At 71.4% G+C, this 50,574-nt stretch carries 36 protein-coding genes and 1 pseudogene; 12 read left to right on the forward strand and 25 right to left on the reverse strand.

Going from position 1 to position 50,574, the window contains the following annotated elements:
* Nucleotides 1–68: 68 nt before the first annotated feature.
* The 6 genes from ACFT9I_RS31985 to ACFT9I_RS32010 all read right to left on the reverse strand — a co-directional run bounded on the left by ACFT9I_RS31985 (nucleotide 69) and on the right by ACFT9I_RS32010 (nucleotide 9,120).
* Nucleotides 69–3,206, reverse strand: a complete 3,138-nt coding sequence (locus tag ACFT9I_RS31985; protein WP_382570048.1) for a ThuA domain-containing protein — start codon at nucleotides 3,204–3,206, stop codon at nucleotides 69–71.
* 116 nt (nucleotides 3,207–3,322) lie between these two features.
* The gene (locus ACFT9I_RS31990) at nucleotides 3,323–4,216 is read right to left on the reverse strand and encodes a sugar phosphate isomerase/epimerase family protein (RefSeq protein ID WP_382570050.1); all 894 of its coding nucleotides are present in this window, start codon (nucleotides 4,214–4,216) and stop codon (nucleotides 3,323–3,325) included.
* Nucleotides 4,213–5,430 (reverse strand): ABC transporter substrate-binding protein, encoded by a 1,218-nt coding sequence (locus ACFT9I_RS31995; RefSeq protein WP_382570052.1) that lies wholly within the window; start codon nucleotides 5,428–5,430, stop codon nucleotides 4,213–4,215. The genes ACFT9I_RS31990 and ACFT9I_RS31995 overlap by 4 nt, the downstream gene beginning before the upstream one ends.
* Entirely contained in the window at nucleotides 5,427–6,539 is a 1,113-nt protein-coding gene (locus tag ACFT9I_RS32000; RefSeq protein WP_382570054.1) for an ABC transporter permease, read from the reverse strand. The genes ACFT9I_RS31995 and ACFT9I_RS32000 overlap by 4 nt, the downstream gene beginning before the upstream one ends.
* Entirely contained in the window at nucleotides 6,536–7,540 is a 1,005-nt protein-coding gene (locus ACFT9I_RS32005) for an ABC transporter permease (RefSeq protein WP_382570056.1), read from the reverse strand. The genes ACFT9I_RS32000 and ACFT9I_RS32005 overlap by 4 nt, the downstream gene beginning before the upstream one ends.
* Nucleotides 7,541–7,593: 53 nt before the next feature.
* Nucleotides 7,594–9,120, reverse strand: coding sequence for a sugar ABC transporter ATP-binding protein (locus tag ACFT9I_RS32010; RefSeq protein ID WP_382570058.1), 1,527 nt, complete (start codon nucleotides 9,118–9,120; stop codon nucleotides 7,594–7,596).
* Between the two features lie 174 nt (nucleotides 9,121–9,294).
* Here ACFT9I_RS32010 and ACFT9I_RS32015 point away from each other — a divergent pair, with 174 nt between their 5' ends.
* Both ACFT9I_RS32015 and ACFT9I_RS32020 read left to right on the forward strand, forming a co-directional pair.
* Complete coding sequence (locus ACFT9I_RS32015) at nucleotides 9,295–10,500, forward strand: ROK family protein (protein WP_382570060.1); 1,206 nt, start codon at nucleotides 9,295–9,297, stop codon at nucleotides 10,498–10,500.
* A 344-nt stretch (nucleotides 10,501–10,844) separates the two neighbouring features.
* Nucleotides 10,845–12,845 (forward strand): N-acetylmuramoyl-L-alanine amidase, encoded by a 2,001-nt coding sequence (locus tag ACFT9I_RS32020; protein WP_382570062.1) that lies wholly within the window; start codon nucleotides 10,845–10,847, stop codon nucleotides 12,843–12,845.
* Between the two features lie 85 nt (nucleotides 12,846–12,930).
* Here the strand turns inward: ACFT9I_RS32020 and ACFT9I_RS32025 are convergent, their stop codons facing one another.
* From ACFT9I_RS32025 to ACFT9I_RS32045, 5 genes and pseudogenes are all read right to left on the reverse strand, one after another.
* Nucleotides 12,931–14,046: a chemotaxis protein gene (locus ACFT9I_RS32025; protein ID WP_382570063.1), complete on the reverse strand. Its 1,116-nt coding sequence runs from the start codon at nucleotides 14,044–14,046 to the stop codon at nucleotides 12,931–12,933.
* A gap of 224 nt (nucleotides 14,047–14,270) precedes the next feature.
* Nucleotides 14,271–16,676, reverse strand: a complete 2,406-nt coding sequence (locus ACFT9I_RS32030) for a glycoside hydrolase N-terminal domain-containing protein (protein WP_382570105.1) — start codon at nucleotides 16,674–16,676, stop codon at nucleotides 14,271–14,273.
* A gap of 195 nt (nucleotides 16,677–16,871) precedes the next feature.
* A complete protein-coding gene (locus tag ACFT9I_RS32035; RefSeq protein ID WP_189105770.1) occupies nucleotides 16,872–17,372 on the reverse strand; it encodes a hypothetical protein in 501 nt (166 codons plus the stop codon).
* Nucleotides 17,373–17,449: 77 nt separating this feature from the next.
* Nucleotides 17,450–17,692 (reverse strand): DUF397 domain-containing protein, encoded by a 243-nt coding sequence (locus tag ACFT9I_RS32040; protein WP_023543626.1) that lies wholly within the window; start codon nucleotides 17,690–17,692, stop codon nucleotides 17,450–17,452.
* A gap of 207 nt (nucleotides 17,693–17,899) precedes the next feature.
* A pseudogene (locus ACFT9I_RS32045) lies at nucleotides 17,900–18,772 on the reverse strand (alpha/beta fold hydrolase); the annotation flags it as partial.
* A 173-nt stretch (nucleotides 18,773–18,945) separates the two neighbouring features.
* Between ACFT9I_RS32045 and paaK the strand changes: the two are divergent.
* Nucleotides 18,946–20,232 (forward strand): phenylacetate--CoA ligase PaaK, encoded by a 1,287-nt coding sequence (gene paaK, locus ACFT9I_RS32050; RefSeq protein ID WP_382570066.1) that lies wholly within the window; start codon nucleotides 18,946–18,948, stop codon nucleotides 20,230–20,232.
* A gap of 145 nt (nucleotides 20,233–20,377) precedes the next feature.
* Here the strand turns inward: paaK and ACFT9I_RS32055 are convergent, their stop codons facing one another.
* Nucleotides 20,378–22,618, reverse strand: coding sequence for an MMPL family transporter (locus tag ACFT9I_RS32055; RefSeq protein ID WP_382570068.1), 2,241 nt, complete (start codon nucleotides 22,616–22,618; stop codon nucleotides 20,378–20,380).
* 362 nt (nucleotides 22,619–22,980) lie between these two features.
* The gene (locus ACFT9I_RS32060) at nucleotides 22,981–24,087 is read right to left on the reverse strand and encodes a calcium:proton antiporter (RefSeq protein WP_382570070.1); all 1,107 of its coding nucleotides are present in this window, start codon (nucleotides 24,085–24,087) and stop codon (nucleotides 22,981–22,983) included.
* A 133-nt stretch (nucleotides 24,088–24,220) separates the two neighbouring features.
* Between ACFT9I_RS32060 and ACFT9I_RS32065 the strand changes: the two genes are divergently transcribed.
* The gene (locus ACFT9I_RS32065) at nucleotides 24,221–26,071 is read left to right on the forward strand and encodes a serine hydrolase (protein ID WP_382570072.1); all 1,851 of its coding nucleotides are present in this window, start codon (nucleotides 24,221–24,223) and stop codon (nucleotides 26,069–26,071) included.
* A gap of 48 nt (nucleotides 26,072–26,119) precedes the next feature.
* Complete coding sequence (locus tag ACFT9I_RS32070; RefSeq protein ID WP_382570073.1) at nucleotides 26,120–26,821, forward strand: DUF6882 domain-containing protein; 702 nt, start codon at nucleotides 26,120–26,122, stop codon at nucleotides 26,819–26,821.
* A gap of 10 nt (nucleotides 26,822–26,831) precedes the next feature.
* Here ACFT9I_RS32070 and ACFT9I_RS32075 read toward each other — a convergent pair whose 3' ends face one another.
* The 5 genes from ACFT9I_RS32075 to ACFT9I_RS32095 all read right to left on the reverse strand — a co-directional run bounded on the left by ACFT9I_RS32075 (nucleotide 26,832) and on the right by ACFT9I_RS32095 (nucleotide 34,712).
* Nucleotides 26,832–28,286 carry an MFS transporter gene (locus ACFT9I_RS32075; protein ID WP_382570075.1) on the reverse strand — a complete coding sequence of 485 codons (1,455 nt, stop codon included), beginning with the start codon at nucleotides 28,284–28,286 and terminating at the stop codon, nucleotides 26,832–26,834.
* 86 nt (nucleotides 28,287–28,372) lie between these two features.
* A complete protein-coding gene (locus ACFT9I_RS32080; protein ID WP_382570077.1) occupies nucleotides 28,373–29,950 on the reverse strand; it encodes a phytoene desaturase family protein in 1,578 nt (525 codons plus the stop codon).
* Between the two features lie 61 nt (nucleotides 29,951–30,011).
* On the reverse strand, nucleotides 30,012–30,953 hold the full coding sequence (locus tag ACFT9I_RS32085) for a TauD/TfdA dioxygenase family protein (protein ID WP_382570079.1): 942 nt from the start codon (nucleotides 30,951–30,953) through the stop codon (nucleotides 30,012–30,014).
* Between the two features lie 508 nt (nucleotides 30,954–31,461).
* Nucleotides 31,462–33,768, reverse strand: coding sequence for a tetratricopeptide repeat protein (locus tag ACFT9I_RS32090; protein WP_382570081.1), 2,307 nt, complete (start codon nucleotides 33,766–33,768; stop codon nucleotides 31,462–31,464).
* Nucleotides 33,750–34,712, reverse strand: coding sequence for an oxygenase MpaB family protein (locus ACFT9I_RS32095; RefSeq protein ID WP_382570083.1), 963 nt, complete (start codon nucleotides 34,710–34,712; stop codon nucleotides 33,750–33,752). The genes ACFT9I_RS32090 and ACFT9I_RS32095 overlap by 19 nt, the downstream gene beginning before the upstream one ends.
* Before the next feature lie 141 nt (nucleotides 34,713–34,853).
* Here ACFT9I_RS32095 and ACFT9I_RS32100 point away from each other — a divergent pair, with 141 nt between their 5' ends.
* On the forward strand, nucleotides 34,854–36,383 hold the full coding sequence (locus ACFT9I_RS32100) for an ATP-dependent DNA ligase (RefSeq protein WP_382570085.1): 1,530 nt from the start codon (nucleotides 34,854–34,856) through the stop codon (nucleotides 36,381–36,383).
* 452 nt (nucleotides 36,384–36,835) lie between these two features.
* Here the strand turns inward: ACFT9I_RS32100 and ACFT9I_RS32105 are convergent, their stop codons facing one another.
* Together ACFT9I_RS32105 and ACFT9I_RS32110 are read right to left on the reverse strand one after the other, a co-directional pair.
* A complete protein-coding gene (locus ACFT9I_RS32105) occupies nucleotides 36,836–37,504 on the reverse strand; it encodes a response regulator (RefSeq protein ID WP_382570087.1) in 669 nt (222 codons plus the stop codon).
* Nucleotides 37,501–38,703, reverse strand: a complete 1,203-nt coding sequence (locus tag ACFT9I_RS32110; RefSeq protein ID WP_382570088.1) for a sensor histidine kinase — start codon at nucleotides 38,701–38,703, stop codon at nucleotides 37,501–37,503. Before ACFT9I_RS32110 ends, ACFT9I_RS32105 begins: the two co-directional genes overlap by 4 nt.
* A 155-nt stretch (nucleotides 38,704–38,858) precedes the next feature.
* Between ACFT9I_RS32110 and ACFT9I_RS32115 the strand changes: the two genes are divergently transcribed.
* On the forward strand, nucleotides 38,859–39,794 hold the full coding sequence (locus ACFT9I_RS32115) for an SDR family NAD(P)-dependent oxidoreductase (RefSeq protein ID WP_382570089.1): 936 nt from the start codon (nucleotides 38,859–38,861) through the stop codon (nucleotides 39,792–39,794).
* A gap of 79 nt (nucleotides 39,795–39,873) precedes the next feature.
* On the opposite strand, the gene ACFT9I_RS32120 is transcribed toward ACFT9I_RS32115, so the two are convergent.
* The 5 genes from ACFT9I_RS32120 to ACFT9I_RS32140 all read right to left on the reverse strand — a co-directional run bounded on the left by ACFT9I_RS32120 (nucleotide 39,874) and on the right by ACFT9I_RS32140 (nucleotide 45,424).
* The gene (locus ACFT9I_RS32120) at nucleotides 39,874–40,914 is read right to left on the reverse strand and encodes a phosphatidylinositol-specific phospholipase C domain-containing protein (RefSeq protein WP_382570091.1); all 1,041 of its coding nucleotides are present in this window, start codon (nucleotides 40,912–40,914) and stop codon (nucleotides 39,874–39,876) included.
* Nucleotides 40,915–41,078: 164 nt separating this feature from the next.
* Nucleotides 41,079–43,007 (reverse strand): NAD-binding protein, encoded by a 1,929-nt coding sequence (locus ACFT9I_RS32125; protein ID WP_382570107.1) that lies wholly within the window; start codon nucleotides 43,005–43,007, stop codon nucleotides 41,079–41,081.
* 164 nt (nucleotides 43,008–43,171) lie between these two features.
* The gene (locus ACFT9I_RS32130) at nucleotides 43,172–44,374 is read right to left on the reverse strand and encodes a methyltransferase (RefSeq protein WP_382570092.1); all 1,203 of its coding nucleotides are present in this window, start codon (nucleotides 44,372–44,374) and stop codon (nucleotides 43,172–43,174) included.
* Between the two features lie 65 nt (nucleotides 44,375–44,439).
* Entirely contained in the window at nucleotides 44,440–44,709 is a 270-nt protein-coding gene (locus ACFT9I_RS32135) for a hypothetical protein (protein ID WP_382570093.1), read from the reverse strand.
* A gap of 4 nt (nucleotides 44,710–44,713) precedes the next feature.
* The gene (locus tag ACFT9I_RS32140; protein WP_382570095.1) at nucleotides 44,714–45,424 is read right to left on the reverse strand and encodes a TetR/AcrR family transcriptional regulator; all 711 of its coding nucleotides are present in this window, start codon (nucleotides 45,422–45,424) and stop codon (nucleotides 44,714–44,716) included.
* 351 nt (nucleotides 45,425–45,775) lie between these two features.
* On the opposite strand from ACFT9I_RS32140, the gene ACFT9I_RS32145 reads away from it, so the two are divergent.
* The 5 genes from ACFT9I_RS32145 (at nucleotide 45,776) to ACFT9I_RS32165 (ending at nucleotide 50,506) form a co-directional block, all read left to right on the forward strand.
* Nucleotides 45,776–46,393 (forward strand): hypothetical protein, encoded by a 618-nt coding sequence (locus ACFT9I_RS32145; protein ID WP_382570097.1) that lies wholly within the window; start codon nucleotides 45,776–45,778, stop codon nucleotides 46,391–46,393.
* A complete protein-coding gene (locus tag ACFT9I_RS32150) occupies nucleotides 46,390–47,085 on the forward strand; it encodes a class F sortase (protein WP_382570099.1) in 696 nt (231 codons plus the stop codon). Before ACFT9I_RS32145 ends, ACFT9I_RS32150 begins: the two co-directional genes overlap by 4 nt.
* A gap of 59 nt (nucleotides 47,086–47,144) precedes the next feature.
* Nucleotides 47,145–47,978 (forward strand): GNAT family N-acetyltransferase, encoded by an 834-nt coding sequence (locus ACFT9I_RS32155; RefSeq protein ID WP_382570101.1) that lies wholly within the window; start codon nucleotides 47,145–47,147, stop codon nucleotides 47,976–47,978.
* A gap of 405 nt (nucleotides 47,979–48,383) precedes the next feature.
* Nucleotides 48,384–48,587 (forward strand): cold-shock protein, encoded by a 204-nt coding sequence (locus tag ACFT9I_RS32160; protein ID WP_014061102.1) that lies wholly within the window; start codon nucleotides 48,384–48,386, stop codon nucleotides 48,585–48,587.
* Between the two features lie 377 nt (nucleotides 48,588–48,964).
* Nucleotides 48,965–50,506 (forward strand): DEAD/DEAH box helicase, encoded by a 1,542-nt coding sequence (locus ACFT9I_RS32165; protein ID WP_382570103.1) that lies wholly within the window; start codon nucleotides 48,965–48,967, stop codon nucleotides 50,504–50,506.
* Nucleotides 50,507–50,574: the final 68 nt, after the last annotated feature.

The raw sequence follows: 50,574 nt of genomic DNA on the forward strand, positions 1-50,574 counted from the left end.
TCGTGTGCCCGGTGCCGACACACCGGGCGCGCGACGCGCGTTGTCGTCCGCCCATAGGGCTTACGGCCTTACGGTCCGCTGAACTCGACCGTGTCCACGTCGAACGAGTTGTTCTGTGGTGACGTGAAGACGAGATAGAGCCGTTGCGTCCCCTCGTGGGCCTTCACCGGTACGGGATCGGTGGCCCGGTAGACGTCCCAGCCCCCGGTGTTGGGGATCGGGGTGGTGGCGAGCAGTTCACCGTCCGGGGCGTTGGCGCGCAGTTCGATCGCCCCGACTCCGTACGGCGAGGAGATCTGGTACGTGACCGAGTCGATGCCCTCCACGCTCATCGGCTCGAACGCCACCCAGTCGCCGTCGCTGACGTCGCCGATGCGTTTGCCGTTCGCGGCGCCCGCCTGGTCGACGATGCGCGTGCCCGACTGGCTGTCGTAGTACTCGGCCTGCTTGAGCTTCGGCTGCAGGACGGCCCGCCCGTAGCCGGTCAGCGCCGGTGCCCCGGAGCCGCCGCCGTCGGTGTACTTCGCGTTGAGTACGTAGGTGAGGTCGGCGCCCTCGGGATGGCCGCCCAGGTCACCGGTGTTCACGGTGCCCTCGCAGCCGGGCATGTCGTTCGTCGGGTGCTCGTGGTCGTCGTGCCCCAGTGCCGGGTTGATGGTGACCTTGGAGCAGTCGACGGTGCCGTCCTCCGGGTCGGTGACCGTGACCTTGTACGGGATCTGGTCGCCGAACTCGATGAGTTTGCCGTTGACGGGGAAGTCGATGGTCACCTTCGGCGTCGTGTTGCCCGCGGTGATGGGCACGTTGGCGAAGCCGGACTTGCCGCTGGGGTCCGTGACCTTCAACTGGGCGCTGAACTCGCCTCCTTCGGTGTAGGTGTGGGTGGCGTTCTCGTCGGCGGAGTCGTAGGTGCCGTCACCGTCGAAGTCCCACTCGTAGGTCAGCGGGTCTCCGTCCGGGTCGGCGCTGCCCTCGCTGGAGAAGTCCACCTTGAGCGGGAGCGGTCCGTCGGTGACGGAGGCCTTGGCCTTGGCGACGGGGCTGCGCTGCCCCTGGGCGTAGTCGACGCGGTAGAGGCCCGAGTCGTTGTTGCCGCCGCCGAACTCGCTGCCCCACTCCAGGACGTACAGCGAGCCGTCGGGTCCGAACGTCATGTCCATGGGGCTCTTGAAGGCCACCGAGTCCATGAAGTCGTTGACCTTGAGGAGCTTCTCGTCCTTGTCGAAGCGGACTTCCTTGATGTAGTTGCGTGACCACTCGTAGAGGAAGCTCGCGCCGTCGAAGTACTCGGGGAACTTCGTCTCGGAGGGGTTGTCCGCGTCGTACCGGTAGACGGGCCCGCCCATCGGTGCCGAGCCGCCTTCGCCCATCTCCGGGAACTGCCCGGACACGCCGTAGCCGTACCAGAGTTCGGGCTGCTGGATCGGCGGCAGGTCGGTCAGTCCGGTGTTGTTGGGCGAGGGGTTGGTCGGGTTGCCGCAGTCGAACTTCGCGCCGATCACCTCGGTGTCCGGGTTGTACGGCGCGTACGCCTGGTTGTTCCCGTGGCAGAACGGCCAGCCGAAGTTCGCCGGCTTCTTGATGACGTTGTACTCGACCAGGCCCTCGGGACCCCGGTCGGTGGTGGGCAGCCCCCGGTCGGGGCCGTAGTCGGCGAGGTGGACGTAGCCGGTCTTCTGGTCGACGGTGAAGCGGAACGGGTTGCGGAAGCCCATCGCGTAGATCTCGGGGCGGGTCTTGTCGGTGCCTTCCGCGAAGAGGTTGCCCTCCGGGATGGTGTAGCCGCCCTCGTCCGTGGGCTTGATGCGCAGGAGCTTGCCGCGCAGGTCGTTGGTGTTGCCCGCGGTGCGCGCGGCGTCGAGCATCTCCTTGCCCTCGCGCCAGTCGATGGGCGCGTAGCCCTGCCAGTCGGGGTCGAGGTTGGGCGGTACGTCGTCGCCGACGCCGAGGTACAGGGTGCCGTCGGGGCCGAACTCGACTGCGCCGCCGGTGTGTCCGGGCTCGGTGAAGGTACGGGAGCGGTAGGCCGGGACGTCGAGGAGCTTCTTCTCGCTGGCCAGGTCGAGGGTGTTGCCGTGGAGGGTGAAGCGGGAGAGCCGGTTGACGTCCTCGGCTTCACCGGCGGGCGCGTAGTAGAGGTAGACCCAGTGGTTGGTGGCGAAGTCCGGGTCGAGTTCCATACCGACGAGGCCGTCCTCGCCGCCGCTGTAGACGTCGAGCTTGCCGGCGGTGACGGTGGAGTGGGACGCGGGGTCGAAGACCTTCAGTTCGCCGTTGCGCTGCGCGTAGATCGCGCGGCCGTCGTCGGCGACGTCGAGTTCCATGGGGTCGGCGGTGTTGTCGTCGAGGGTGACCTTCTCGTAGGCGCCCCAGTCCGTGCCGCCGCAGTCGCCGGGCTTGTCGCCGGCCGCCCACTGGAGTCCGCCGACGACATGGTCGCGGAAGGCCTCTTCGTCGTAGGCGGGGGTGTCATGGCCCATGGCGGTGGCCCAGACCTTGCCACCGCCGGTGTTGCGGCACCAGGAGATGGGGTGGTCGGCGCCCATGGCGTCGGGGCCGGGGTTGTAGGTCGTCTCGTCGGCGGTGACCAGGACATGGACGTCGCCGCGCGGGTTCTCGTCGAAGTTGTACCACTCCTCGGGGCGTTCCCAGCGCTCGGGAAGTCCCTTGGTGGAGGGGTGGACCTGGTCGGCGACCTTGGCCGTGCCCTGGAGCACACCGGGCGAGTGGGTGGGCATGTGGGCGCCGCCGTTGATGGTCTCGTCCCACCAGGGGAACGCCTCCTCGACGCCCATGTCGAGGGTGTTGTGGATCGCGACGACGCCCTTGCCGCTCTCCAGATACGTCTTCATGGCCTGGCGTTGCGCCTCGGTGTCCCAGACCATGCCGGAGTTCTGGAGCATGACGATCGCGTCGTACTGGGCGAGGTTGTCGTCGCTGAAGACGGTGGGGTCGTCGCTCTGGACGACCTCGAAACCGTTCTCGGCGGCCTCCTCCTCGAACATGGTGATGCCGTCCGGGATGGACGCGTGGACGTAGCCGACGGCGCGGGTGAAGAGGAGGGCCTTGAAGGTGGCCTCCTTCTCGGCGGCTCCGGCGCCGGTGGGCAGGGCGGTCAGCGCGAGCAGCAGGGCGCCGACGCCGGCGACGAACGCTCTTCGGATCGCTCTCCCACGACGCTTTCCGTCATGTACATGCCATTTCATGTGCCGGTCCTCTCTGGGGGGATGGGATCGGTCGGGTGGTTCCGGGTCGGGTGGGTGGTCCCGGGGCCGGGTGGTTCCGGGATCGGGCGGTCCCGGGATCGGGTGGTCCCGGGTCTCTAGCGGATACCGGCGAGGGCCCGGCGCAGGAACGCCAGCCCGTCGGTGGCCAGCGCGTCCTGACTGGGTGCCAGCGGGCGCCAGACGGAGGCGGCGACCGCGATCGCGTCGTTGTGCGCGGTGAAGGACTCGATGCACAGGGGCCCCCGGTAGTCGCTGTCCGCGAGCGCGGTCAGGAAGCCGGGCCAGTCGAGGTGGTCGGCGCCGGGTGCGCCCCGGTCGTTGGCGCACACCTGGACATGGACGATACGGGCGCCCGCCTCGTGTACGGCGCCAGGCAGGCCGTGCTCCTCGATGTTCTGGTGGTAGACGTCGAGCGCGATGCCGATGCCCGCCGGGTCCAGGCCGTCCATGGCTTCGAGGCACTGGGCGACGGTGTTGAGCAGACTCGTCTCGTACCGGTTCAGCGGCTCGACTGCGATCGTCACCCCCGCCTCCCGCGCGTGGGTGACGACGGGAGCGATGTGCTCACGCCACTCGGCCCACGCCGCCGCCCGCTGGGTGTCCGACATGCGCCAGGAGCGCCCGACGGCCATGTAGACCGGACCGGCCACGACGGGTGCCCCGATCGCGCGTGCCGCGTCGACGCAGCGCCGCAGATAGTCCTGGGTAGTGCGCACCGTCGCCGGGTCGGTGGCCACGAGATCGCGGCCCGGCGGCATGACGGCGACGACGGCGGCCGGGGCGAGCCCGGTGGTGTCCAGCAGCTTGGACGCGGCGGCGGGCTCCCAGTCGTCGGCCTGTTCGAGCGGGAGTTCGACGCAGTCGAAGCCCCAGGCGGCCAGGCGTGGCAGCGTCTCGGCGAGGGCCGCGCCGTCGACCGGTGAGTGCCAGATCCACGGGTTGGCGCCGATCGCGAACGGCCGTGTCGGATTCGGTGTCGGTGTGCTCACTTGCCGCCCCAGTCCTTCGGGAAGCCGGGCATCGACTCGCAGCCGCACATCGCGTAGTGCAGCGGCGGCATACCGGGCTTGAGGTAGTCGCCGAGGTTCTGCTGCGTGATGGTGGGCTGCGGGAGCTTCCACTCCTTGGGCACGTCCTCGCCCTTGAGGATGTCCAGGGCCGCGATGACGGGCGTACGCCACTGGAACGTCGGGTACGCGGGGGCGATCGCCGTGAGGTCCTTGTCCTGCCACGCCTGGAGGAAGTCCTGCTGGTCCTCGCCCGTGATGGGAGGTACGTCCTTGCCCGCGTCCTCGAAGGCCTCGACGGCGGCGACGGCCGTGGCGCCCGAGTCCATCCACACACCGTCGATGTCGCCGTGCCGGGTGAGCGCGTCGGTGACGATCGACTTGGCCTTGGCCGGGTCGCCGTCCGTGAACTTCACGTCCACGACGTCGAGTTCACTCTTGTCGAAGGCGACCTTCGCCGCCGACCAGCGGGTCTCCAGGACGTCCACGCCGGGCGAGATGCGCAGCGCGAGGATCTTGCCCTTCGGCTTGACCTTCTCGACGAGGAAGTCGGCCGCCACCGCGCCGTACGCGTAGCCGCCGATCGGGTTGACGAAGGTGACGGCGCAGTCGGTCTCGACGCCCCGGTCGAAGACGATGACGGGCACCTTGCCGCAGGCCTGCTTCACGGCGGGGGTGAGGGTGGCCGTCGTGTTCGGCGAGACGATCAGCGCGTCGCAGCCGCGGGCGGACAGCTCCTGGATGTCGGAGATCTGCTTGTCGTCCTTGCCCTGGGCGTCCAGGACGGTGAACTTGGTGATCTCCTTGTGGAGTTTCACCTCGGCACGCATGTTCTTCAGCCCCACCTGGCGCCAGGGATTGAACACGCCGGCGTTGGAGAAGCAGAGTTCGATGTCGCTCGGGTCCGCCGTCTTGTACTGGGAGGTGTCGGTCATCTCCGGGTTGAGCATCTGCTCCCAGGGCTTGCCGTCCGGCCCCTCGGGCTTCTCGTCGGCGAGGGCCAACTGACGGTCGTACTCGGCCTGTTCGAAGAAGCTGGACTGCTTCCCGGTGCCCGCGTCCGCCGTGCTTCCGCTGCCCGAGGCGCCCGGCGACTCGGGTGGCGCGTCACTCGTGCAGGAGGTGATGAGTACGGCGCCGAGGAGCGCGGCGCCCGCGGCGAGGGCGCGTCGGCGAAGGGGCCGGATGACGGTCATGAGGGTGTTCCTCCCGTGGGGTGCGTACCGGTGGGGGGCGTGGGGCCAGGTGGCGTAGGGCCGGGCGAGGCAGGACCGGGTGGACCGCCGCCCGACGGCGTACGGCGGTTGCGCAGCCGCGACCAGTCGGCCGCTCCGAGGCCGACGGCGGCGATGACGATGACACCTTGGACGGTGGACTCCAGGGCTCCCGAGACGCCCTGGAGGTTGAGCAGCGTGAACAGTGCCTGGAGCGAGAAGGCACCGGCCATGGCGGCGACCACCGAGCCCCGCCCGCCGCCGAGGACCACACCGCCGAGGACGACGGCGGTGATGGCCTCGAACTCGTAGCCCCTGCCCGCCTGCGCGGAGACTCCGGAGAAGCCGCCGACGAGGACGGCGGCGAGCGCGGCTGCCGCGCCGGAGAGGATGAAGGCAATGGTCCGCACCCGGATCACCCGTACGCCGGACAGCGCGGCGGCGCGGTCGCTGTCACCGGTGGCCATGAGCGTCCGTCCGAAGTCGGAGCGCATCACCAGAACGGCGACGGTCCCGGCCACCAGACAGGCGACGACCGCCCAGGGCAGCCAGCCGAAGGCGGTGCCCCGGCCCAACTGGCGGAAGGCGGTGGGCAGTACGCCCTGCGGTGAGCCGCCGGTCCAGAAGAAGACGGCGCCTTCGAGGATGAGCATCATGCCGAGGGTGGTGATGAACGACGGCACCCGCAGGACGGTGGTGATCAGCCCGCTGACCAGTCCGGCCAGGCCGCCGGCGACGAGCAGGACGGCGGTGACCACCAGCCAGTGGGCGTCGGGGAAGGAGCCGTACAACTCGGCCGCGACGACCACGCCCGCGGTGACGATCGCGCCGACGGAGAGGTCGAACTCGCCGCAGACGATGACCAGATACTGCCCGGCGGCCAGGATCACCAGCGGCGCCGCGCGCTTGACGAAGGAGAGGAAGCTGTCGGGTTCGTAGAAGCCGGGGTCGGTGATCAGGAGGGCGAGGAGCAGCACGGCGAGGAGCACGTAGACGGGGATACCGGTGCCGAGCGCGCGGACGATCCGCTTGGCGGGGGCGGCCGTCGGGGCTCCGCCGGCCTTGGTCAGGGGTTCGGTCGGGGCGCTCATGTGGTCCGCCCTTCCGTCAGGGCCTTCGGTGCCTTCGGGGTCCGTCGGGGCCGGGCGTAGATGGCGACGGCGGCGATGATGACGACGCCGCGTACGACATTCTTGAAGAACGGGTCGACCGAGAGCTGGTTGAACACGCTGTCGAGGACGGCCAGGACGAATACGCCGCCGAGGGTGCCGGCCACTCCCCCGCGGCCGCCCGCGAGCGCCGTGCCGCCGAGGACCACGGCGGCGATCGACTCCAGGTCGTAGCGTGCCTCGGTGCCCGCCCACGGTGCGCCCGCGCCCAGTCGCGCCGCGAGGAAGAGCGCGGCGGCGCCGACGCACAGCGAGCACAGGACGTGTGCGATCACGACGGTGCGCCCGGTCCGTACGCCGGAGAGCCGGGCGGCGTGTTCGTCCCCGCCGGTGGCGTACATGTGGTGGCCGAGGCGGGTGCGGCGGGTGATGAGCCACATGAGGGCGGCCACGGCGATGAGCAGGAACACCGAGACGGGGACGGGGCCGATCCGGTCGTAGCCGAGGCGCTGGAAGGAGACGGGCACCTCACCGGCGGGTCCGGTGTAGTTGTCCTCGATCCAGCCGCGCAGGATGAACGCCATCCCGAGGGTCGCGATGAACGCGTTGACCTTGAGCCCGGTGACGATCAGCCCGTTGACGAGTCCGACGGCGACGGACAGCGCGAGCACGGCGAGCACGGCGGTGACGACGCCGCCGCTCGCCATGGTCTCGGCGGCGACGAGCGTGCCGAGGCTGATGAGGTAGGCGACGGAGAGGTCGAGGGAGCCGGTGAGGATCACGGCTGACTGGCCGACGGCGACCAGTCCGAGCGCGACGCAGTTCTGGAGGATCGCGACCGCGTTGGAGGTGGTGAGGAAGTTGCCGCCCTGGGCGGCGACGACGATCCAGCCGAGGACGGTCACGGCGAGCGCGGCGAGCCAGACGCCGACGACGGGGTCGACGGACGGGCGGACGGAGCGGCGCGCCTTGCCCCTGGACAACGATGTCGATCTCGGTGGGGGGCCGGACGGGGCGGGAGCGGACTCGACGGTGGTCACGCGGCGCCCTCCGGTCGGGTGTTCGCGGCGGTCGCGGCCCCGGCTTCCGTACCCTCGTCCGACCCGGTCGTGGCGAGGCGCATGATGCTCTCCTCCGTTGCCCCGGCGGGCAGTTCACCCGCGAGGCGCCCGTCGGACATCACGAGGATCCGGTCGCTCATCCCGATCAGCTCCGGCAGTTCGGAGGAGATGATCAGCACGGCGAGTCCCTCACGCGCGAGTTCGCGTACGAGGGTGTGGATGGCCGCCTTGGCCCCGACGTCGACGCCCCGCGTGGGCTCGTCGAAGAGCAGCACCCGGGGGTTCGCCGCCAGCCATTTGGCGATGACGACCTTCTGCTGGTTGCCGCCGGACAGGAACTGGGCCTGCTGGTCCTCGCCGCGCGACTGGAGCCGGACCCGTTCGAGGAGCGCGGTGACCTCGCGTCCCGCCGGGGGTCTGCCCCGTACCGCGACGGCGCGGGTGACCAGCAGCGCGTTGTCCCGTACCGACTGGCGCAGGGCCAGCCCCTCGGTCTTGCGGTCCTCGGTGACCAGGGCGATGCCCGCGCGGATGGCCTCGCGCGGCTTCGACGGCCGCAGCGGCTTCCCGCCGACCGTCATCGTGCCGGTGGTGAAGGGCGCGGCGCCGAACAGGGCGCGGGCCAGTGACGTACGCCCCGCCCCCTGGAGGCCCGCGATGCCGACGACCTCGCCGGCGCGCAGTGTCAGGTCGATGTCCCTGACGCGGGAGTTGCCGCCGCCGGTGACGGTGAGCGTCACGTCGCCGATCTCGTCGGGGCGGGCGCGCGGCGGGTAGTACGCGGTCAGTTCGCGGCCGACCATCGCGCGGACGATGTCGTCCGGGGTGGTGTCGGCGGTGCGCACGGTGGTGACATGGCGGCCGTCCTTGAGGACGGTGACGCGGCGCGAGAGGTCGAAGACCTCCTTGAGCCGGTGCGAGATGTACAGGATGCCGAGGCCGCGGGCGGTCAATCGGCGTACGAGGGCCGACAGCAGCGCGACCTCGTGGTCCGCGAGCGGTGCGGTTGGCTCGTCCATGACAAGCACACGTACGTCGGTGGCGAGCGCCTTCACGATCTCGACGGTCTGCTGCCGGGCGACGGACAGATCCCGCACGAGCGTGCGCGGGGTGATGCCCGTCTCGTCGATCTCGGCGAGGAGTTCGGCCGTACGCCGTTCCATGGCCGCGCGGTCGACCAGTCCGTATCGGGTCGGCTCCCGGCCGAGGAACACGTTCTCGGCGACGGTGCGATGGGCCAGGAGCGCGAACTCCTGGTGGATGATGCCGATCCCGGCGGCCTGCGCCTGACCCGGGTGGCTGAAGGTGTGCGCCGTTCCGTCGAGCGTGATCGTGCCGGTGTCGGGGGCGTGTTCGCCGGCCAGGACCTTCATCAGGGTGGATTTCCCCGCGCCGTTCTCGCCCACCAGCGCGTGGACTTCACCGGGTTGAAGATCGAGTCCCACGTCATGGAGCACACGCACCCCGAGAAAGCTCTTGGACACGCCCTGCATCGTCAGCATCCCCTGGCTCCTCGATGGCTCCTCGGTCGCGGTCTGCTGTGCAATGTCGTGACTGACCTTTGACCTGTCAAGGGTCCAAGCGCCGTTCGTTTCGGCGGAGTTGACGGAGACTTATGCCGATCGGCGAAACAATGGTGTCTTGTGAGCAGCGAAAGTCGTCCCTAAGGTATTGCCATGTCTGCGCTGCCGGATCACAGCAGTTACGCCGTCTCCCGCACACCGGGCGAGGTGCTCACGCTGATCAGTTCCGGAGCCGCGGCGACGCGCGCGGATCTCTCCCGGATGACGGGGCTCGCGCGCTCCACGGTCTCCCAGCGCGTGGACGCGCTCATCGCGCACGGCTTCGTCGACGAGTCCGGGCCGGAGGCCGGCGGGTCGACGGGCGGCAGGCCGCCGCGCAGGCTCCGGCTCCGTACCCGCGAGCACGCGGTGGCGGGCGTGGACCTCGGCGCCTCGCACTGCCGGGTGGCGCTGATGGACATCGGCGGTACCACCCTGGCCACGCAGGAGGATCCGCTGTCGATCGGGGACGGGCCCGATTCCGTACTGCGCCATGTGGAACGCACGCTGCACGGCCTGCTGGAGAAGTCGGGGCTCGAACCGCGCACGCTGCGGTCCATCGGGGTGGGGGTCCCCGGGCCGGTCGAGTTCTCCACGGGGCGTCCCGTCGATCCTCCGATCATGCCCGGCTGGCACCAGTATCCGATTCCCGAATTCTTCGCCTCGCGCTTCGGCGTGCGGGCGCTCGTCGACAACGACGTGAATGTGATGGCCCTGGCCGAACAGCGACGGGCGTTCCCCGACACCCGTTTCCTGCTCTACATCAAGGTGGGTACGGGCATCGGCTGCGGCATCGTCGCCGACGGCAGGCTGCACCGGGGCGCGCAGGGCAGCGCGGGCGACATCGGGCACATCAAGGTCAGCGACCAGGAGGACGCCTGCCGGTGCGGGAACTTCGGCTGCCTGGAGGCGGTGGCGGGCGGTGCCGCGATCGCCGCGAAGCTGGCGGGCCTCGGGCTCGACGCCGCGTCGGGCAGTGATGTCGTACGGCTGGTGAAGTCCGGCAACAGGGACGCCCTGCGCATGGTGCGCGAGGCGGGCCGCGCGGTCGGCGAGGTGCTGGCGGGGCTGGTGAACTTCTTCAACCCCGACACGGTGGTGCTCGGCGGCGCGCTGGCGGCCGTGCACGACCAGTTGCTCGCGGGCGTACGGGAGGCGGTGTACCGGCGGTCGCATCCGCTGGCCACGCATGTGCTGCGGATCGAGCCGAGCCGTACGGGTGAGAACGCGGCGGCGTTCGGGGCGGGGATCCTCGCGATCGAGCACGCACTGTCGCCGGCGCAGGTGGACCGGCAGCTGGCGCGTGACGTCACCACCTGACCGGGCCGTGTTTCAGAAGTCCCGCCGGTACGAGTCCCACGCCTGACGATCCGTCATGTTCAAGAAACGTCAAGGGTCGGACCAACATCGTTCCAGGTCGGTCGAGTCCGCTCATTGGTTCACACCACTGACGCGCCGCAGGCCCGTGGCCTGTCACCGGGACAAGTCCGCAACACGCGCGCTGACGTGCGAAATCCTTGCCGCCACGCCTGATTGACGGATCGCCTTCAAGCCGATACCCCTGTACCCCTGCCCTGTACTCCGCACGCCGCACCCCGTACGACCTGTCGCGTGCCGGGTACGGCCCCGCGGGCGCTTCGCGCACCACGTCACTGGAGGCTGCATTGCAAGGTTCCGCCCCCACACCCGTCAGAACGGTCCGCAGACGTGCGACGCGCACGGCGGGCGCCGTCGCCTCGGCCGCCCTGCTGCTGCCTCTGGTGTCGGCCTCTCCTTCCGCCACCGCCGAACAGCCCACCGCCGGCTCCCTCCAGAGCGACTTCGCCGCGGCGGCGGACCGGTACGACGTACCGGCGAGCGTCCTGCTCGGCGTCTCCTACCTCCAGTCGAGGTGGGACACCCACAGCGGCGCCCCCAGCGTGACCGGCGGCTACGGCCCCATGCATCTCACCGACGCCAGGACCGCGATCGCCGAGGCACCCCACCACTCGCACGGCACGGAGGACGCCCGCGGCGACACGTCCCGCCCGGTGAAAACGGGCGCGCCGGACGCCGCCCGCGAGGCCGTCGTACCCGAGAACTCCCAACTGCCCGCACGGCTGCGCACCGTCGACCGGGCCGCGAAGCTCACCGGGCAGTCCGCCGAGCGGCTCAGGCAGGACCCGGCCGCCAACATCCGCGGCGGCGCGGCCCTGCTGGCCGACGCCCAGCGCGCGCTCGGCAAACCGCTGAGCGCCGACCCGGCCGACTGGTACGCGGCCGTCGCCCGCTTCTCCGGCGCCGACGACTCCGCCACCGCCGCGACGTACGCGAACGACGTCTACGCGGTGATCCGGGACGGCCAGCGGCGTACGACCGACAGCGGGCAGCGGGTGGCGCTGCCGGCCACGCCGGGTGTCGCCCCCGACACCTCGCAGGTGTCGAAGCTCGGACTGCGCAAGGCCGACGCGGGCAGGACCGAGTGCCCGCGCACCGTGGCGTGCGAGTGGATCCCGGCGCCGTACGAGGAGTTCGGCGAGGGCGACTACGGCAACCACGACAAGGCCGACCGCCCCAAGGCGGGCTCCCCCTCCATCGACTCGATCGTCATCCATGACACCGAGGCGACCTGGGACACCACACTCCAGCTGGTCCAGGACCCGACGTACGTCTCCTGGCACTACTCTCTACGCTCGTCCGACGGGCACATCGCGCAGCACGTCCCGCTGAAGGACGTCGGCTGGCACGCGGGCAACTGGTACGTCAACTCCACGTCGGTGGGCTTGGAGCACGAGGGCTTCCTCGTCTCCCCCGACGCCTGGTACACCGAGGCGATGTACCGGACGTCGTCGCGGCTGGTCCGTTATCTCGCCGACCGGTACGACATCCCGCTGGACCGGCAGCACATCATCGGCCACGACAACGTGCCCGGCACGACCGCGTCGACCATCGCCGGGATGCACACCGACCCGGGTCCCTACTGGGACTGGGCGCACTACTTCGAGCTGCTGGGCAAGCCGTTCAAGGCGGACGGCGGGCGTGACGCGGGCGCGGTGACGATCCGTCCCGACTACGCGTCGAACCAGCCGGTCTACACGGGCTGTGTGACGGCCGGTCAGGCGTGCGCCCCGCACGGCTCGGGGGCGGTCCGGCTGCACACCGCGCCGGACGCCGCGTCGCCGCTGGTCAAGGACATCGGTCTGCGGCCGGGCGGCGGTGACTCCACGACCGGCGTCAACGACCTGGGCGCACGCGCGTCGACGGGCCAGCAGTTCGCCGTCGCCGGGCGCGAGGGCGACTGGACGGCGATCTGGTACCTCGGTCAGAAGGCGTGGTTCCACAATCCGCGTACGGCGCCCACGGCCGTGAGCGCGCAGGAGCGGGTGCTCACGCCGAAGGCCGGTCTCGCGGAGGTGCCGGTGTACGGCAGGGCCTACCCGGAGGCGTCGGCGTACCCGGCCGACATCCCCGTGCAGGCGATCTCGCCGTTCCCGTACAAACTGCTCGCCGGTCAGAAGTACGTGGTCGGTGACCGGGTGCCCGGCGCGTACTACTTCGCGCCCACCTTCGACACCACGGGTCACCGCGTGGTGAGCGGCGAGGAGCAGTACTACGAGATCCAGTTCGGACACCGGGTCGCCTATGTGAAGGCGTCCGATGTCCGGGTCCTGCCCTCGGGCCGCTGAGACGCGGCCCTCGTAGGGCGACGGGCGCCACCGGTCTGTGGGGGGCCGGTGGCGCCTTGCTCTTTCCGCACGCACGCGCAGTGGCTCAGTAGCGCAGCACCGCCGCGATGCGTTCGTGCCCGGCGAGTACGTCGTCGTCCAGGAACACGACCTGCGCGCCGCCGTCCAGGGCCGACTCGACCAGTTCGTCGACGATGTCGTCCTGCACCTCACGGCCGAGGGCCGCACCGTCCGCGCCGTCGACCGGGATCAGATGTCCCTCGCTGACCCTGGCGGACCGCTGGAAGTGCTCCTCCACCGCCACCAGGCCGGCCCGCCTCTCGCGTACCGCCTCCCAGACCTCGTCCAGACCGGCGGCGAAGGTACGGCTGCTCCTGGCGTCGTCCAGCTGGACCATGACCTGCCGTTCCTCGTCGCGCGCGTACGCCTCGACCAGGGGCCGTACCGCCTTCGCCAGCACATGGGCCGGGCCGTCGGTCAGGCCGCCCTTGGCCAGCCGGCCGGTGGCGGACGGGGCGGTGCTGCCCGCCTCCTCCAGCAGGGCGAGCGCGGGGGCGACGCCGACCACATAGAACGGGCGGGGGCTCCCGGCCAGCACGGCGGTGAAGGCGTCGTCCACCGACCGCATGAACTTACGGGTGTCCTCGTCCATGAAGTTGCTCGGCGGGTTGCCGACCCGCTCCAGGCGTTCCACGTCCCAGGTCGCCTCGGAAGGCGTCGCGGGGAAGCCGTCGGCGCGGTGCTCGTGCAGGGAGTCGCCGACACCGCTCCACAGCGTCGCGTGGTCGGAGGCCACGTTCAGCACCCAGTAGTGGTGGCGCTGGACGGTGGCCGCCACCAGATTCCGGGTGAGATAGGTGTCGCTGATGACGACCGACTCGGGCGTCTCGCGGGGCAGGTACCAGACCTGGTGTTCCTCGGCGTCGGCGAGAATCAGCAGCCCGTCGAGCTTGTGGCGCAGGTCCACCTCCGCCACCGCCTGATTGAGCCGCCCCTTCACCGCCTGGCGCGTGGCCTTGGGCACGTCCGGATCGGCCTCCATCCGGTGCACGGCCTCGGAGAGGACGTTGCGCAGGCGCACCGGGTCCTGGTCGCTCCACGGCTCGTGCCGATGGGTGGGCATTGTCAGGGACACCGCCGGATACGGCCGCTGCTTCCGCAGACTCCGCAAGACTTCGGGCGTCAGATCGTTACTGTCCATGCTGCCCCTTCGCTCGGCGGAGGTCCCACACCGGCGAGCGGCCGGCTGGAGTACCCCGGACCTCCTTCCATGGTGCGGGACGCCGCCGACATCCGCAGGGGCGCGGAGCCGTCGAATGTGCGGGGCCCGCAGGAATGCGGCGGGGCCGCACATAGGACGGGGCCCCGCCCGGCTGCCGCCGCTGCCGGACGAGACCCCTGATCCGGTGGCCGGATCGCGCGCCGTCAGTTCCCGCCGCGACCTGGTCGGCCATGGCCCGGCCTGCCATGGCCGGGCTTTCCGTGGCCCGGCTTGCCGTGGCCGGGCTTGTCACGGCCCTCCGGGAACTCGTAGACCTGACCGGCGGTGGCACGGAAGGTCTTCTCACCGCCGGGCAGCAGGGTGCTGCGCAGGGTCAGATCACCGGTACGGCTCGCCCTGAGGACGATCCGGCTCGCCTTGCCGCCGGCCCAGGTGATGTCGAGCGTGGCGCCGCCGCGTGCCCGCAGCCCGGCGATCGAGCCGTCGGGCCAGGACGCGGGCAGGGCCGGCAGGACCTCGATCGGGCCGTGCTGGCTCTGGAGCAGCATCTCGGCGACACCGGAGGAGGCGCCGAAGTTGCCGTCGATCTGGAACGGCGGGTGGGTGTCCCAGAGGTTCGGCAGCGTGGAGCTCTTGAGCTGCTCGGTGAGCATCTTGTGCGCGTGGTTGCCGTCCCGCAGCCGCGCCCAGAAGTTGATCTTCCAGGCCTTGCTCCAGCCCGTGCCGCCGTCACCGCGCGCGGTGAGGGAGACCTTGGCGGCCTCGGCCCAGTCGGTGCCGACCTCGATCTGCCGGCCCGGGTGCAGGCCGAAGAGGTGCGAGACGTGCCGGTGGTCGTTGTTCGGGTCGTCCAGGTCCTCCTTCCACTCCTGGAGCTGGCCCCAGGACCCGATGCGCAGGCCGGGGTCGAGCTTGCCGAGGGTGTCCTGGAGCCGGGTGCGGAAGGCGGGGTCGTCGCCGAGGGTCTGCGCCGCCTCCAGCGTGTTGGTGAACAGGTCGTGCACGATCTGCTGCGACATCGCCGCGCCGGCCGTGAAGTCGCCGTTCTCGGGCGAGTAGCTGGGGGTGACGACGAGCTTCCCGTCGCGCGGGTCGACCCGCAGGAAGCCCAGCCAGAACTCGGCGGTCTCCTTCATCACGGGGTAGGCGGTGGAGCGCAGATAGTCCGTGGAGGCGTTGAAGCGGTAGTGGTCGTACATCTGCTGGGTGAGCCAGGCGCCCGCCTCCGGGAACCAGAACGACTGCGGGTACTGGTGCAGGCCCGTGAAGCCGTACGGATTGGTCTCGTTGTTCACCACCCAGCCGGCCGTCTCGAAGATCTCCCGCGCGGTGGTGCGGCCCGGCTCACGCATCGAGTCGACGTAACTGTCGTACGGCGCGGTGGTCTCGGCGAGGTTGGTGACCTCGGCGAGCCAGTAGTTCATCTGGAGGTTGATGTTGACGTGGTAGTCCGCATCCCAGGGCGGGTTGGTGACGTTGTTCCAGACGCCCTGGAGGTTCGCGGGCAGCGAGCCGGTCCGGGACGAGGCGATGAGCAGATACCGGCCGTACTGGAAGTACAGCGCTTCGAGCGCCTTGTCGGCGGCGCCCGTGCCGCCGGTGTACTGGGTGAGGAGCTGGTCGGTCGGCAGGTCGGGCAGCTGCTGGCCGATGTCGAGCGACACCCGGTCGAACAGCCCCTGGTAGTCGTTGACATGCTCGGTGCGCAGGTCGTCGTAGGAGAGGCCGGCCGCCCGGTCGACGGCGTCGGTGACCGCGCCGTGGGGGTCGTCGGTGCGGTAGTCGGGGTAGGTGTCGGCGTAGTCGGTGCCGGCCGCGAGGACGAACCAGGCGCTGTCGGCGCCGCTGACGGTGAGGGTGCCGTTCCCGGCGGTGACGCTGCCGCCCTGGGTACGTACGCGGATCTGGCCCTCGAAGAGCAGCCCGTTGTTCTGGAGCTTGCCCTTGATGGTGAGCCGGTCACCGCTCGCGGTGGCCGTGAAGTCGTTGCGGGGGGAGGTGTAGCGGAGGGTGAAGCCGATCTTGCCCGGCTGGTCGGCGGCGAACCGGCCCGCGATGACCTTGCCGGGGTGGGAGGCGAAGAACTCCCGTGTGTACGTGGCGCCTTGGTGGGCGTACGAGACCGTGGCGAGGGCCGTGGCGATGTCCAGGGTGCGCCGGTAGGAGGAGTCGGGGCCACCGGGCGCTCCGGGGACGTCGATCAGCAGGTCGCCGAAGACGTTGTAGGAGCCGAAGCTGTGCTTGGGCTGGCCCAGCTCGGCCGCGACGGCCTCCGGGGTCATGGACCCTTCGGCGTCGATACGGTCCTGGATCCCGCGCAGCACACCGGGCCGGGGGCTGGTCCAGTTGCCGTGGTCGTAGTCGGGCGCGCCGGGGCCGCCCGTCCACAGGGTCTTCTCGTTGAGGACCAGTCGCTCGGTGGCGAGCGTTCCGTAGATGCCGGCGCCGAGCGCGCCACTGCCGATGGGGAGGCTTTCGCGCTCCCAGTCGGCGGCGGGCTTCGTGTACCAGAGCGTCAATTCATCGGAGGGGTCGGCGGCTGCGGCTCTGCCGGCCAGAGCAGGAACACCCAGCGCGAGAGCACTGGTTACGCCGAGGGCGGACTTCATCGTGGTTCTGCGGGTGATGCCCTGAGTCATGCGGCAGACGTTAAAAGTCCGATGACTGAATTGGCAAGGCACATGACAAAACCTCGCGGCAGTCAGTTTTCCTGCCGCGAGGCGATGGGGTGCGAGGGCGGGTTCCGGTCTGCCGGGGTCTCGCCCGATATCGCATCGGGGGCGGTTTTCGGCCCCGACAGGCTCTCAGCCCTGCTGGAAAAGCTCGGCGGGCAGCGGCTTCAGGAGCGCGTAGAGATCGTCGGTGATCGGCCGGTCCCAGCTGGCGATGGTGACGAGGACGTTGTCGCTGCGGTCGAACTGCACGCAGGCGATACGGCTTTCGGAGAGCTTCAGCCTGCGCACGATGAGCAGGTTGTCGCCCTGCATCACGGGCACGTCCTCCGTACTGACGACGTCGACCTGCTCCTCGTTCTCCAGGGCGATCAGCAGTTGCGCGACCTCGAAGGGGATCTGGCCGTCCTCCAGCTCGCGGGCCGGTGATCCCTCGGGCAGATTGCCGATGATCATGGCCGGGCCGCGTCCGCCGAACAGGTCGTACCGCAGGAAGACACCCTGACAGCTGCCGTCGGGGGCGGGCAGCAGGCCGGCGCCCAGATTTCCGGGCCAGTCACCCGGGTCCATGGCCAGGACGTCGAAGTCCGGGCCCGCGGGTGTGGCGGCGCTGCGGCGGCGGAGGAAGGACATGCGGCCATGGTACGTCTCCGCGGGACCCCGGCGACGCGGGACCCTGAGGCTCGCCGGGGGTGGGACGCGAGGTGCGGTCAGGTGAGGTCGAACTCCCCGTCGCGGGCGTTGAGTACGAAGGCCCGCCACTCGGCGGGGCTGAAGATCAGTGAGGGATTCTCCGGCTTACCGCCGTTGCGCATCGCGATGAATCCTTCGACGAAGGCGATCTGGACGTCTCCCGTGCCCTGGCTGCTGGAACGCCAGTCAGCCTTGCTCAGGTCCAGCTCCGGCTTGTCCCAGCCCGCCAACGGCTGCTGGGTGGTGGTGCTCTCAGCCACGTCCCGCTCCTCCCGGTTCGTCGTCCGGGGCCAGACTATCGATCGTTTCCGGTCCCGGACAGGCCGCTGCACCGGCCGTCCCCAACGCCCTTGTGGTGACGCCCAGTTGAGGCCGGGACGGCCGCCGGACGCGCGTTCGACCGGGGTCGGTTCGGCCGAGGTCGGTTCGGCCGGGACCAACTCGGCCCGTGGCCGCCCGGCCGGTCAGCCCGCCGCGGGCGTACGCACGCCGGGCGCCAGGAAGGCGCCGACCCTACGCGTGAACCACCCCGCGTCGTCCAGCCAGGGCAGGTGTCCGGCGCCCGGCTGCACGACCGTCCGGCCGGCCGGGAAGAGACCGGCCAGTTCCGTCGCGTGCCGGGGTCGTGGGCTGGTGTCCACCTCTCCCGTCACGACCAGGACCGGGGCGTCGACGGCGGACAGCGCGGCGACGGTGGCGGGCGGGTCGAAGGCGCCCGGCGCGTAGTACCCGGCCGCCGCCTCCCGGTTGACCTCGTGGGCCTCGGCGGCGGCGTGCGCCCGCGCGGCCGCGTCCCACCGGCCGTACGCGAAGGGGATCACCGTCGGCCACACCTCGCGGATGCCACGGGCGCCCGACCAGACCTCTTCCATGGCGGCCCGCGCCTGCGCGTACCAGGGTTCGCCCACGCGCAGTTCGACCGCCTCGCGCATGTCCGCCTCGGTGGTGGTGATGCCCGCGGCCCGCAGCCCGGGGGCGACCAGGACGAGCGAGCGCAGCCGGTGCGGGTGGGCGGCGGCGTAGAGAGTGGCGAGATTGCCCGACGCCGAGTGCCCGAGCAGATCGATCCGCGCGAGACCGAGGTGCTCGCGCAGTGCCTCGACGTCGGCCACGAGCCGGTCGCAGCGGTACGTCGAGCGGTCGGCGGGGACGGCGGAATCGCCCGTGCCGCGCAGATCGAGCAGGACGAGGGGGCGGTACGCGCCGAGGCCGCCGAGGTCGCCGAGGTAGGCGGCGGCCCGCATCGGGCCGCCCGGCAGACAGATGACCGGTTCCCCGGGCCCGTCCCCCTTCAGGTGGTAGGTCAGTTCGGTCCCGTCGTACGCGTGGAACGTGGGCATGTCCGGATCCTCACAGCCGGCCGGGCACGGGACCAACCGGTTTCCCGTCCGGGTACGGCTCGCGCCCCGAGCCTTGACGCACGTGCCGAGGGCTGGATTACTGGGCGGGAAGAGGATCAACCGAATGATCGGTCGGTCGGCCAGGTCGGTACGGAAGAGTCGGAGAGTCAGCCATGACGGTTCAGCTGGACGCCGGGGAACTGCTCGGCCGGGACGAGCTCGAAGGGCTGCAGCTCACGCGGCTGCGGGCGACACTGCGCCACGCGTACGAGAACGTGCCGTTCTACCGCGAGTCGTTCGACGCCGCAGGGCTGCGGCCGGACGACTGCCGCTCGCTCGGCGACCTCGCCCGCTTCCCCTTCACCGCCAAGACCGATCTGCGGGACAACTATCCCTTCGGGATGTTCGCCGTCGACCAGACGGACGTCCGCCGCATCCACGCCTCCAGCGGCACGACGGGCCGCCCCACCGTGGTCGGCTACACCCAAGGGGATCTGGACAACTGGGCCGACGTGGTGGCCCGCTCCATCCGCGCGGCCGGCGGCCGGCCCGGCCACAAGGTCCATGTGGCGTACGGATACGGCCTGTTCACCGGCGGACTGGGCGCGCACTACGGCGCCGAGCGGCTCGGCTGCACCGTCATCCCGGCGTCGGGCGGCATGACCGCGCGACAGGTCCAGCTGATCACGGACTTCCGGCCCGAGGTCATCATGGTGACGCCCTCGTACATGCTGACGCTGCTGGACGAGTTCGAGCGCCAGGGCGTCGATCCCCGGACGACCTCACTGAAGGTCGGCATCTTCGGGGCCGAGCCGTGGACGGAGGAGATGCGGCGGGAGATCGAGGAGCGGTTCGCGATCGACGCCGTGGACATATACGGGCTCTCCGAGGTGATGGGGCCCGGTGTGGCGCAGGAGTGTGTCGAGACGAAGGACGGCCTGCACATCTGGGAGGACCACTTCTATCCGGAGATCGTCGACCCGTTCACCGGTGAGGTGCTGCCGGAGGGTGCGGAGGGCGAGCTGGTCTTCACCTCCCTCACCAAGGAGGCGATGCCGGTGATCCGTTACCGTACGCGCGACCTGACGCGGCTCCTGCCGGGCACGGCGCGGGTGTTCCGGCGGATGGAGAAGGTCACCGGGCGCAGCGACGACATGGTGATCCTGCGCGGGGTGAACCTGTTCCCGACCCAGATCGAGGAGATCGTGCTGCGTACGGCGGGGGTCGCCCCGCACTTCCAGCTGCGGCTCACGCGCGACGGCCGGATGGACGCCCTGACGGTGCGGGCGGAGGCGCGGGCGGGGGCGACGCCGGAGCAGCGTGAGGAGGCCGTCCGGTCGATCGCGACGGCCGTGAAGGACGGGATCGGGGTCTCGGTGGCGGTCGAGGTGGTGGATCCGGAGACGCTGGAGCGTTCGGTGGGCAAGATCAAGCGGATCGTGGACCTCAGGACGCCGTGAGCGGCCCGGCGACGTTCGGGGCCGTGGCCCCGAACGTGAAGGCACCGCACGGCTGTTGAGCCGCGCGCACTCGTCCTCAACGCCTCAACGCCTCAATCGCCGGACGGGCTGTGAAAGCCCGTCCGGCGATTGAGGTCACGTCACGTCAGACTCGCGCCATTCCCCTGTTCCAGTCCGAGTCGGAGTCCGGCCCCCGCCCGGGGGGCTGCGACTCCCGCTCCAGCTTCTTCCGCAGCTGCTCGCCCTCGACATCCACGTTCGGCAGCAGCCGGTCCAGCCAGCGCGGCAGCCACCAGGCCTTGTCACCGAGCAGTGCGAGCACCGCCGGGACGATGGCCATGCGGACCACGAAGGCGTCGAAGAAGACCGCGACTGCCAGCGAGAAGCCGATCAGCTTGATCATGGACTCGGCGGAGCCGGCGAAGCCCGCGAAGACCGCCATCATGATGATCGCGGCGGCGGTGACGACCCGCGCCCCGTGCCGGAAGCCGGTCGTGATCGCCTGCTTCGGCTGCTCCCCGTGGACGTACGCCTCACGCATCCGGGTGACCAGGAAGACCTCGTAGTCCATGGCGAGACCGAAGACCGTACCCACCATGAAGATCGGCACCATCGACATGACCGGACCGGTCTGCTCGATACCGAAGAAGTCAGCGAGCCAGCCCCACTGGAAGACCGCGACGACGGCGCCGAGGGCGGCGAGGACCGACAGCAGGAACCCGAGGGCCGCCTTCAGCGGGACCAGGATCGACCGGAAGATCAGCATCAGCAGCAGGAACGCCAGGCCCACGACGACCGCCAGGTAGGGCAGCAGCGCGTCGTTCATCTTCTCGGAGAAGTCGGTGTTCAGCGCGGTGGCGCCGGTGACCAGCACCTTCACCCCGTTCTCCGAGGCGGCCTCACCGCCCGCGTCGCGGACCGAGTGGACCAGATCCTCCGTCTCCACGGACGAGGGACGGTCCTTCGGGACGGCCGTGATCATCGCCGTGTCGCCGGCCTCGTTGAACGTGGCGGGGGTGACGGCGACGACGCCCTTCACGTTCTTCACCGCGTCGCTGACCTGGGCGACGGCCTGCTTGGCGTTGTCGTCGCCCTTGACGTCCACGACGACCACGAGCGGGCCGTTGAAGCCGGGCCCGAAGGCCTCGGAGAGCGTGTCGTACGCCTTGCGCTGCGTGGTGCTGGTCGCCAGCGAGCCGTTGTCGGGCAGACCCATCTCCAGCGAGGCGGCCGGGACGGCGGCGACGCCGAGACCGACGACTCCCACGAGGACCACGGCGGCGGGGCGGCGCAGGACGAAGTTGGCCCAGCGGGTGCCCATGTTGGGCTTGCCGTGGGTGGACGCGACCTGCTCGCGCTCCTGGCGCTTGCGCGCCTTCCTGCCCAGCACGCGCTTGCCGGCGAATCCCAGCACGGCCGGGACGAGGGTCAGCGCGACGAGGACGGCGATGACGACCGTACCGGCCGCCGCGAGGCCCATCTTGGTGAGCATCGGGATGTTGACGACGGCGAGTCCGACCAGGGCGATGACGACGGTGAGCCCCGCGAAGAACACGGCGGATCCGGCGGTCCCTGCCGCGCGTCCCGCTGCGTCCTCGGGTTCATGCCCCTCGGCCAGCTCCGCCCGGTAGCGGGAGACGATGAACAGCGCGTAGTCGATACCGACGGCGAGGCCGATCATCATCGCGAGAACGCTGGTGGTGGAGTCGAAGTCCATCACGCCGGCCAGCGCGGTGATGACCGAGACGCTGATACCGACACCCACGAGGGCGGTGATCAGCGGCAGTCCCGCCGCGATCAGCGAACCGAAGGTGATGACGAGCACGACCGCCGCCACGGCGACGCCGATGGACTCGGTGGCTCCGGCGGCCGGGATGGACTGGAGCGCGTCGCCACCGATCTCGACCGTCAGGCCGGACTTCCGCGCGTCGGCGCCGATGTCCTCGAGTGACGTGCGGGTGTCGTCGGTCAGCTCCAGAGTGGTGACCTTGTACGAGACCGCGACGTAGGCCGTCGAACCGTCCTGGGAGATGGCGTTGGCCGTGTACGGGTCGGTGACCTGCCCGATCTGGTCGGAACCGGCCGGCAGGTCCTTGACGACCTTCTCGACCGCTGCCTTGTTCTCGGGCGCGGTCATCTTCTCGCCGTCCGGCGCCTTGAAGACGACCCGGGCGACCGCACCGTCGACGCTGCTTCCGGGGAAGCGCTCGTCGATCAGGTCGAAGGCCTTCTGCGCCTCCGTCCCCGGGATGGCGAAGCTGGATGCAGCGGTGGGCGCGGACGCGGCGCCGACGCCGGAGAGGGCCAGCACCGCCACCCACATGAGCACGACGTAGATCCGGCGCCGGAACGCCAACCGTCCGAGTTTGTAAAGAAACGTGGCCACGAGGAGTACTCCCGGTCTGGGGCGGATCAGGACATGGGGAACGGGCTCGGCGTGTTCCCGCGCCGTGCCGTGGGGTGAGATCGGCCCTCAGTCGGACGGGCCTTCCGGTCGGACACTCTCTGTGCCACGAGTTAAGAAGTTACGCACCGTCGGACGGCAGCACACTGGGCGTATGACCCAGGTCTGGGGTGTTGCTGAGTACACCCCTATTCGGCCCCAACTGCCGCCGTGGGATAGGGGTGTGCGACCGGCGGCCCCGGCAACTGTCCTGACCTGTGGGGTAGTCCGCCGGTGACCACGAGCGCGCGCCGGTGAACGGGTCGGTCCGGTCCACGAACTGACGGGCCTACGGGCGGCCCGGTCTACGGGCTGACGGCGAGGAACACGAACGCCGCGAAGATGGCCATGTGGACGCCGCCCTGGAGCAGGGTCGCCCGCCCCGGCACGACCGTCAGCGCGCCCACGACGACGGTGAGCGCGAGGAGCACCATATGGGTGGCGCTCAGGCCGAGGACGAGTGGCCCGTCCAGCCAGATGGTGGCGAGCGCGATGGCGGGGATCGTCAGGCCGATGCTGGCCATGGCCGAGCCGAGCGCGAGGTTGAGGCTGGTCTGCATCCGTTCGCGGCGCGCGGCCCGTACGGCGGCCAGCGTCTCGGGCGCCAGCACGAGCAGGGCGATGATCACACCCACCACGGCGTGCGGCATCCCGGCCGACTCCACGCCCGACTCGATGGTGGGCGAGACCGCCTTCGCGTCGCCGACGACGGCGACCAGCGCCACGACGAGCATCACCGCGCTCAGCGTCGTCGCGCGCCGGGTGGGCAGCGGTGCGTGCTCGTCCACCTCCTTGATCTCACCCTCCTGGGTGAGGGGCAGGAAGTATTCGCGGTGGCGGACCGTCTGCATGGCGACGAACAGGCCGTAGAGGCCGAGCGAGGCGATCGCGGCGAACGTGAGCTGATCCGTGGAGAACTCCGCTCCCGGTCTGCTCGTGGTGAAGGTCGGAAAGACCAGGCTGAGGGTGGCGAGCGTCGCGACCGTGGCCAGCGCGCCGCCGGAGCCCTCGGCGTTGAAGACGGTGACCCGGCTGCGGAGGGCACCGACGATCAGGGAGATGCCGATGATGCCGTTGCAGGTGATCATGACGGCGGCGAAGACGGTGTCCCGGGCGAGGGTGGAGCTCTTGGCGCCGCCGTCGACCATCAGGGTGACGATGAGCGCGACTTCGATGACGGTGACGGCGACGGCGAGCACGAGTGAGCCGAACGGCTCGCCGACCCGGTGCGCGACGACCTCGGCGTGGTGCACGGCGGCGAGTACGGCGCCCGCGAGGAGCAGGGCCACCAGGGCGACCGCGTAGCCCGGCAGGTCGCGGCCCCAGCTGAGCACGAGCGCCACCAGGGCGAGCAGCGGTACGACCACGGTCCAGCGGGACCACAGCGAACGGATCCCGGTACGCGTCGTCATACGCCTCACGCTGCCAGAGGTGCCCGGTGCCCGCGCGGTGAGCCGCACCGTCGTGGGCCGTACGCAGCGGGGCCCGTGCCAGTAACCTCGGGCGGCGGGCGGTTTCGGACGGAGCGTCAGAGGGGTGTGCCGGATGAGCGGGGACGCGGCGGGCGGCGGGATCAGCCGGCGGAGGCTGGGCGGGGGCGTACTGGCGCTGGGCGGCGCGCTCGCGCTGGCGCCGGTCCCGTTCGCCGACGCGGCCACCGCCATAGGGGCGGGTGCGGGGTCGTCCGGCCCAGCGGGCTCGGGTTCGTCCGGCGCCTCCGGCTCAGGTTCCGGACGGCGTTCGCCGACGCTGCGGCGCGGCTCCCCCGCGCGCGCCGGGCTGCTGCCGGGCCCGCTGGAGCGGCTGGTCACCGACGCCGAGCGGTTCCTGGCGCCGTCACCGACGCACCCCTGGTACGCGGGCGCCGTCCTGCTCGCCGGGCGCGGTGACACGGTCGCGCTCCACCGCGCCATCGGCAAGGCCGTGCGCTACTCGGCGTACGACGAGGCGACCGACACCGGCGTCGAGTTCCCGGCCGACCGGCAGATCGCGATGGCCGAGGACACCGTCTTCGACCTGGCGTCCGTCTCCAAACTCTTCACATCCGTCCTCGCCGTACAGCAGATCGAGCGCGGGGCGCTGGTCCTGGCGGAGCGCGTCGCCTCGTACCTCCCCGACTTCGGCGGCGCGGGCAAGCAGGACGTCACGGTCCGCCAGCTGCTCACACACACCTCGGGCTTCGCCGCCTGGATCCCGCTCTACCGGGAGCCGACGCGGGAGGGGAAGCTCCGGATGCTCATGGCCGAGGCGCCCACGAGCCCGCCGGGCAGCGTCTACCGGTACTCGGACCTCAATCTGATCTCCCTTCAGCTCGTCCTGGAGAAGATCACCGGGCGCCCGCTGGACGTACTGCTGCGCGAGGAGATCACCGCTCCCCTGGGCATGCACCGCACCCGCTTCAACCCGCCCGCGTCCTGGCGGCCGAAGATCGCGGCCACGGAGGATTCGCGGCAGCCGTGGTCGGGGCTCGACCGAGGTCTCGTATGGGGCGAGGTGCACGACGAGAACGCGTACGGCTTCGACGGCGTCGCCGGTCACGCCGGGGTCTTCTCGTGCGCGTGGGACCTGGCGGTCCTGGGCCGTACGCTCCTCAACGGCGGGGCGTACGGCCGGGCGAGGATCCTGCGCCCGGCGTCGGTGGAGCTGATGTTCACCGACTTCAACACGGACTTCCCCGGTGACGAGCACGGTCTGGGCTTCGAGCTGAACCAGCACTGGTACATGGGGGCCATGGCCACGCCGCGTACGGCTGGGCACACCGGCTTCACCGGGACCAGTCTCGTCCTCGATCCGACGACCGACTCGTTCCTCGTCGTACTCGGCAACTCCGTTCATCCCGTGCGTAGTTGGCGGTCGGGCAGCGCTCCACGGGTCGCCGCCGCCGACAACCTGGCGCGCGCCGTGCCCGTCGCACCCGAGCGAGGCCGGACCGCGTGGTTCTCGGGCATGGCCACCGGCGCCACGGCGACGCTCACGCTGCCCGCGCTGCGCCTGGCCACCGGGGAGGGGCGGCTGCGGTGCTCACTGTGGTGGGACACGGAGCCCGCGACCGGGGTCCTGGTCCTGGAGGCGTCCGACGAGGTCGACGCCGACTGGCTGCCGGTGCCGTTCACGACGACGCCCTCCGGCCACGACGCGGGCACACCGCGTCCGACGGGCTCGGTCTCGGGCTGGTCGGGGCGCGTCTGGCACCGGCTGGAGGCCGACCTCGCCGACCGGCGCGGGCGACAGGTGCGGCTGCGCTGGCGGTACGTGACGGGCGCCCCGTACGTCGGCCGTGGCGCCTATGTGGACGCGTTGCGGGTCGAGGACGGCGGCCGTACGGTGTTCGACGACTCGCTGCAGGGGGACGCGGCCCGGGTCGAGTTGGACGGCTGGAGCGTGTCGGCGGACTGAGCCGCGGGGGCCCGGCAAGATCGGCAAGACACCCACTAGGGTCTTCGGATGACCGTGACCACCACCTTCAGCGACCCGTTCCTCCGGATGACCGAGCGGCACGCCGCCTGGGGCGCCCAACAGCTCGAAGCCTTCAACGAGTTCATGCCGACCGGACCGTGGACGGCCAACCTCGACCAGCACCTCTACCGCCAGGCGGACCGGGATCTGCGGATCTCGGTGCTGGGGAGTTTCGACACGACCGAGGGCTCGTGGCTGTGGGGTTGGGCAAACCCCGGTTTCGGCGGCACGCCCGTCGTCGGCGCGGCGGACGAGATACGGCGGCTGGGTGAGGCGCACGGCATCCCCGAGTTCAGGGACGACCTTGTCGACCTGTCGGCGTTCGACGACCCCCGGTTCGCGGTGGAGACGCTCGCGTTCGGGGCGATGGGCGCGCTCGGCGCCACCGGCTACATCGGTGTCCAGGCGTCCGCCGAGGGCCGGCTGTACATGGTGCCGGACGACCCGCAGGTGCCGCGTGCCGTGCCGGACGAGATCACCTTGCCGCGTGTGCTGCTGACGGGTGCGGGGCTACTCGCGGGGAGTTCGGCCCGCGCCGTGGTGACCGGGTACTTCGGCCACCACGGGCTGACGCAGCGCCAGGAGGCCGACCGGATCAGCGCCGACCTGCCGGGCGGCTCCGCGGTCGACGTCCTGTTCGACGGAGCGGGCCGGATCGCCTCCGTCGAGATGAGGAACGTCTCGCGTTAGGTCCCGTCGCTCACTTGCGTACCGACAGCGGGGTGGCGATGTCCTCCAGCGACCTGCCCTCGGCGGCGACGGCGAAGAACACGGCCACCACACCCGCCGCGACCATCAGTGACGCGCCGACGCAGAACGCGATGACGGCGTCGCCGACGACCCCGCTGTCGGTGAGGCTCGCGAACAGCAGCGGTCCGGAGATGCCGCCCGCCGCCGTCCCCATGGCGTAGAAGAACGCGATCGCCAGGGCGCGTGTCTCCATGGGGAAGATCTCGCTGACGGTCAGATAGGCGGAGCTGGCCCCGGCGGACGCGAAGAAGAGCACCACGGCCCAGCACAGGGTCATGGTCGTCGCGTTGAGCCAGCCCTCGCTGAAGAACCAGGCGGTGACGTAGAGCAGCAGCCCCGACAGGATGTACGTCCCCGCGATCATCGGTCTGCGGCCGACCGTGTCGAACAGCCGGCCCAGCAGGAGTGGTCCGAGGAAGTTGCCGAAAGCGATGGCGGCGAAGTAGTAACCGGTCGAACCGCTCGACACGTCGAAGAACTTCACCAGGATGGTGCCGAAGCCGAAGGTGATGGCGTTGTAGAGGAACGCCTGCCCGATGAAGAGGGAGAAGCCGAGCACCGAGCGCTTGGGGTAGACGCGGAAGAGCGTCTTCGCGATCTCGACGAATCCGATGCTCCTGCGCTGCTCGATGGTGATGGACTCGCCGGGTTCCGGCAGTTTCTTCCCGGTCTCCCGCTCGATCTCGCGCTCCGCCCCGGCGACGATCTTCTCCGCGCCGGCGTCGTGTCCGTGGATGAACATCCATCGGGGGCTCTCGGGGACGTGCCGGCGGACCACCAGGATGATGAGCCCGAGGACGACGCCCAGCGCGAAGGTAAGCCGCCAGCCGACGTCCTTGGGGAAGATGCTCGTGTTGAGCGCGAGGACGGAGAGCAGGGCGCCGGCCATGGCGCCGAGCCAGAAGCTGCCGTTGATGATGAGGTCGACGCGGCCCCGGTACTTGCTGGGGATCAGTTCGTCGATGGCGGAGTTGATCGCCGCGTACTCGCCGCCGATGCCGAATCCGGTGAGGAAGCGGAAGATGAAGAACCACCACGCGGTGTAGGAGAGGGCGGTCAGCGCGGTCGCGATCAGATAGACGGCGAGGGTGATGAGGAAGAGTTTCTTACGGCCGAACCGGTCGGTGAGCCAGCCGAAGAAGAGCGCTCCCGAGCAGGCGCCCGCGACATAGAGGGCCGCGGCCAGGCCGGTGACCTGCGCGTCGGTGATCGCCAGGCCGCTGCCGTCCTCGGAGAGCCGGCTCGCGATGTTGCCGACGACGGTGACTTCGAGCCCGTCGAGGATCCATACGGTGCCCAGGCCGATCACGATCATCCAGTGCCACCGTGACCACGGCAGCCGGTCGAGTCTCGCGGGGACTTTCGTGGTGACGGTCCCGATGACCGGGGCTCCGCTCGGACTCATGCTCTGCCTCCTCGCTGGCGGCGGCGCCCTCGGCGCCGCTGACGCCGACTCCGTACACCCGGAGCCCAAAGAAGACATACAGGACATCAGCCGGACGGCTCAAGCACCGCCATCGCCGCGTTGTGGCCGGGTACGCCGCTGACTCCGCCGCCGCGCACGGCGCCCGCGCCGCACAGCAGTACGTTCGCGTGCGCCGTCTCCACGCCCCACCGGCCCGTGTCGGCCGTGGCGTACGGGAAGGCGAGATCGCGATGGAAGATGTGGCCGCCGGGCAGCCGCAGTTCGCGTTCGAGGTCGAGGGGCGTCTTCGCCTCGATGCACGGCCGACCCTCGCCGTCCACGGCCAGACAGTCGGCGATCGGCTCGGCCAGGTGCGTGTCGAGCTGGTCCAGGGTCGCCTTGAGCAGTTCGTCGCGTACGGCGTCGTTGTCCTCGGCGAACAGCCGTGCGGGCGTGTGCAGTCCGAAGAGGGTGAGGGTCTGGTAGCCACGCGCGGCCAGCTCCGGGGCCAGGATCGACGGGTCGGTCAGTGAGTGGCAGTAGATCTCGGAGGGCGGCGCCGACGGCAGCCGGCCGCCGGCCGCCTCCTCGTACGCCGTCGCCAACTGCCCGTAACCCTCCGCGATGTGGAACGTTCCGGCGAACGCGTCGCGCGGGTCGACGCTCCGGTCGCGCAGCCGGGGCAGCCGGCGCAGCAGCATGTTGACCTTCAGCTGGGCGCCCTCGGCGGCGGGGTCGGGCGCCGCGTCGCCGAGCAGGGCGGCGAGCGCCTGCGGGGAGGCGTTGACGAGGACGTGGCGCGCGGCGACGCTGCCGGTGTCGCCCGCCTCCGTACGGAAGGCGACTTCGGCGCGGCTGCCGTCCGTCTCGACGCGGGTGGCCTCGTGGCCGGTGACGATCTCCGCGCCCGCCGCGCGTGCCGCGTCGGCGAGGGCGTCGGTGAGCGCGCCCATGCCGCCGACCGGCACGTCCCAGTCGCCGGAGCCGCCGCCCACCACGTGGTAGAGGAAGCAGCGGTTCTGCAGGAGGGAGGGGTCGTGGGCGTCGGCGAAGGTGCCGATCAGCGCGTCGGTGAGAACCACGCCGCGTACGAGGTCGTCGGCGAACCGCTCCTCGATCGCGACACCGATCGGTTCCTCGAAGAGCATGCGCCAGGCGGCCTCGTCGTCGATCCGGGCGCGCAACTCGGCGCGCCCGGGCAGCGGTTCGGTGAGGGTCGGGAAGACACGCTCGGCGACCCTGAGGGTCGAGGCGTAGAACGACTGCCAGGCCGCGTACTCGGCGTCGCCTCCGGTCAGGGCGGTGAACGACTCCCTCGTACGGTCGGCGCCGCCGCCCACGAGCAGTCCGGTCGCCCTGCCGCCGCGCTCGGCCGGTGTGTACGAGGAGACGGTCCGCTTCCGTACGGCGAACCGCAGCCCCAGCTCGTCCACGATCTTCCGCGGCAGCAGCGACACCAGGTACGAGTAGCGCGAGAGCCGCGCGTCGACACCGGCGAAGGGGCGGGTGGAGACGGCGGCTCCGCCGGTGTGTCCGAGGCGTTCCAGGACGAGGACGGTGCGTCCGGCCCTGGCGAGATAGGCGGCGGCGACCAGTCCGTTGTGGCCGCCGCCGACGATCACGGCGTCGTAGGAGGCGTGGGCGGGAGAGGAGAGTGCGGGCATGGCTCTTGGTAACACGTTTGCCGCCGGTACGGGACCCCGCCCCGCGAGGGCGCCCGGCTGGTCAGGGCGCCGACGGTCCGTCACCGGTGCGCGCGAGCACCGTGTTGTACTCCGTGTCGTCACCGGTGACCGCGCGGCTGGTCTCGCCCGACACGGACGTCGGGGCGTCGCCCACGAGGGTGATCCGCTGCACGCGGCGCGGCAGGTCGCCGTAGTCGGCGACCGCGTAGTGCTGCGTGGCGCGGTTGTCCCAGAACACCACGTCGCCGTCCCGCCAGTTCCAGCGGACCGAGTTCTCCAGGCGGGTGACATGGCGCTGGAGGATGCCGAGCAGATCGCGGGAGTCCTCGGCGTTCCAGCCGACGAAGCGGCGTACGAAGCCGCCGAGGGTCAGCGAGCGCTCACCCGTCTCCGGGTGGACGCGGACGACCGGGTGCTCGGTGACGTACTCGGTGGAGGTGAAGACCTCGCGCTGCGCGCGTGCGGCGTCGGAGTCGTCGCCCGGCCGGTAGGTGGCGTAGTCGTACGCGTTGGAGTGCACGGCCCACAACTGATCGGCCAGCAGGCGCAGTTCGTCGGGCAGGGTCTCGTACGCGTGAACGGTGTTGGCCCAGACGGTGTCCCCTCCGTAAGGAGGGATGGTCACGGCGCGCAGGACGGAGCCGAGCGGCGGGTGCTGGACGAAGGTCACGTCCGTGTGCCAGTGGTTGGCGCGGCCCGCCGTGCGGCTGTAGTCGAGGTCGAGGACCGCGGGGGTGTCCTCCAGGGACGGGATGGTCGGGTGGGCCGTCGTCGGCGTGCCGAAGCGGCGCGCGAAGGCCTCCTGGGAGGCGGCGTCGAGCCGCTGGTCGCGGAAGAAGACGACCTTGTGGGCGAGGAGGGCGGCGCGGATCTCGGCGATCACGGCGTCGTCGAGATCGGCGGCGAGGTCGACGCCCTCGATGCGGGCGCCGATGTGGCCGCCGATCCTCTGTACGGAGATGACGGAGGCGGGTGCGGTCATGGCAGGACTCCTTGTCCGGACGAGCCGGATGTCGGTGCGGACGGTGAGAAGACGTGAAGAGACGTGAAGAGACTGAAGACGCGCGAGACGCGGACGTTCAGCGCCCGCTGTCGGCCGGCCGACAGCCGAGAGCGGTGAAGTGGTGGGCACGGAAAGCGTTGACGCGCTCCCGCCCGGCGGCGTCACGCGCCGCTGCCCTCACCGTCACCGTCATGTCCATGCGCCGAGTCCGTGCCCGCCGGGTCGGGCCGGCGATGTCCTGTGCGTCACGAGTCACGGACCCGTCACGCAACACGGATCCGGGGAGCACACCACCGGGGCCGCCGACGCCCGTTGCCACGAGAGGGCCGGTTGGCTCACTCGGAGCGACGAGCAGGGGCGGCCGGACACGTTCGGCCATGCACGCGATCGTCGCAAGCGGGGGGTGAGGGGTCAACGGCCTGGGGTTACACGCGTATGGCAGTCGTGCGAAGCCTGCCCCGGGCGGCCCTGTTCGGCAGGACACCCACTAGTACCGCCCCGCCTCCCGCTGCTGGCGCAGCGCCGCCACCCGGCGGTAGAGCTCCACCGCCTCGCCGCCCCGGCCGAGTTGTTCGAGGCAGTGCGCCTCGTCGTTGCGGCTGGCGAGTGCGTCGGGGTGGTCGGGGCCCAGGACCCGTTCGCGGGACTCCGCCACCCTGCGGTAGACCGCCAGGGCGTCGGGCCAGCGGCCCAGCCAGCCCAGGCCGACGGCGACCTCGCGGCGGCTGACGAGGGTGTCCGGGTGGTCGGGGCCCAGGACGCGTTCGCGGATCGCGCACACGTCGCGTGACTCCACGAGGGCTTCCTCCCAGCGGGCGAGCCGGCCGAGGTTCACGCCCAGCCCGTGCCGGGCGCGCAGCGTCTCGGGGTCGGTGGGGCCGTGCACGCGGGTGCGGTCCTCGACGAGGCCGCGGTACAGCTCCAGGGCCTCGGCGCTGCGGCCGAGCCGGCCGAGGCTTATGCCGACCTCGTAGCGCGCCGCGAGGCTGTCGGGGTGGTCGCCGCCGAGCGCGTGGGCGCGGCCGACGGCGACCTCGCGGTACGTCTGGAGCGCCTCCGTCCAGCGGCCGAGCATGCCGAGCGCGTAGGCGACCTCGTACCGCGTGACCAGCGTGTCGGGGTGGGCGGCGCCCAGCACCCTGGTGCGCGCCGTCGCCACCTCCAGGGCCATCCGGTACGAGTCCTCGATCCGGCCGAGCCTGCTGAGGTTGAAGGCGAGGTTGTGGCGGCAGCGCAGCGTGTCGGGATGGTCGGCGCCCATGGTGCGTTCACGGGAGGCGAGCACCGCCGCGTACACCTCGTGCGCCTCGAAGTGCCGGCCGAGCTGCCCGAGAACGTACGCGGTCTCCTGGCGCGCGGCCAGGGTCTCCGGGTGGTCGGGGCCCAGCGCCCGTTCGCGGCCTTCCGTGACGCGGACGAACTCCCGCAGCGCGTCGGCCGTGCGGCCGGTCCTGCTGAGCGTGAAGCCGACCTCGTAGCGGCTGCCGAGCGTGTCGGGGTGGTCGGGCCCGAGCGCGTGTTCCCGCTCGGCCGCGACCGAGCGGTGCACCTCGCCCGCCTCGTCCCAGCGGCCGAGCCTGCCCAGGCTGAGGCCCGCGCTGTGTCTGCTGTTGAGCACGGCGATCTGTTCGGGCGAGGGCGTCGGGCGCTCGGGGCGCGCGTACCCCCCGGTCATGGCGCCCGTCGGTCCGGACGGCGTGGTCCATTCGCCGGTGAGTCCCGCCGTGTGGTCGGGCGGCGTGGTCCGCAGTCCGGCGGAGCCGGTCGCCTTGTGCCCGATGGTCATGCCGTACGTCCAGGAGGGCAGCCGGGAGCCCTGTGCGTCCGGGCCACCGGCGACATGCCCGTGGGACGTGGAGCCGGCGGTGGACGGCGGGTGCGCGAACATCGGCGGCAGGGTCGCGGGATGGCTCCCCCGGCCCTCCCGCCCCTCCCGGCCGGACATGGAACGGGCCGCGATGATCCGGTGCCGCAGCGCGGTCGCGTCCGCCGGACGCTCGTCGGGCGTCTTGGCCAGCAGGTCGAGGACGATCCGGTCCAGGAACTCGGGCAGTTCGGACCGGTGGCTCCGCAGCGGCTGCGGCACGGTGTCCCGGTGCCCGACGAGGACGGCCCACGCGTCGTCCAGGTCGAAGGGCGGGACGCCGGTGGCGATCTCGTACAGGACACAGCCCAGCGAGTACAGATCGCTGCGATGGTCTATGTGACCGCCGCCGATCTGCTCGGGCGACATGTAGTGCGGGGTGCCCATCGCGATGCCCGTGCCGGTGAGTTTGGAGGTGAACCCGATGTCGTGGCCGAGCCTCGCGATGCCGAAGTCGCAGATCTTCACCGCGCCGTCGGTCAGGCGCATGATGTTCGCGGGCTTCAAGTCCCGGTGCACGATGCCCTGTTCGTGCGTGTACGCGAGCGCGTCCGCGACCTGCTCGGCGATGTCGACGATGTCCGGCACCGGGAGCGGGCCCTGTCTGCTGTCCTCCAGGAGCTGACTGAGGTTACGGCCTTCCAGCAGCTCCATCACCAGATACAGCACACCGTCGTGCTCGCCGAAGTCGTGGACGACGGTGACGCCCCGGTGCTGAAGGCCGGCGGCGACCCGCGCCTCGCGGCGGAACCGCTCACGCAGCACCCGGGTGAACGAGTGATCCTGCTGCGGGCCGAGCGGCTTGAGGCACTTCACGGCGACGTGCCGGCCGAGCGATTCGTCCTGGGCCCGCCACACCTCGCCCATGCCGCCGCGCCCGATCAGATCGAGCAGCCGGTACCGGCCCTGGATCAGACTCGTTTCCGCCATTGCCCGCTGTCGCCCCCGTCGCCTCGCTGCGCCCTCCCCGGCCCGTCCAGTATGGCCGCCTGTCTGCGGAGTTTGGCAGCCTGTCTCCTGAGTTCGCGTGGACGGGGTCGGGTCTCACGCCCGAGTCTGGCCATCGCGCCTCTGATGTGGCCCGGTGGGATGCGGCGGCGCAGCCACCCGGGGACGGCGCGCAGGACTCGCCCGGTGACGACGAGTCGACGGGTGACACGCGGTGGGGCGGGGGCGTCCCTGCCGTACAACTCGTGGGCGTAGCCCGGCAGTGAGTCGTACGCGAGGGCGGAGACACGGCGCCACAGCACCGCGCGGGCGGGGACGAGCAGCGGATGTACGGGGGGACGGCGCAGGAAGTCGTCCACCTCCCGTGACTCGGGGCCGCCGGCCAGCTCGGGTCGTACCCGATCGAAGTACGCGGCGAGTTCGGCCCGGTCGGCGGGCACCTGCGCGGGGTCGAGGCCCACGAGACGGGCGCCTTCGCGGTGTTCGTCGATGTAGAGGTCGGCCTGGGCGTCACTGATGGGCAGTCCGGAGCGGCGCAGGACGTGCAGGTAGGAGTCGACCTCGGCGCAGTGCACCCAGAGCAGCAGGTCCGGTTCGTCGACGCCGTAACGCTCGCCCGTCGCCGGGTCGGTGACCTTGATGTGGGTGTGGACGCGGCGGACGCGGGCGCCGGCCTTCTCGGCGGCCTCGGTGGTGCCGTAGCTGATGGTGCCGACGAAGTTGGCGGTACGCCGCAGCCGTCCCCAGGCGTCCTGTCTGAAGTCGCTGTTCTGTATGACGCCGCGTACGGCGCGGGGGTGCAGGGCCTGGAGGTAGAGCGCGCGGACGCCGGCGATCCACATCATCGGGTCGCCGTGCAGCTGCCAGGTGACCGAGTCGGGGCCGAAGAGGCCGGGGTCGCCGTTCCCGCTCCTGTCCCTGTCCACGTCTCGCACCGTGGCTCACCTCTCCGCTGTCGGCCGGACTGCCAGGTTAGCCGCGTGCGGTCCGCCGTACGGCAGGGGGCGGGGCGGGGCAGGGCGGGCCGTGGAGGGGCGCGCGGGCGCGGGGCGTTGCAGGATGGGCGCATGCTGCTGGCCACGCTCGCTCATGTCTCAGGGGAGGTCGCCGCGACGTCGGCGCGGTCCCGGAAGATCGCCCTGCTGGCCGAGCTGTTCCGCGCGGCCGGGCCCGCCGACGTGCCGGTCGTCATCCCGTGGCTGGCGGGCCGGCTGCCCCAGGGGCGGATCGGTGTCGGCCGGCACTCGCTGAAGGACCCCGTACCGGCGGCGGACACGGCGACGCTGACGATCCGCGAGGCGGACGACGCGGTCACCGCGCTCGCCGCCGTCGCCGGTCCCGGGTCGCAGACCGAACGCAGACGGCTGGTCCAGGCCCTGCTGGGCGCGGCGACGGAGGAGGAGCAGCGGTTCCTGATCGCGCTGCTCTCCGGTGAGGTACGCCAGGGCGCGCTGGACGCCGTCGCCGGGGAGGCGCTCGCCCGGGCGACGGAGGCGCCGCCCGCCGCCGTTCGCCGGGCGGTGATGCTGGCGGGGTCGCTGCAGAGCGTCGCCGAACGGTTGCTGGCGGACGGCCCCGAGGCGCTGGGAGAGTTCCGGCTGACCGTGGGGCGCCCCGTACTCCCGATGCTCGCGCAGTCGGCGGGCAGTCTGGCCGAGGCGTTGGAGAAGCTCGCGCCGTGCGCCGTGGAGGAGAAGCTGGACGGGATCCGCGTACAGGTCCACCGGGAGGGTGACGCGGTACGGGTCTACACCCGCACCCTGGACGACATCACCGGCCGGCTGCCCGAGGTGACGGCCGCCGCGCTGGCGCTGGACGGTGACCGTTTCATTCTGGACGGGGAGGTCATCGCCCTGGATGCGGACGGCAGGCCCCGGCCGTTCCAGGAGGTCGCGGGCCGGGTCGGCTCCCGCACCGACGTACGGGCGGCGGCAGCCTCCGTACCACTGTCGCCGGTCTTCTTCGACGTGCTCGCCGCCGACGGCGACGACCTGCTGGACCTGTCGTACGCCGAGCGCCGTACGACACTGGACCGGCTGGTCCCGGAGCCGATGCGGGTGCGGCGGGTGGTGGTGTCCGCGCGGGACTCCCGGCTCACCACCGCCGACGCGGAGGAGTTCTGGCGGGCCACGCTGGACCGGGGCCACGAGGGCGTCGTGATCAAGGCGCTCGACACCCCGTACAGCGCGGGCCGGCGCGGGGCCGGCTGGGTGAAGGTCAAACCGGTCCACACCCTGGATCTCGTGGTGCTGGCCGCCGAGTGGGGCCACGGCAGGCGCACGGGCCGCCTGTCGAACCTGCATCTGGGCGCCCGGCAGCCGGACGGCTCGTTCGTGATGCTGGGCAAGACGTTCAAGGGCCTGACGGACGCGATGCTGGAGTGGCAGACGACACGGCTGCGGGAACTGGCCCTGGACGACGACGGGTTCACCGTGCGGGTGCGCCCGGAGCTGGTGGTGGAGATCGCGTACGACGGCCTCCAGCGCTCGTCCCGCTACCCGGCGGGGGTGACGCTGCGATTCGCGCGGGTGCTGCGCCACCGCGAGGACAAACCGGCGTCGGAGGCGGACACGCTGGAGACGGTGCTCGGTACGTAGGGGGCCGGCCGGGTCCGCGCCTCGACGCGACGGCGGTGGTGGCGGGCGTGCCGCCGGCCCCTCCCCCGCCAGTCAGTACGGCCCGCTCGATCGCGGTCGCCTGTCGTCCCCGGACTGGCGGTCCGGGTCGCGAACTCCCGCCGGTCCCGCGCCTTGGACGTCGCACGGCGTCGGCGCGGCTGATGGCATGGCCCGACCGAACGCCTCAACGACGCCACCCACGCAGCCGGCGCGTCCCCGACCGGGCCGCAGCCCACGCAACGGGTGACGCGACGCGAGGTCCCGAGCCGCCGACATCACGCGGTATCGGCGTGTCTCACGCATGGCGCGGCCGACGGCCGGACGTCCCAACCGGCGCGACCCACGCGCCGCGTCACACGACGCGATGTCACGCGACATCGGCGCGTCCGGTGGCATGGCCCGGCCGCCCGGGCCGCCGCCCGCGCCCCGCGTCACGACGCGAGATCCCTCGCCACCATCGCCGCCTGTACGCGGTTCGAGACGCCCAACTCCGTGAGGATCCGGCTCACATGCGCCTTCACCGTCGATTCGCGCAGCTGGAGCAGGTCGCCGATGTCCGCGTTGGTCATGCCGTCGGCGAGCGCCGTGAGGACCTGCCGCTCCCTCGGCGTGAGCCGTACCGCCGCCGCCCTCGCGGCCCGGGTGCGCGTCGCGTCCGGGCGGTGGAAACGGCTGATGACCGTGCGGGTGACCGTCGGGGAGAGCATCGCGCCGCCCTCGGCCACGATCCGCACGGCGCGCAGGATCTCGTCCGGCGCGGTGTCCTTCAGGAGGAATCCCGCCGCGCCCGCCTCCAGTGCGCCGTAGACGTACTCGTCCAGGTCGAAGGTGGTGAGCACGGCCACGGCCGGTGGCCGAGGCAGCGCCCGCAGCGCGCTCGTCGCGGCGATGCCGTCCATCACCGGCATCCGGATGTCGACCAGCGCGACGTCCGTACGGAGGCGGGTCGCCAGCTCCACGGCCGCGCGCCCGTCGCCCGCCTCGCCGACCAGTTCCAGGCCGTCGTCCGTGGCGACCAGGTCGACGAGGCCCGCCCGGACGAACGGGTCGTCGTCCACGACGAGTACCGTGATCGGCCGCTGCCCGCGTACGCCGCTCACCGGACCCCCGCCGCCCCGACGGCCTCCCGCACACTCTCCGTAGAAGGATGCGGCGGAATGGGCAGTTCGGCCCGGAGGACGAAGCGGTCGTCGTCGGTGCGGCCGGTGGTCAGTTCGCCGTGCAGCGCCGCCACCCGTTCGCCGACGCCCACCAGGCCGTAACCGCGTGGGGCGCCCGGCGAAGTGAGGCGCGGCGGGCAGCCGTTGGCGGCCCGGATCTCCACCCGGGAACGTGATCGCCGCACCGTCACCGCGAGGTCCACCGGTTCGCCGGGGGCGTGCTTACGGGCGTTGGTCAGGGCCTCCTGGACGATGCGGTGCACCGCCAGCCGTACGGCGGCGGGCAGCGCCGCGAGTTCTCCGGCCTCGTCCACCCCTCCCCGCACTCGCGTGCCCGCCGCCTCCGACTCGGCGATCAGCGACGGCAGGTCGTCCACGGTCGGGCCGAGCGGCGCGGGGCCCTCGTGGTCGCGCAGCGCGCCCAGCAGGTCCCGCAGGTCGTCCAGGGCGTGGGCGCTGGTGTCGCGGAGCAGGCCGAGCCGTTCCCGTACCGCCTCGGGCACCTCCGCGCCGCGCCGCTGGAGCACACCGGTGTGCAGCACGAGCAGGCTCAGCCGGTGGGCGAGCACGTCGTGCATCTCGCGTGCGATCCGGGCGCGTTCGGCGAGCCGTACGCGCTCGTCGCGCAGCCGGTTCGCGGCCTCCAGGTGGTCGAGCTGGCGGGCCAGCGACCGGGCGAGCCGCCGGTGGCTGCGCGCCGCGAGGCCGAAGGCCAGCGGGACCGTCACGACCGCGCACGGCAGATAGCTGACCTGGGGCATGTTCACCAGCTCGCGGAAAGGCTCGTACGCGGCGGGCACGAACGCCAGTGCGGTGAGCCCGATCGCGACCGGCGCGGGGCGCCGCACCGTCACGCAGTACAGCGCGATCAGTACGGGCCAGATCTGGCTCTCCAGCAGGAACCCGGCCAGGGCCAGTCCCGCGACGGGGACCGGCAGCCGTCGGCACAGCGGCAGCGCGGCGCACAGCCCGGCGGCGACCAGCGCGCTCGCCGCCGCGCCGTCGACGAGTCCCGCGTCGGCCGTCAGGCCGTCGTGCACCGCCTTGTACGACACGAACGCGAACGCCGCGGCCCGCAACAGCCGGCAGTGCAGCAGCGTCGTCACACGATCGCGCGGGCGGGCGTCCGTTGTCGTCATCCGCCCATCGTAGGGAGCGGATCCGCCCCTCACATTCGACGAAAGTCGGTGCCGCCGGGCCGTCTTACGGCGGATGTGAGGGGTGCCGGAATGCCGAACAGTCGACGGCGGCAGGGGACGAGCACGAACACGCACACCTACAGAGGAGGACTGCCGTGAACGGCAGAACAGGACCCGGGCCGCTGAGCCGGCGCACCGTGCTGGGTGGCGCGGCGGCGACCGCGGGGGCGGGACTGGCGTTCGGAGCACCGGGGGTGAGCGCCGCGGGGGCCGCGACCGCCCGACCGGGCAAGGACGGTGGCGGTGGCGGCCGGTACGCGGGCAGGACCGTCCTCGTCACCGGCGCCACGTCGGGCATCGGCCGGGCCGCGGCCGTCGCGTTCGCCGCCGAGGGGGCCAAGGTCGGTTTCTGCGGTCGCCGGGAGCGCCTCGGTAAGGAGGTCGAGCGCAGGATCCGGTCGGCGGGCGGTGAGGCGACGTTCATCAGGGCCGATGTGCGTCGCCCCGCCGAGGTGAAGTCCTTCGTGGACCGGGTGGTGGACCGGTACGACGGCCTGGACATCGCCCTCAACAACGCGGGGATCCAGAAGCCGTTCACCGATCTGCACGAGGTGACGGTCGAGGACTTCGACGACGTCGCGCTCACCAACACACGTGGTGTGTTCCTGGCGTTGAAGTACCAGATCCCTCATATGCGGGCGCGTGGCGGCGGCGTCATCATCGTGACCGGTTCGTCCAACCAGTTCATGACCCGTTCCGGGCTGGGCAGTTACACGTCGAGCAAGGGCGGTGTGACGGGTCTCGTCCAGGCGTCGGCCATCGAGAACGGCACGCACGGGATCCGTGTCGTGGCGCTGGCCCCCGGAATGACCGACACCCCGATGCTGGACGTCCACCGTCCCGACGGGCTGACGGACGAGGAATGGGTGGCGACGAAGGCCGAGTTCGGCAGGCAGGGGATCGACGCGCTGAAGCGCATGGCGACACCGGAGGAGATGGCGAGCGCCGCACTGGGCCTGGCCTCCCCGGACTTCGCCTTCCAGACGGGCTCGGTGGTCCTGGTCGACGGGGGTCAGCTCGCGGGAATCTGACCCCGGGGGCGGCGGGGGGGCCGGGCGGGGAGCGGGGGCGGGTTGCGCGGCACGGGGGGCCGCGCAACCCGGGCACCGTCTACTGACCGGCGCCGCGTTCCACGACCGTGGAGAGCACGGACGGCAGGGTGTGCCAGTCCGACGACACGATGCTCGCGTGCCGCCCCGCCAGCAGCGTGACGCGGTCGCGCGCCTGCGTCTCCGTCGGGCTCGTGGCGTCGATGGCGGGCGCCACCGCGTGCGCGTCCGTCATGACGACCAGGTAGTGCCGCTGGTCGTACCAGGCGGCGTCGAAGCCCTCGGCGGCGTACGTGGACGCGGAGCCGTCGAAGACGACGAACCACGGCCGCAGCGAGGCGTCCGCGTACCGGGTGCGCGGGTCGGGAGCGGTGGCGCCGAGTACGGCGGGGAAGGCCGCCGCCTCGCGGAGCCGGCCGGCGGCGGCCAGGTCGCGGAGGTGGATGGCGTACTCGCGGTCGGTCCACAGGGTGTCGAGGGGGTTCTGCTGCTCGACGGTGCCGGGGATCAGCTCGAAGATGAACTTGCCCGCGAGCGCGGAGCGCGCCGGCCAGCCGCGTTCCTGGACGGCGCTGTCGAGGTTCGCGCTGCCGCCCACGAGGTCGGCGGGCCGGTAGAGGGCGTCGCCGAGCGTGGAGCCGAGGAGCGCGTCGAGTTGCGCGGGGCCGCGTCCGCCGTTGCCCTGGAAGCCGTCCTTGAGCTCGACCTTGACGAGGATGGGCCGGTGGCCCGGGTTGGCGTCGTGCCAGGCCTTCATGTCCTTGAGGCAGCCGGGCAGCCCCTGGTCGCGCGCCTTGGTGCGCAGTTCACCGGCGTTGGCGGCGTTCACGCAGTTGCTGTTGCTGCCGAGCGGGTTGCTGTGCGAGACCCGCCACGACGCGCCGAACACATTGGTCCACACGTCGAGTTCGAGCATCCCGGCACCGGAGTCCAGCGCGTCGGCGAAGTACGGGAAGGTCGTCTTCTCGTACGCGTTGTGGACCCCGACCCCGGTGGAAGAGGAGTACGGCAGCTGTTCGTCGGCGACGGCGGTGCTCGCCTGGCTCAACACGCCCACCAGCGCCAGCGCCCCGGCCGCGCTCGCGGCCACTGTCGTACGCATGAGTCTTCCCATTGTTCCCGGCCTTCCCGTCATACGAGTGAAGTGTCAGGAACGGTAGGCCAGTTGAGTGACGTACGGGAGGACAGAGGCTTACGCGGACCGGCACTGTTCGCAGTACGGCGAGAACAGACGCACCGGGTGGCCGATATGCGCGGCGCCCGCCCCTACGACGCGGGCCGGGGCGGCGCCGACTGACGGCCCATCAGTTCGGCCAGGCCCCGCCGGGTCGCGGCCAGCACGACGCGGTCCTGGGCGCGCAGCACATAGCCGGGGTGCAGGTCCCAGACCAGGCCGGCGGTCCGGTCCTCGTCGTGGTCGCGGCGGGTGTCGGCGAGATCCGGCAGCCGGTCCCCCGGCGCGGCCGTGTCCAGCGCGATGATCCGCCAGGCGCCCGGTCTGAACACCTCGGCGACGGTGCGCCCTTCGAGTCTCGGATGTCCGGCCACGTCGATCGCGGCGACCAGCAGCACCTTGCGCTCGACCGGGATCGCGCCAAGGATCTGACGCCCCATCATGGCGATGGCGAAGGCCGGCGCGGCGAGCGTGGAGACGCTGCGGCTGCGGGTGAGCGCCCGGGGGTGGGCCGCGCGCAGCGTCCGGTAGACGGCGGTGGCGAACTCGTCGTCGTACAGCCGCAGGGCGACCCGCAGGTCCGGCTTGACGGACCGCGCGTACAGGGCCGCTTCGAGGTTGGTGACATCGACGCTGGTGAGCGCGAGAAGGGCGTGTGCCCGGTGCACCTTGGCCGCCTCCAGGACGCCCTCCTGCGTCACGTCGCCGACCACCGTCGGCACGCGCAGGCTCCGTGCGAGGGCGATACCGCGCGCCTCGGGGTCCTCCTCCACGCACACGACGGGTATGTCGAGTTCACGCAGCCGTACCAGCACCCTGCTCCCGATCTTGCCGAGGCCGAGCAGCACGATGTGACCGGACAGTCCACGGGGCGGTCTGCGCAGGGCCGACGCGTTGCGGAACGTACCGAGCCCTTCGAGTACGGCGGCGAGCAGCACCGGCAGCAGCAACAACCCGGCCACTCCGGACAGGAGTTGGATGATCTGGCGGTCCAGATCCGCACCGGTGGCGGGGTCGCCGATGGCGAAGAGGTCGAGCAGGACGATGTACGTCGCGTGCAGCGGGTGGTCGTCGGTGGTGATCGCGGAGGCGACGGCCAGGGCCAGTACGGCGACGGCGATCCCGGCGAACGACCAGCGCAGCCGCCGGGAGAAGAGCGAACCGAGCGGCGCCCCGCGCCCCGCCGTCCGGCGGCGTGACAGCGGCTCCCCCTCGTGGGAGACGGCCTCCAGGACCACGGTGCCCCGGCCGGTGGCCGCCGCCGTGCTGGCGTCGTCGGGCAGCAGCCGGGGGCCGTCGTGGCCGCTGCTGTCCGAACCCTCCGCGCCGGCGGGGTCGTTGGTCGTCGACGACAGCAGGGCGAGCGTGCACAGACCGGGGTCGGCGACCTCGCCGGGGCCCGGCGGGTTGCGCTCCACGGCCCGCAGCATCAGCCCGTCGGCACGGACGATCTTGCTGGTACCCGCGACGGCGGTGGCCGCCAGCGCGGGTGCGGCGGTGTCGGCGTCCGAGAGCACGGTGGTGGACGCGTCGAGCGCGGCGACGTCCAGGCCGGGGACGGCGACGGCCGCCGCCTGGTCGAGCAGGTCTTCGAGATGCTGGCCGAGTTTGCGGTTGTAGAGCCGGATGACGAGGCGCAGTTGGGGGTTGAGGCGCCGCGCGGCGAGAGCTGTCCTGATGTTGACCTCGTCGTCGTCGTGGACGAGCGCGAGCGCCGCCGCCTCGGCCACTCCCGCCTCCACCAGGACCTCCGTGTCGAGTTCCGGCGTCTCGATGAGCTGCGGAAGCGCGAGGTCACCGGGCCGGCTCTCGGGGCCGCCGGTGGCGGGGCCGTACGTCCGGGCCATGACCGCCGACATCCGGCCGATGAGGGCGGACGCCCTGCCACGGCCGGTGAGCGGCGCGGGGTCCCTGCGTTCCGCGCGCACGGGCGGGACGACGAGGGTGACCTGTTCCCCGTAGACCTCACGCAGCTCACCGGCCAGCCGGTGGCCGAGCGCGTCGTCGCCACACACGATCATGTGGCCGGGTTGCGAGCCGTGTTGTACCTGGGACGGAAGTTGCGGCAGTGACGTCACGTGCCCAGTGTGCCCAACGGAACGTCAGAAAAGGCAAGTTCCGGCCGGTCAGCGCCCTCGGGCGGCCGTCCGGGGCCCCGCCGCACGGCCGTACCGACTGGCTCCGCTCAGCGCCGGACGGCCCGCAGGACGACGAACTTCGGATCGCTCGCCATGACGTCGCAGTTGCCGAACAGCCGCCGCAGCTTGGTGTGGTAGCCGAGATGCCTGTTGCCGACGACCCACAGCTCGCCGCCGGGGCGCAGCGCCTCGCGTGACCCGGTGAACATCCGGAAGGCCGTCGCGTCGGTCGTCGCCTGATGGCTGTGGAACGGCGGATTGTTGAGTACGAGATCGGCCGACCCGGCCGCCACGGTGGCCATGCCGTCGCCGACGACGAACTCCACCGGACTGTCCGTGTCGACGTTCTTGGCGTAGGTCGCCTCGGCGGACGCCACGGCCGAGAAGGACTCGTCGATGAAGGTCAGCCGGGCTTCCGGATTGGCCACGGCGACGGCGGTGCCGACAACGCCGTTCCCGCAGCCGAGGTCGACGACGTGCTCCCGGCCACGGCGCTCGGGCAGATTGCGCAGGAAGAACCTCGTACCGATGTCGAGGCGTTCGGCGCAGAAGATGCCGGCGTGGTTGGTCACGGTCAGGCCGGAGGCGGTGCCGGCGCCCTCGGGGACGGTGTATGAGATCGGCCAGGGGCCCGCCGCCGCGCGGGCGCGGTCACCGGCGCGGGCGCGGTCGGCGAAGGGCGCGCAGAAGATCAGACGTGCCTTCTTCACGGCGAGCGACGTCCGGGTGGGGCCGAGGATCTGCTCGAAGAGTTTCAGTGTGGAGGTGTGGATCTCGGTGACCTTGCCGGTGCCGACGACGACGGTCCCCGGATGGACGGCGGGCGCCAGCCGGTGCAGCTGGTCCTCCAGCAGGGACAGACTCTTGGGCACCCGGATCAGCAGGACGTCGATCCGCTCGGGCGGGGTGTCCCGTACCGAGAGGAGCCGTACGGCGTCGGTGTCGACGCCGTTGCGCAGCAGATTGGCGCGGGTCGCCCGCTGCGTGAGGTACGAGTCGGTGATCTGTACAGGGCGGTGCGGGGCGAGCGCGGTGGCGAGCGCGCCCCACCGGTCGCCGACGACCACCACGCTGCCGGACAGATCGACGCCGCTCCCGGCGCCGCCGGAGGTTCCGGCCTCCGCCTCGGCCTCGGCGAGATGCCGCAGCAGATACTCGTCGGCCGCGTCCCAGGCCCGGAGCGTGTCACGGGGCTGCTCGGGAAAGCGGGCAAGGTCGAGATCGCCCCAGGGCGTCGTCAAACGGTTCATCGTCCACTCAGGCTAACCGAGCGAACGGGCCGCCCCCTCGGCGGTGCAACCCGCTGAACTGCCGTTCAGCCGTCCTGGTCCGTACGATCCCGGTCCCGCGCCGCCTGTTCCTTGGCCATCTCGCGGGCCCGCTGGAGCGCGGCCCTGGCCTGCCGCACGGTCAGTACGGCGGCGAACTCGGACCGCGCGATGTCGAGCACGACGTCGGCGTCGGCGGGCGGTTCCGGGTGGTTGCGTAACGCGATGTCGGCGGCGGCCAGCGCGAGGATGTCGTCGTCGGGCGACGCGTCGGGCTGGGACATGCTCCGCATGACCTGGTGCCAGAGCCCGCTCATACCCTCACGCTCCCTCGTCCGCCCGTACGGCGCCGTCTCCCGGTCCCGTGGGATGGCCGATCGTGGCGAGCACGTGCTGGATCAGCTCGTCGGCCACGACCTCGCGCGGCACCGCTCCACCACCGCGGGCCCAGTGCGCGATCAGTTCGTTGATGGCGCCGATCAGGGCCACCATGGCCAGGGTGTAGTCACGCGGCACCGCCTCGCCGCGTCCGACGGCGCGGTCCGCCTCGCCGGTCAGGAAGTCCGTCCACAAGCTGCGCCAGACCACCCGGTGGTCCTCCACGGCGCGGTTCACCCCGATCACCTCGACGAAGGCGACCTGCGTGGCCGCGAGATCGGCGGTCACCGCGCCCACGTACGCGCGCACCATCGCGGTCACCCGGGTCCTGGTGTCGGCCGCGTCGATGCCGGGACCGTCAAGGGCCGCGAGTGTCGCCTCCATGCCGGCCCGCGCGACCTGGTTGTGCAACGCGATCAGCAGGGCTTCACGCCCCTCGAACTCCTGGTAGAAGGCGCGGATCGAGACATGCGCCGTGGCGCAGATCCGCTCGATCGACGTGCCCACGTAACCGCGGGTCGTGAAGAGATCGGTCGCCGTCGTCAGCAGCCGCTCACGGCGCAGCGCCTTGCGGGCGTGTCCGGTGCCGAGTGCCGCTCCGTGAAGACCGTCCGTACCGTCGGTACCGCCCACGGGATCACTTGCCGATTCCATTCGCTCTCCCCGAATCACACCGTGCCCGCATCACGCCACACGCCCGTGGCGGAATCACCGGTAAGAGTGCTTACCGAGCATGGCACGCCCTATGCGCCCGCCGGTCGGGTTTCGGTGAATTCCGTTTCATTCACTGCGGTTCCGACCCGCCCGTCACACCCACCCCACCGGCCACAGCCCCCGGGCGGTAGCCCGAGTGCCCGCCCCGTAACCCGTGTGGCGGCAGCGGCGGGCCCCCGGAGTGCGCTGACAATTCATCACTTCTAGCGTCGGGATCGCCGTGTGGTGCGTTCGGCATTTCCCGCCGTGGCGCCTCCGACGTACACGGGACGATCACGAGTGGGAGATGCGATGCGGCGCACGATAGGTACGGCCTCGGCGGCGGTCGCGGGCGCCGCGGCTCTCATTCTCGGCGCGGGGGCGCCCGCGTTCGCGGGCGACGAGGCCGAATACGACTACAGCGTCTCCCCCGAGGCGATCGAACCCGGCGGCGAGGTGACGATCCGGACCGCCGGCTGCCAGGTGCCCACCGTGACCGTGTCGTCGGGAGTCTTCGAGACCGTCACCCTCAACGAGGGTGAGTCGAAGTCGGCGAGGATCTTCGACGACGTGAAGCCGGAGGCCGAGTACGAGATCACCTTCGACTGCGACGGTGTGATCCGCTCGTTGCCCCTGATGATCAAGCCCGGCAAACCGGGCAAGCCCGGGAAGCCCGAGAACCCCGGCAAGCCGCCGCACTCGGCGGAGCCGCCGGAGCCGTGGGAGCCGTCCCGGCCGGAGCACCCGGAGCAGCGGCCGCACGAGCCTCACGAGGACGGCGCGCACAAGGGCGTGAACGCCGGAATCGGCGGCAGCACCGACGGCGGGCCGAACACGGCGGGCCTGGCGGTCGGAGGCGCGGTCATCGCGGTCGCGCTCGGCGGCGGTATCCGCCTCGCCCGCAACCGGCCGGAGAACGGTTCCCGATGACGGAGACGGAACGGCTCCGCGCCTCCCGCTGGTCGACGGTCGTACTGCTCCTGCTCGTGGGCATCTTCGTGGTGCGGCTCAGCAGCGAGGGCGGGCTCGTGCTCCCGCCCCAGCCGGCGGGCGCGGGACCCGTCGCGGCCGACGCCGATCCGAACGCCGGTACGGGCGCGGACGCCGTCCCGATGCCGCGCCCGGCGGGAGCGGCCGCGAAGGCCGCGCCTCCGCTGCCGGGCTCCACCGCGACCCGGATCCGTATCCCCTCGGTACGCGTCGACGCGCCGCTGACGCGGGTGTCGCTGGACGCGGACGGCTGGATCGACGCGCCGCCGCCCACCAGACCGGATCTGGCGGGCCATTTCCGGGGGTCGGTGACACCCGGCGAGCAGGGCACCTCGGTGATCGTCGGTCATGTCGACACCGGTCAAGGCCCCGCCGTCTTCTACGACTTGGGCCGGCTCACCAAGGACAGCCGCGTCGAAGTGACCCGCGCGGACGGCACCACGGCCGTGTTCACCGTCTACGGCGTCGAGGGCTTCACCAAGCGGAACTTCCCGGCCGAGAACGTCTACCGCGCGACGGGCGCGCCGGAACTGCGCCTGATCACCTGCGGCGGCGCCTTCACCGAGAAGACGGGGTACCAGGGCAATGTGGTCGCCTTCGCCAGACTCACCGAGACCCGCAAGGCGGCCTGACCGGCGGCGGCACGGCAAACCTGTTGCGGTACGGGCGACGACCCCGCTGAAGTGGGCGGATGGACACTGAAGCCGTACTCACACTGTTCGACCGCCAGATGCGCAGAGAGGCCCCGGCCGACGGCCCCGGGGTCGTGGTCGAACGGGTCGGCGCCGTGGTCCGCCAGACGACCACCGTCGGCGGACCCGGCACGGACGGGGTCACGGACGGGGTCGCGGACGAGCCGGCGGACGGCGGCTGGAACGGCGTCCTCTGGTCGGATCTGGACACCGACTCGGCGGATGCCGCGATCGCCGAGCAGGTACGCCATTTCACCTCCCTGGGCCTTGAGTTCGAGTGGAAGGTCTACTCGCACGACGGCCCGCGCGACCTCGCCCGCCGCCTGGAGGCGGCCGGGTTCACGCCGGAGCCTCCGGAGACGCTGATGATCGCCGAGGCCGCGGCCCTGCCTGGCGATGTCGCGCTGCCCGACGGAGTGCGGCTGATCGCGGTCACCGACGTGGCGGGCGTGGAGCTGATGGCCGAGGTCCACGAGCAGGCGTTCGGTACGGACCGTTCACACACCCGCGAGCGCCTGCTGGCCCAGCTCGCGGCCGCCCCGGGGGACGTGGCGGCGGCGGTCGCCATGGCCGGTGACGTACCGGTGAGCGCGGCGCGGATGGAGCTGCCGACCGGCACGGAGTTCGCCGGCCTGTGGGGCGGCGGCACCGTCCCCGCCTGGCGCGGCCGGGGTCTCTACCGCGCGCTGGTCGCCTTCCGTACCCGCCTGGCCGCCGAGCGGGGCTACCGCTACATGCAGGTCGACGCGTCGAGCCAGAGCCGCCCCATTCTGCGGCGGCTGGGCTTCGAGGAGCTGAGCACGACCACTCCGTACGTCCACACGCCCGGCTGACCGGCCGGACCCCGATCGGCCCGAGCGACCGGGCGCCCCGGATCTCAGACCCGGGCGCGCGCCCGGGTCGCGGGCGCGTGTACGCCGGTGGGAGTAGCCGCCGGGTGAAGAACCGGAGAATATTCCCCGATCGCGGATCGGAAAATTCACCGGCGACTCGCTCGATTTTTCGCGGCGTGGACCGGGATCGCCAAGACGTCCCGTACTCGGCCGCATGCACCGTGCTACTGTAGACACCAGTTGCAGTTGTGGTTCCCGAAGACTTCAAGTGCTCTCGCTGACTTTATGTGTCGGTGGGCGCGCTTTTGTATTTCCGGTGCTTTTCCGGACGGGGTAATCATTTAAGGCGACGCGGGGTTCGCACAGTGCGAGCCCCCGGGCAGCATTGCCCTGAAGGAGATCAAAATGGCTAGTGGCACCGTCAAGTGGTTCAACGCGGAAAAGGGTTTCGGCTTCATCGAGCAGGACGGCGGCGGCGCTGACGTCTTCGCCCACTACTCGAACATCGCCGCCCAGGGCTTCCGTGAGCTGCAGGAGGGCCAGAAGGTGAACTTCGACGTCACGCAGGGCCAGAAGGGCCCGCAGGCGGAGAACATCGTTCCCGCCTGACGCTGAGGCGTAAGACGTAGCTGGGGCCCGCACCTTGCGATGCGGGCCCTGGCTACGTTGCTTTTTCTCCGGGGCCCGCCCGGTGCGCGTGACACATCGAAGTGTGGCGCGGGACCAGGTTTCTCCTCGCTGTCCTGACGGCCGGCCGACAAATCTCCACCGATGTCGGCCCCGCACCGGACTGCCGGGCCCCCGTACTCCTGGCGACCTGGTCGCCTACGCTCGGTCGATTCCGAGTATTTCCACGTGCCGGTTCCGGCGTTTCACGCCCCGGCGCGGTTCTGTTTTTGTTTTCCCCCGGCTCGTTCTTGCGATTCTTTGCGCGGTCATTCTGCCCAAGAGTTCCTCGATACGTGCCGCATCGAGAGAGGTTCAGCATGAACCGCACACCTCGCACGAACGACCGTTACTCACGTACCCGCTCCGGCGGCCCCGGCGCCTCCGGCGGTGGCGGCAGCCGCTTCCGCCCGCAGTCGTCGGGCTCGGGCCGTTCGGGTTCCTCCGGCCGGTCGGGAGGCGGCTACGGCCGTCGTCCCGCCGCCGTGCACGGCGAATTCGCCCTGCCGGTCACCATCACTCCCGCCCTGCCCGCCGTGGCGACCTTCGCCGAGCTGGACATGCCGTCGCCGGTGATGACCGCGCTCACCGGCCTCGGCATGAGCGAGCCGTTCCCGATCCAGGCGGCGACGCTGCCGAACTCGCTCGCGGGACGCGACGTCCTCGGCCGCGGCCGTACCGGCTCCGGCAAGACCCTCGCCTTCGGCCTGGCGCTCCTCGTCCGCACCGCCGGACAGCGTGCCCAGCCGAAGCAGCCGCTGGCGCTCGTTCTCGTACCGACGCGTGAACTGGCCCAGCAGGTCACCGACGCGCTCACCCCGTACGCCCGTTCGCTGAAGCTGCGGCTCACCACCGTCGTCGGCGGTATGTCGATCGGCCGGCAGGCCGGCGCGCTGCGCGGCGGCGCCGAGGTCGTCGTCGCGACCCCGGGGCGGCTCAAGGACCTCATCGAGCGCGGCGACTGCCGGCTGGACCGGGTCGCCATCACCGTCCTCGACGAGGCCGACCAGATGGCCGACATGGGCTTCATGCCGCAGGTCACCGAACTGCTCGACCAGGTACGGCCCGAGGGCCAGCGGATGCTGTTCTCGGCGACGCTGGACCGCAATGTGGACCTGCTGGTCCGCCGTTACCTGAACGACCCGGTGGTCCACTCCGTCGACGCCGCCGTCGGCACGGTCACCACGATGGAGCACCACGTCCTGCATGTGCAGAACGCCGACAAGTACGCGACCACCACGGAGATCGCGGCGCGTGACGGCCGGGTGCTGATGTTCCTGGACACCAAGCACGCCGTCGACCGGCTGACCGAGCACCTGCTGAACAGCGGCGTACGCGCCGCCGCGCTGCACGGTGGCAAGTCCCAGCCGCAGCGCACCCGGACGCTCGCCCGGTTCAAGACGGGTCATGTCACCGTGCTGGTGGCGACGAACGTCGCGGCGCGGGGCATTCACATCGACAATCTCGACCTCGTCGTGAACGTCGACCCGCCCAGCGACCACAAGGACTATCTGCACCGTGGCGGGCGCACCGCGCGCGCCGGGGAGTCGGGCAGCGTCGTCACGCTCGTCCTGCCCAACCAGCGTCGCGACATGACGCGTCTGATGGCCGACGCGGGCATCGTGCCCCAGGTCGCGCAGGTCCGCTCCGGCGAGGCCGAGCTGAGCCGGATCACCGGGGCGCAGGCGCCCTCGGGTGTTCCCGTGGTCATCTCCACGCCCGTCTCGGAGCGCGCCAAGGGCGGTTCGGGCAGCCGTGGCCGCAGCCGTCCGGCCCAGGGCCGCAGGTCGTCGGGCTCGGGTGCCTCGCAGGGCCGGTCCGGCGGCGCTCGCCAGTCGTCGTCGCGCAGCTGGTCCGCGTAAACAGCCGAGGGCCGCACAGGTCCTCATAGGGCGCATACGGAAGAGGGCCCCGTCACCGACTGGTGACG

The organism is Streptomyces sp. NPDC057137 (assembly GCF_042670825.1).
Classification (GTDB): Bacteria; Actinomycetota; Actinomycetes; order Streptomycetales; family Streptomycetaceae; genus Streptomyces.

Coding starts and splice junctions, on each gene's coding strand:
- ACFT9I_RS32060 (WP_382570070.1), bottom strand. CDS start 24,087: ATGACGACGCGTACCGGGATCCGTTCGCTGTGGTCCCGCTGGACCGTG.
- ACFT9I_RS32120 (WP_382570091.1), bottom strand. CDS start 40,914: ATGCGTACGACAGTGGCCGCGAGCGCGGCCGGGGCGCTGGCGCTGGTG.
- ACFT9I_RS32150 (WP_382570099.1), top strand. CDS start 46,390: ATGACGGAGACGGAACGGCTCCGCGCCTCCCGCTGGTCGACGGTCGTA.
- ACFT9I_RS32030 (WP_382570105.1), bottom strand. CDS start 16,676: ATGAAGTCCGCCCTCGGCGTAACCAGTGCTCTCGCGCTGGGTGTTCCT.
- ACFT9I_RS32135 (WP_382570093.1), bottom strand. CDS start 44,709: ATGAGCGGGCTCTGGCACCAGGTCATGCGGAGCATGTCCCAGCCCGAC.
- ACFT9I_RS32000 (WP_382570054.1), bottom strand. CDS start 6,539: ATGAGCGCCCCGACCGAACCCCTGACCAAGGCCGGCGGAGCCCCGACG.
- ACFT9I_RS32085 (WP_382570079.1), bottom strand. CDS start 30,953: ATGACCGCACCCGCCTCCGTCATCTCCGTACAGAGGATCGGCGGCCAC.
- ACFT9I_RS32100 (WP_382570085.1), top strand. CDS start 34,854: ATGCTGCTGGCCACGCTCGCTCATGTCTCAGGGGAGGTCGCCGCGACG.
- ACFT9I_RS32140 (WP_382570095.1), bottom strand. CDS start 45,424: ATGGAATCGGCAAGTGATCCCGTGGGCGGTACCGACGGTACGGACGGT.
- ACFT9I_RS32065 (WP_382570072.1), top strand. CDS start 24,221: ATGAGCGGGGACGCGGCGGGCGGCGGGATCAGCCGGCGGAGGCTGGGC.
- ACFT9I_RS32025 (WP_382570063.1), bottom strand. CDS start 14,046: ATGGACAGTAACGATCTGACGCCCGAAGTCTTGCGGAGTCTGCGGAAG.
- ACFT9I_RS32070 (WP_382570073.1), top strand. CDS start 26,120: ATGACCGTGACCACCACCTTCAGCGACCCGTTCCTCCGGATGACCGAG.
- ACFT9I_RS31985 (WP_382570048.1), bottom strand. CDS start 3,206: ATGAAATGGCATGTACATGACGGAAAGCGTCGTGGGAGAGCGATCCGA.
- ACFT9I_RS32090 (WP_382570081.1), bottom strand. CDS start 33,768: ATGGCGGAAACGAGTCTGATCCAGGGCCGGTACCGGCTGCTCGATCTG.
- ACFT9I_RS32010 (WP_382570058.1), bottom strand. CDS start 9,120: ATGCTGACGATGCAGGGCGTGTCCAAGAGCTTTCTCGGGGTGCGTGTG.
- ACFT9I_RS32075 (WP_382570075.1), bottom strand. CDS start 28,286: ATGAGTCCGAGCGGAGCCCCGGTCATCGGGACCGTCACCACGAAAGTC.
- ACFT9I_RS32130 (WP_382570092.1), bottom strand. CDS start 44,374: ATGAACCGTTTGACGACGCCCTGGGGCGATCTCGACCTTGCCCGCTTT.
- ACFT9I_RS32110 (WP_382570088.1), bottom strand. CDS start 38,703: ATGACGACAACGGACGCCCGCCCGCGCGATCGTGTGACGACGCTGCTG.
- ACFT9I_RS32165 (WP_382570103.1), top strand. CDS start 48,965: ATGAACCGCACACCTCGCACGAACGACCGTTACTCACGTACCCGCTCC.
- ACFT9I_RS32160 (WP_014061102.1), top strand. CDS start 48,384: ATGGCTAGTGGCACCGTCAAGTGGTTCAACGCGGAAAAGGGTTTCGGC.
- ACFT9I_RS32155 (WP_382570101.1), top strand. CDS start 47,145: ATGGACACTGAAGCCGTACTCACACTGTTCGACCGCCAGATGCGCAGA.
- ACFT9I_RS32035 (WP_189105770.1), bottom strand. CDS start 17,372: ATGTCCTTCCTCCGCCGCCGCAGCGCCGCCACACCCGCGGGCCCGGAC.
- ACFT9I_RS32080 (WP_382570077.1), bottom strand. CDS start 29,950: ATGCCCGCACTCTCCTCTCCCGCCCACGCCTCCTACGACGCCGTGATC.
- paaK (WP_382570066.1), top strand. CDS start 18,946: ATGACGGTTCAGCTGGACGCCGGGGAACTGCTCGGCCGGGACGAGCTC.
- ACFT9I_RS31995 (WP_382570052.1), bottom strand. CDS start 5,430: ATGACCGTCATCCGGCCCCTTCGCCGACGCGCCCTCGCCGCGGGCGCC.
- ACFT9I_RS32015 (WP_382570060.1), top strand. CDS start 9,295: ATGTCTGCGCTGCCGGATCACAGCAGTTACGCCGTCTCCCGCACACCG.
- ACFT9I_RS32125 (WP_382570107.1), bottom strand. CDS start 43,007: ATGATCGTGTGTGGCGACGACGCGCTCGGCCACCGGCTGGCCGGTGAG.
- ACFT9I_RS32145 (WP_382570097.1), top strand. CDS start 45,776: ATGCGGCGCACGATAGGTACGGCCTCGGCGGCGGTCGCGGGCGCCGCG.